Annotated in this window: 29 protein-coding genes and 2 pseudogenes; 3 read left to right on the top strand and 28 right to left on the bottom strand. The window is 45.9% G+C overall.

Annotation, left to right across the window (positions count from 1 at the left end):
- The first annotated feature begins 130 nt into the window (after positions 1 to 130).
- Positions 131 to 1,813, top strand: a complete 1,683-nt coding sequence (locus NC796_RS21075; protein ID WP_310687492.1) for a PAS domain S-box protein — start codon at positions 131 to 133, stop codon at positions 1,811 to 1,813.
- A 617-nt stretch (positions 1,814 to 2,430) separates the two neighbouring features.
- On the opposite strand, the gene NC796_RS21070 is transcribed toward NC796_RS21075, so the two are convergent.
- Positions 2,431 to 3,306 (bottom strand): DUF3078 domain-containing protein, encoded by an 876-nt coding sequence (locus NC796_RS21070; protein WP_310687491.1) that lies wholly within the window; start codon positions 3,304 to 3,306, stop codon positions 2,431 to 2,433.
- Positions 3,307 to 3,621: 315 nt separating this feature from the next.
- On the bottom strand, positions 3,622 to 3,924 hold the full coding sequence (locus NC796_RS21065; protein WP_310687490.1) for a hypothetical protein: 303 nt from the start codon (positions 3,922 to 3,924) through the stop codon (positions 3,622 to 3,624).
- Positions 3,925 to 4,178: 254 nt separating this feature from the next.
- On the opposite strand from NC796_RS21065, the gene NC796_RS21060 reads away from it, so the two are divergent.
- Entirely contained in the window at positions 4,179 to 4,880 is a 702-nt protein-coding gene (locus NC796_RS21060; RefSeq protein WP_310687488.1) for a DNA-binding domain-containing protein, read from the top strand.
- A 725-nt stretch (positions 4,881 to 5,605) separates the two neighbouring features.
- Here the strand turns inward: NC796_RS21060 and NC796_RS21055 are convergent.
- The 26 genes and pseudogenes from NC796_RS21055 to NC796_RS20935 all read right to left on the bottom strand — a co-directional run bounded on the left by NC796_RS21055 (position 5,606) and on the right by NC796_RS20935 (position 47,891).
- Positions 5,606 to 8,275 carry a c-type cytochrome gene (locus tag NC796_RS21055; RefSeq protein ID WP_310687486.1) on the bottom strand — a complete coding sequence of 890 codons (2,670 nt, stop codon included), beginning with the start codon at positions 8,273 to 8,275 and terminating at the stop codon, positions 5,606 to 5,608.
- 824 nt (positions 8,276 to 9,099) lie between these two features.
- On the bottom strand, positions 9,100 to 11,649 hold the full coding sequence (locus tag NC796_RS21050; protein WP_310687484.1) for a DUF5916 domain-containing protein: 2,550 nt from the start codon (positions 11,647 to 11,649) through the stop codon (positions 9,100 to 9,102).
- A gap of 1,083 nt (positions 11,650 to 12,732) precedes the next feature.
- A complete protein-coding gene (locus NC796_RS21045) occupies positions 12,733 to 13,002 on the bottom strand; it encodes a DUF4469 domain-containing protein (RefSeq protein ID WP_310687493.1) in 270 nt (89 codons plus the stop codon).
- Between the two features lie 66 nt (positions 13,003 to 13,068).
- Positions 13,069 to 13,185: pseudogene (locus NC796_RS21040) on the bottom strand (gfo/Idh/MocA family oxidoreductase); the annotation flags it as partial.
- Positions 13,186 to 13,305: 120 nt separating this feature from the next.
- A complete protein-coding gene (locus tag NC796_RS21035) occupies positions 13,306 to 14,901 on the bottom strand; it encodes an MFS transporter (protein ID WP_310687481.1) in 1,596 nt (531 codons plus the stop codon).
- 121 nt (positions 14,902 to 15,022) lie between these two features.
- Positions 15,023 to 15,211: pseudogene (locus tag NC796_RS26885) on the bottom strand (acetate uptake transporter); the annotation flags it as partial.
- Between the two features lie 127 nt (positions 15,212 to 15,338).
- On the bottom strand, positions 15,339 to 15,653 hold the full coding sequence (locus tag NC796_RS21030; RefSeq protein WP_310687479.1) for an EthD family reductase: 315 nt from the start codon (positions 15,651 to 15,653) through the stop codon (positions 15,339 to 15,341).
- 82 nt (positions 15,654 to 15,735) lie between these two features.
- The gene (locus NC796_RS21025) at positions 15,736 to 16,959 is read right to left on the bottom strand and encodes a Tm-1-like ATP-binding domain-containing protein (protein ID WP_310687477.1); all 1,224 of its coding nucleotides are present in this window, start codon (positions 16,957 to 16,959) and stop codon (positions 15,736 to 15,738) included.
- 16 nt (positions 16,960 to 16,975) lie between these two features.
- Positions 16,976 to 17,806, bottom strand: coding sequence for a phosphoenolpyruvate hydrolase family protein (locus NC796_RS21020; protein WP_310687475.1), 831 nt, complete (start codon positions 17,804 to 17,806; stop codon positions 16,976 to 16,978).
- A 94-nt stretch (positions 17,807 to 17,900) separates the two neighbouring features.
- Positions 17,901 to 18,716 (bottom strand): ThuA domain-containing protein, encoded by an 816-nt coding sequence (locus tag NC796_RS21015; RefSeq protein ID WP_310687473.1) that lies wholly within the window; start codon positions 18,714 to 18,716, stop codon positions 17,901 to 17,903.
- 86 nt (positions 18,717 to 18,802) lie between these two features.
- On the bottom strand, positions 18,803 to 21,484 hold the full coding sequence (locus NC796_RS21010) for a PVC-type heme-binding CxxCH protein (protein WP_310687472.1): 2,682 nt from the start codon (positions 21,482 to 21,484) through the stop codon (positions 18,803 to 18,805).
- A gap of 63 nt (positions 21,485 to 21,547) precedes the next feature.
- Entirely contained in the window at positions 21,548 to 23,290 is a 1,743-nt protein-coding gene (locus tag NC796_RS21005; protein ID WP_310687470.1) for a RagB/SusD family nutrient uptake outer membrane protein, read from the bottom strand.
- Between the two features lie 24 nt (positions 23,291 to 23,314).
- Complete coding sequence (locus NC796_RS21000) at positions 23,315 to 26,668, bottom strand: SusC/RagA family TonB-linked outer membrane protein (RefSeq protein WP_310687468.1); 3,354 nt, start codon at positions 26,666 to 26,668, stop codon at positions 23,315 to 23,317.
- Positions 26,669 to 26,718: 50 nt separating this feature from the next.
- A complete protein-coding gene (locus NC796_RS20995) occupies positions 26,719 to 27,765 on the bottom strand; it encodes a FecR domain-containing protein (RefSeq protein WP_310687467.1) in 1,047 nt (348 codons plus the stop codon).
- Between the two features lie 1,396 nt (positions 27,766 to 29,161).
- On the bottom strand, positions 29,162 to 29,770 hold the full coding sequence (locus NC796_RS20990) for an RNA polymerase sigma-70 factor (RefSeq protein ID WP_310687465.1): 609 nt from the start codon (positions 29,768 to 29,770) through the stop codon (positions 29,162 to 29,164).
- Between the two features lie 609 nt (positions 29,771 to 30,379).
- On the bottom strand, positions 30,380 to 32,110 hold the full coding sequence (locus tag NC796_RS20985; protein WP_310687464.1) for a glycoside hydrolase family 28 protein: 1,731 nt from the start codon (positions 32,108 to 32,110) through the stop codon (positions 30,380 to 30,382).
- Positions 32,111 to 32,201: 91 nt separating this feature from the next.
- Complete coding sequence (locus NC796_RS20980; protein ID WP_409070400.1) at positions 32,202 to 32,915, bottom strand: rhamnogalacturonan acetylesterase; 714 nt, start codon at positions 32,913 to 32,915, stop codon at positions 32,202 to 32,204.
- Between the two features lie 247 nt (positions 32,916 to 33,162).
- Positions 33,163 to 34,098, bottom strand: coding sequence for an alpha/beta hydrolase (locus NC796_RS20975; protein ID WP_310687461.1), 936 nt, complete (start codon positions 34,096 to 34,098; stop codon positions 33,163 to 33,165).
- Positions 34,099 to 34,331: 233 nt separating this feature from the next.
- A complete protein-coding gene (locus NC796_RS20970) occupies positions 34,332 to 35,423 on the bottom strand; it encodes a pectinesterase family protein (protein ID WP_310687459.1) in 1,092 nt (363 codons plus the stop codon).
- A gap of 25 nt (positions 35,424 to 35,448) precedes the next feature.
- On the bottom strand, positions 35,449 to 36,918 hold the full coding sequence (locus NC796_RS20965; RefSeq protein WP_310687458.1) for a hypothetical protein: 1,470 nt from the start codon (positions 36,916 to 36,918) through the stop codon (positions 35,449 to 35,451).
- Between the two features lie 232 nt (positions 36,919 to 37,150).
- Positions 37,151 to 38,635, bottom strand: coding sequence for a hypothetical protein (locus NC796_RS20960; RefSeq protein WP_310687456.1), 1,485 nt, complete (start codon positions 38,633 to 38,635; stop codon positions 37,151 to 37,153).
- 84 nt (positions 38,636 to 38,719) lie between these two features.
- Positions 38,720 to 40,342: a DUF5123 domain-containing protein gene (locus NC796_RS20955; protein ID WP_310687454.1), complete on the bottom strand. Its 1,623-nt coding sequence runs from the start codon at positions 40,340 to 40,342 to the stop codon at positions 38,720 to 38,722.
- A gap of 18 nt (positions 40,343 to 40,360) precedes the next feature.
- Positions 40,361 to 42,142, bottom strand: coding sequence for a RagB/SusD family nutrient uptake outer membrane protein (locus tag NC796_RS20950; protein ID WP_310687452.1), 1,782 nt, complete (start codon positions 42,140 to 42,142; stop codon positions 40,361 to 40,363).
- A gap of 26 nt (positions 42,143 to 42,168) precedes the next feature.
- Positions 42,169 to 45,804 (bottom strand): TonB-dependent receptor, encoded by a 3,636-nt coding sequence (locus NC796_RS20945; RefSeq protein WP_310687450.1) that lies wholly within the window; start codon positions 45,802 to 45,804, stop codon positions 42,169 to 42,171.
- Between the two features lie 26 nt (positions 45,805 to 45,830).
- Entirely contained in the window at positions 45,831 to 46,907 is a 1,077-nt protein-coding gene (locus tag NC796_RS20940) for a FecR domain-containing protein (protein ID WP_310687448.1), read from the bottom strand.
- A gap of 396 nt (positions 46,908 to 47,303) precedes the next feature.
- Complete coding sequence (locus NC796_RS20935; protein WP_310687446.1) at positions 47,304 to 47,891, bottom strand: RNA polymerase sigma-70 factor; 588 nt, start codon at positions 47,889 to 47,891, stop codon at positions 47,304 to 47,306.
- Positions 47,892 to 48,187: 296 nt separating this feature from the next.
- Here NC796_RS20935 and kduI point away from each other — a divergent pair, with 296 nt between their 5' ends.
- Positions 48,188 to 49,024, top strand: a complete 837-nt coding sequence (gene kduI, locus NC796_RS20930; RefSeq protein ID WP_310687444.1) for a 5-dehydro-4-deoxy-D-glucuronate isomerase — start codon at positions 48,188 to 48,190, stop codon at positions 49,022 to 49,024.
- The last annotated feature ends 193 nt before the right edge of the window (positions 49,025 to 49,217 follow it).

Here is a 49,217-nt window from a genome sequence, read left to right as displayed (position 1 = left end):
AGTAAGGAGTTGATCTTTGACTTGTTGAGAGAGGTCGGGAAAGGTGAGTTTATCCATGATGTTTTATTCGAAAAATACAAAAACCCAATCACATTTACCCCTTTTATTTAGTGGTAATGACACTAGCAAGGTGGAGTTCTCTTATGCAAAAGGACTGGTGGGACAGGCAGCCGAATCACAACACGCTGAAGTATTTACCACTTCTGAAGATGATTCGTTTATTCGCGCTGAGAAAGCCAGGGCTGCGGACCTTGCAACAGGGCTCTTGCTGCCGATCATCGTGGATGGGATGAGCGAGGCCGTACTCGAATTTTACACGACTGAGCCTGTAGAGATCGATACCCAACTCCAAAAAGTGCTGGAGTCCGTTGCTATCCAGATCGGGCGACTCATTGAACGAAAACGCCACCTGGAGCGGATAGAAAAGGAAAAGGAATTTATCAACAAAGCGATTAACAGTCTCCCCGGACTTTTCTACATGCTGGATGAGCAGCAAAATTTTGTGCGGGTAAACCAGAACCTGATAGACAGCATGGGATATAGCCGGGAAGAACTGGAGGAGATGCATCCACTCGATTTTTACCTGGAAAAAGACCAGCAACGCATGATTGAAGCGGTGCAACAGGCGTTCATCGAGGGAAAGGCTACGCTTGTTTCACAACTGAGAACCAAAGATGGCAAGCTCCCGTGGTACTACCTGACCGGGGCACATTTTCACCAGGAAGGCCAGGATTTCATCCTGGGAACAGGCATCGACATCACTGACCGCGTGCAGGCCGAGCAGGAGCTGGAACGGCACGAGCAGCTTCTCCAGTCCATCATGGACCAGGCCGGGGCTGTTATCTATGTGAAGAAAAAGGACGGCACTTTCCTGTTTGTGAACGACGAATTTTTGAAGCTCTTTGGGCTCCAAAAAGAACAGGTTATCGGGAAGCGGGATGTCGATATTATAGATGAGGATGATGTACAAATAATGCGGGAATCTGATCTCGAGGCAATTGAAACTGGTAAACCCGTGGAACTGGAGGAAACGGTACAGTTCAAGGGAGAAAAACGGACCTATCTTTCGAATAAGGTACCACTCAAAAATGTGGAGGGATTTGAAGAGTGTGTCTGTGGGGTTTCAACGGACATCACTGAACGAAAGCAGGCTGAAAATCAGCTCCGGGAATCACTCAACGAAAAGGAGGTGCTGCTGATGGAGATTCACCACCGGGTAAAAAACAACCTGGCAGTAGTTTCGAGCATGATGCAGCTACAGGCATATGAAAGTGAGAACGAGGAAGTGACCTCTGAGCTCAACAACAGCCAGAGCCGCATAAAATCGATGGCTCTGATGCATGAGCTGCTCTACCAGTCCAAAAGCTTCTCAAAGGTTAACATTGCTGAAAATATTACTGAGCTTCTGGAACATATTTCCAACTCCATTCAACCGAAGGAGATAGAAACTGAGCTGAACCTGGAACCGGTGGACCTCAATATCAACCAGGCGATCCCCTGCTCCCTTATCCTCAATGAGTTGTTGGTCAATATCTACAAACACGCCTTCCCGGAAGGCCAGGACGGCAAGCTTCACATCGCATTAACTGAAAACGACGGGAATGTTGTCCTGAAAGTAAGAGACAACGGGGTGGGCCTGCCGGATGATTTCGACTTGGAGGATCCCACAACAGTTGGGCTCAGACTTATAAATGTGCTAACCAAACAGCTGGAAGCCGACCTGACCTATAGCTCCGACGAGGAAGAAACGGAGTTTGAACTGATCTTTAAGAAAATGAAAATCAAGGGCTCGGCCAGCAATTTGGTGGAATAGAAACACAATACAGTTCGGCCACGAATAGTATACCTGTCTCCATCCCAGAATAATTCGTTTCAGCACTTCTCATACATTTAGCCAGACTGTTTACATTCAGTTGCCAATCCCTTAATAGTGCCCGTTTCAGGGAATATTTCTCTCCCTAAGGCTTTCGGGATCGAAATGACGACTAGTTGAAGAGGCAGAATTGCTGATTAATGCCCACCCTCGGGGGAACAGAATCCTACCCTCAATCCGTCATCTCGAACGTAGCCTGCGAAGTGAGAGATCTTTCCTGAACAAGGTCAAAGACAGGGAACAGCCGCTAATCTGAAAGACAACTCCACCAGCAATTTCGTGCCCTTCTTATCCTGGCTGCCAAAAGAGTGTTTAGACCGTATAACATGTGGTAGTCCCTTTTTAAACAAAGCCCTTTTCCAGAAAGATTTCTCCCTTACGGTCGAAATGACGCTTGAGTGGAGGGGTTCGGTTGTTGATTGCTGCCTGTCCTCCAAATATTATGAACTAACCCTGAACAGTCATCTCGAACCATGCCCAGCGACTACAAAAAAGTGCGGCCCACCACAAAGGTGGACCGCACGTGAGTCTTATTAAACAACTAATTGAGTCAGACTTTAAATCAGGATAAAAGAGATACCGAGTGAAAATACCTGAAGCACCTGTATCTCACTGGAAAAGTCATCATCATAGGCCAGGTCAACGCGCAGCGAGGTGTTGATCAGGTCATTCACCTTACCGGTCACCTGCGTAGAAAAGTAGACATCGGTACTGGAGATCGCGGTATTCACGTTGGTAAATGTTTCCACACTGGAGCTTAGCTGAAAGTTGGGGGCAATGGCCTGGTCATAGCCCAAACCGAGTGTAATACCGCCCTCATTCCGGAGCGTCTCCCCTTCATCCAGCCCATAGAGCGTCTCCAGGTCATCATCGGTTACAATGGTTTGCTTTAGTGCCAAACCCGCTTCCGCACTAAAGTAGTCAGATGGGATATACGCAATACCAGCGCCTTGCGAGAAGTAGGCCGGGGCCATGAAGCGAGAGATTAGAACATCCTCGTCGTTGGGACCGGCATCATATTCATACCCTTTGTCAAACTGTGTCCTGAAATTGATATTCCCATAGGCAGAATAGCTGCCGTTTGCTCGTGCCAAGTCATACGTAAAACGGTTTCGTATGGACAGGCGGTCATCGGTCTTGCGAGTGCCCTGCCCTTCTATCTTCGACTTACCATAACGGGTGCCCAGCAGGAAGCCGTAGCCAAACTTGTCTTTCCTGTGCTTCATGGTGAGGGTTGAGTTCCCCGAGGCACTGATGTTGTTGACGCCTCCCTGCGCCCAGTTGGAATAGGAAGCCTGCGATGCATTGAGTCCCGCCAGCCAGCTGTAATCCCATCCCTGTAGCGTATCACTGACAATGATGGTTTCCTGGGCATGTAGTTGTGTTCCTGTAAATAATAATAGTGCAAATAGTGGTAATAGTTTTTTCATCATGTTGATGGTTTTGTTTAAGATTTATTTGAGATTTACTCTTGTTGGAGCACCAGCGGGCGGGCACTCTCAAACCTGTGAATAAGATTATTCCAGAATAATTTCGAACTAATATAAAGAGATTCTTTTAAAAAACGTTCTCCTGATATGTTGGGACGTTGAAATGTTGAGTTGTTGAAGTTTAAGTCGAAAGTCCGAAGGTCTTAAGGTCGGAAAGTCCAACGTCTAAGTTTGACAATTGAAGGGTGCAGTAGCTAATGGGATGAGGTAAAGGCAGAGAAAGCATGTTTATGAGGGATTAGGTACCTGGCTCGAACTTCATGATTCGATTATTTTCTGCGGATGTTTAGCTAATTTCGGGAACTCCTGCAGTAGTTGTTTGTCCATGGTAATTAATTCGAGATCAAGATCCTTGGCTAAACTTATGAATTCACAATCGTAGCAGGAGCAATTTGATTGACTGACATGATGAAGAACCTGCACTGAATTCACCTGAAATTGTTGGTCCTTCACCTGCAGGAATGAGAAATTGTTGGAGATTTCTCCAAACCACAGAAATGCTTCGCCTTTCGGTAAATGAACTGGGCTGGAGAAATGAACCAAACCAGTGCTGCTAGTCATGATAATCCCCCTGTTTAGATGCCAACGGCATCAAAAGAAAAAAATTTAAGAAATTTTGTAAGGTTTTCGTCTCGCGGCGGTCTATAGGACAGAGCGTAGTGAAAAAATAAATGACTTTTTCGGGAGATGGTGTTCACCAAGAGTGAACTACTTTTATTCTTTCCCAAAAACTACGAACAATCGCAATAGCCGGTTTGCAGCGACAACGCATGCAAGACCGACGTAAACTTTCATCTTGAAAAGGAGAAATATTTATGTCCCTACAATTCTATTTGACAGAGAACAAGATAACAGAAAATCCTGACGACTATATGGCCGTCAGCATAAACCCGGAGAGTTACGACATCGATGAGGTCTACGAGCATATGACCCGTGAAGGCTCTACCATCACCAAGGCAGAAGCACTTGCAGGTTTTGAGGAGGTCATGCAGGGTATCATTAACCTGGTAAAGCGGGGTTATGCAGTCAACACGCCACTGGTAAATATCAGTCCCGGCATTAGAGGAGTGTTTGAGAGCGAAGAGGACAACTTTGATACAAAACGTCATGAGATTAAAGTAAATGTGAACCCGGGCGTGCGACTACAGGAAGTGGTCGAAGAGATCGATGTTGAAAAAGTAGCATCCCGCAAACGACGTCCCACGCTGGCCCATTATTATGATAGCTCCAGCGATAAAAAAGACGAGACTATCACACCGGCAGGTGGAGCGCGTATTACCGGCTCCCTCCTGAAGTTTGACCATGAGGACCCCAACCAGGGCATCTTCTTTATCAATATGGAAGACGACACGGAAACGCGTGTTAAGTCGCAAATCCTGCGAAATATGCCGGCTGAGCTGATCTTTTTGAATCCCACACTTGCCTCTGGCACCTATCGGCTGGAGGTACGGAGTGTCGTCAAAAACACCACGGAGATACGTACAGGCATCCTATCGGAAGAGCTGACCGTCTCATAGTTAAAGAAACTGGAACCGGTTATCTTTCCGGTTTCACATAAGCCATAAATGGCCCTTTCGTGCCTCTCTGTTAACCGCAGAGGGGCTTTTTTATCAAAATGAGCTTTCCCCCACTACGTACAGATATCGTACCCTTACTACGTACGGGTGACGTACCTTACTGGGTACGGAAGGTGTACCCCTACTACGTACATCCGAAGGACATTACTTGTCGGTGCCACGTATCTTACTATGTACGGATGGCGTACATTACTTGTCAGACAGGCGGACATTGCGTGTCGGGAGGACGTACCTTACCGGGTACGGAGGAGGAAGTTGCCACAGCCTTATTCCACACCACTTAACCCGTCATCTCTAGAACCTAGTTAGAGATCTTTTTGCTAACCGGCACAAGCCAGGACAAATACCGCTACCCCAAAATAAGATTTATCCACCATTTAATACCTTGCCTCATGGCTTCCCAAAAGAGTGTCCAGGTCGTATCTTATTTTGTTGTGCAATTCATAGCTGAGGCCATATCAAGAAAGATTTCTCCCTCCCGGTCGAAATGACGACAACGGGGTGGAGCTTGGTTGCTGGTCAAGGCCCGTTTTCTATGAAAAGAGTTCTACATTTGAACAGTCATCTCAATGAAAACTTTCTGGAGAGATCTTATCGAAGAAGGCATTGTTATATAGAAGGTGCAGCCCACCGGGAGGCGAACCGCACCAGGTACCCTGTTAATACTACTCCACCTGTTCCGAGAGGAAGTCGACCAGCGAGGTAAACTCCTCGTAGGAAAGGGCGTTGGCCAGGCCCGCGGGCATCATCGAGGTCTCCAACTCCCGGCGGTTGGAAATATTCGACTTTTCAATCCTCGTGGCCTGCCCAGCGATGTTACGGATCACCAGGTCGTCGGCGGTCTCTTCGGTGATGAACCCGGTATAGCTTTTATCGTCACTGGTGGTTATCTGTACGGTGGCGAAGCCCTGTGAGATGGAGGCGTTGGGCTTGAGGATTGACTCGGCGATCTGCTGCCGGTTCATGATTCCGCCGATCTGCCCAAGGAACGGTCCTTTCTGCACACCCCCCTGGCTGATGCTGTGGCACGCCTGGCAACCCTGTTGAGTAAAAAGTTTCTTCCCTTTCTCCACGTCCCCGTCCAGTTGCTCCAGGGCCAGCATCACGTCTTCTATGGAAGATTCCCCGATCTGCCCTTCCTTGTTTTTGATCTCTTCCAGGTCTACCACCGGGGCCTCTTCTTTGGGCTGCTCGGGCTCGGTACCACCAAACTGCTCAATGCCCAGCCGGTATTTGCCGTTGAGATCGGCAAATAACTCCTTGCCGCTTTCCGAACGCTCCCGCCACTGTTTCACCAGGAAGTCACGAATAAGCGGGGTCCCCTGCCAGTCTACCGCCTTGTAATACGGTCCGTGGGTATCGGGACGCGTACTCCACCACCAGGAACCGTCGTAGGGTGCTTCCTTGTGGTAGATGCGGGCCAGGTTATGCAGTAGCTGGTTCTTGAATGCCTCATCCTCGCTGCTGTTATAGATATCGATCAGTAGCTGCGGAACCACCAGCTCGTGAACATACCGTAGTGCCCAGAGGGCCAGCTCGTTTTGTTCAGTTTCCACCGCATCGAGCAGAGCTTGGGTATCACCGATCTCTACCAGCGCTTTGGCAGCCACGTGGGCTGGAATAATATCGGGGTTTGGCGTAGCGTGCGGACCCTCGGTACCCTTTTCAGGCGCCTGGAAGGATGATGGGACCTCAATTTCCAACAGCTCATCCACTGCCTCTGTGCGTCCCAATCGCCCAAGTCCAACAATAGCGGCAATCCTCACGCGGTCGGAGGAGCTATCCAGCGCGGAAAGGAACGGCTCGGTTGGCACTTGGTCGACATACGCTTTGCGATCGGCCAGCACCCGCAGGGCGAATTCCTGAACCTGTTTGTCATTGGTGAGCTGCACCAGGTTGCCAATGCCATCTTCACCTGCAATCTGAGCATACGTAAAGATACCCGCCACGCGGATGTCGGTGGGCAACTGCCTGTTTTGCGCAATCTTCAAAGCTGCTTCACTTGCTTCCCCTTCCGGTCGCTGCAGGAGCTCCTGCTGGGCAGCCAGTCGCACTTTGGCACTACCTGACTGCAGGTGCTCGGCAAGCTCTTCAATCGAGGCATCCCGCAGGCTGGGGAACGGTTTCGGGTCCAGTCCGTCGGGAACCGCTCGTACGGTAAATCCCTTGGTAGAATCGCCGGTATATCCCGCCCCATCCCAGGATGACAGGTACATGATACCGGAACCATCGACATCCAGATCGGTAATTTGGGGGAGCTCAATGAATTCTTCTTCCTGCTGGGTAAAGCTTCCCTGGTCGGGGGTCACGTGATGCATATACAGGTAGCTGCGTCCCCAGTCGGCCATCATCGGCACGTGGTTGTACTTGGCCGGCCAGCGGTCGTCATCCATATAAAGCGCGCCAGTGCCGGATCCACCACCCAGGTCGATTAATGCAGGGATCGTCTCTTCGGTAAAATGCTTGAACAGGATCGGGTAGCCGTATTCCCCGCTCTGCACCTGGTGGGCAAACCGGACGTTCCAGCCCCCGCCGTCATTGGTGTTGCCCCGCGTAAAGATATTCATTTGCGGGTCGATGGCCACATCATAGATATTGCGAAGCCCATGGGTGTAGACCTCCATCTCGGTTCCATCGGGTCGCACCCGGAGCACCCCGCCGCCCAGCATGGTCAGCTTGGTGCCCTCGCGGTCGGTGGCCTCGTGGAAGCCGAAATCACCCACCGCAATATAGATCCACCCGTCAATGCCCATGCGGATGCCGTTGGTGGCGTGGTCTGTACCCCGGCTGCGAAGGTAATTGGGGTTACTGATATCTTCAATCAGCGGCTGGGAGGGGCCATCAGCAACGCCATCGCGATCCTTGTCCTCAAAGACAACAAAGTCCATCCCCGATGCCTTGCCGGTCTCCTCTGAAAAAGTGGTGTGCAGTACAAACACTTTGTCTCCCATCGCTATGATGCCCCGGGGGTTGTCGACCTTGGCAAACACGGAGTGCGAATCGACCGTCCCGTCTTGGTTGCAGTCGGTCAGCTTTACAATGGAACCCTTGCCGGGATCTTTACCCAGTGATCCCTGCATGTCGATGCCCACAAAGACTTCACCGGTCGGCTTTACCGCCAGTGCCGCGGGACTCGGGGTCACATCGGGACCGGAAAATGCGGTGACATCCAGGTCTTCAGGCCAGTTCAGATCCCCTGAGAGGGAATCACTGAGTGCGGCAAGAGACGCATCAGCCGGCTTGGGATTACAGGGTGGGGCTTCCTGTTGGCAACTTATTGAGATAATGGCCAACAAAACCATTAGGAAAAGTGAGCTTGTTATTTTGTTAAACATAATGTGTAGCTATAAGCGATTTACCGGTTACGAAACGGGGGGATCTTTGGGATACAATATGTGATTGAACTACGGTTTCCTGAATTCCCCTAAGAATCAAGGAAGGCGTTCATGGTTCCCCTATAAGTATTAAATTCCACGAACGTTAACGATAACACCGATCTATTTCAAATTACAGGGCGGTATTATTTTTCGGGTTTAACAGGATTTTACCGAGAACCACTCATCGTCCCACATAGAATGTAAAACCCACTCTAAAATGCCGTAGAACAATATTCAAAGTGTAAATGCTATATTCAGAAGCTGGCTTACCGGCCGGTTGCTACAAAAATTACAGGAAAAGCAAAGGAAATAAGGGAACATAAACGATTTATTTGAATATCTTGTTATTACAGATAGATAAAGAATATAAAACAAAACTTAACCTGGATGGCTGAGCTGAGAGCACTCAGTTACTTCAGGAAGTATAATGGTTGACCATAAAAGAGGGCAGGCCTTGACAGGACCTGCCCTCAAATATTTTAAGTTTTCCGGTTAAATAGTGCTAGAGTTGGGGGACGATGCATCGTCCCCCAACTCTTATTAATAACTCCACGCTTGGTCCCTATGCTCTGCGTTGGGACGATCCACCTCCAGTATAACTTAAACCCTATGGTGCGACAGAGACGCGGAGAGTCAGAGGGGCTTCCGCCGCATAGCGGACGAAAAGCGAGCAATGTATGGAACAGTGAATGCTGCTACATGCCGGTCATCAACTGATTCTTGGCAGCTGGATGGTTAGTGGTTCAAAAGCAATCCTAACGACTGTTTATTTAGAACTCATGTTAATACAAAAAGGTATACTCAACCTTAAGCAGAAGGGCATTTTCGGGAAAGATCTCAAAGGTATCCTGAACTCTTTTGCCAATGGAACGTCCGTACGGAGAAGGGCCGTATGGGGCCAGCGGATTCAGGCTTTCCCGCAACTGACGTCCGTGTGTCCACACCAAATAGATATTAGAACCCGGCTGATACTCCCAGCGCAATACTACATTAGACTGCAGACTACTCAACGAAAACTCTGATCGCTTGGGATAGGTCGCGAACCCTGCCAATTGGTCCCTACCTTGCATAATCTTGAAATCCTCGTAACGGCCCCGCGCTAAAAACAGCTGACTGTAGAGCTGCAGCGAAAGTTTGGGGGTAAAGGTTACATCGCTTCGGAACGTAAGATCGAGCGAGCGGGTGTCGCGCCGGCCAAATACTGGAACGTACCAGGTATTGCCGTTATACGATGAAATATTCGAAAAAATAGTGTTCAGGCGACCTTGGTTCTCAAGTGTTCTGTATTCACTGCCTGCAAGCTTGTCGGGTGATACCGAGCGTTCCCCAATCTGCCACTCAGAACCGGTGTATCGGAATGATTCGTTGGAAGCCCACGCAGTGACATCCTCTTCCCATTCCCCCTCCAGGTTCGCATAGAGGTTCAACCGGGTACCGATATTCCAGTCGCCCCAGAAACCAAAAGCATATCCCTGTCCGCCATCCTCGTGCCACGTGTATGATGCCTCCGGCTGCACTTGCCACTGACGACGCTCGTCGGTATTAAATTCACCCTGCAGCTGGTAGGTGGCAGGTCGTGCCCAGGGACCCAGCCCCCTCGTTTCAAATAGATCATACCCTCCAAAAGGTCGTTCGGCATTCATCCCGAACTCAATCTCCTGGAACTCCATTGTCATCCAGGAGCTCTCCAGCTCAAGTGAAAGACCGAGATCAAGCCCCTTGTCATAAGAAAACTGCTGAATACCAAATACCGTCATGTCAGCACGACGCACGGGGCCAAATGGTTCCCCCCTGTTTATCTGGTACTCAAGTCGGTAGAGATTGGCGATAAAATTATTTTCTCTTAGTTGACCGATGTCGTTGGGATTAAACTCATCCCCGAACACATCAAGCCCTACAAAACCGTTTAGGATACCCTGCCGCTTTCGGAGCCAGACTTTACCGGCCACACCGGTGCTGGAGCTGCGGCCCGGTGCTGTCCAATTTCGGTGGGTAAAGGCCGAGAACCCCTCCACCCCATAGCGGTTATCGAGGAAACGGATATCCCAGTCGAGCCCGCCGCTGGCAGTTTGAATGCGACCAATTCCATCAGGCGATGGTGCATCATAGCCAGTGAGTATAGCCCCAGCCTCTGAAACCCTCCCGAACTGCTGGCGTACCCGCCCCACCCCGTAATTGCGACTTGGATCAAAATCACTGCCCGAAGTGGCCCCGAGAATACCAAAAGAGGTTCCGCTTTCGGTCCGGCCGGACACTTTGGTTGCCCCAATGATGGGCGCCTCAGCACCAATTCGGCGAGTGTACAATAGCTCGCCAGGTCCCACAGAAAATTCGTAAATCTGTATCCCTTCAATAAAAAAGGGCCGTTTCTCATCAAAAAAGGTTTCAAATGCTGTGAGGTTGAGCACCGCCGGATCGGATTCCACCTGTCCAAAGTCCGGGTTGATCGTGGCATCGAGGGTAATATTGGGACCAAGGCCGACCTTGAGATCTCCTCCTACGTCTGCATTTGTACTGACATCGGCCCGCCCCGGATCCTGCAGGCTCTCCTGTGAGGTGAGACCGGCAACAGTGTAGGGCCTTACCTGGATATTCGGTTTCGGCTCAATATTTTCGATCTGAGTCAAATGGCCGAACTGGGCAACGAGATTGGATCGCTCCGAGCGTGGAACCAGTGGCCACTCCACTACTTCTCCCAAGCGCGGAATGCGGCGGGTAAAATGGATGCCCCACGTTTGAAGGTCGGTATCTGGAAAGCGCAACATGCTGTTGGGAATTTTCATCTCCACAACCCAGCCCTCATCATTAACTCTAACGGCCGAGTCCCAAACTGCATCCCAGGAAGGGTCCATACCGGGTGGGGCATCACCTCCGCCACCGCCCCCTCCCGAGCGAAGAGCATCAAACTGAACTCCGGCTGCATTTAGTCCGAAGGTGTAGGCATTCCGCTTGTTGAAGTATGAATCGATGGATACCAGGAACCAGTCGGCCTGGTTGTACTCGTCGCGACGGCCAAGGGTTCGCTGTATTCCGGATGGGGCTTGATCATACAGCATCGCACCTATATACACATTTCCCTCGCCATACAACACTCGTACTTCTGTGCGCTGCGATGCCACCGCCCCCTCATTGGGCTCAAACTGCCGAAACCCGGTTATGGGCTCAGATTGATTCCAAGCATCTTCGTCAAGATACCCGTCTAGTCGTATATCACTATTTACCTGTTGTGCCGGGTGCCTAGGAATTCCCTGGGAAAATGTGAGCACGGGAGTTGAAAAAATTAATCCTGCCAAAAGAATACCGAATACTCTGTACCTGTTCTGTATAAACATCCTTTAAATTTTATTTCTTAAATGGCTCCTGCCGAAATATTTAAATAAAAACCATTAGCAGAAGCCTTTTTATCCCATTTTTTAAAGAAATTTCCCAACGGGGTAGAATATCTGTATTAATCCTGAAGCAAATCTAAAGTCTACTCCATGCCCCGGAAGGTAACAATTTCATTTGTGTTAAATTAAGGAGATATGATAAACCAGCGATCGGCGGTCCATGAAAGCCCGACTTTGGTATAAACTGCTCGCAATTAAAGAATGAGTTACATGAACCAGGCATCGTTTATAAATAACCTTTTGGTATCCATTGTTCAGCTGACCGTGCACTTCCATGGAGCATCCAATTGCCTTAATATGATATCTCCTGTATCATTTCATGCTTGGAATCAGGATGGACTGGATTAGAGGATGTACGGGATTCGTTCTTGTAACAATAGAAATATAATCATCTTGCTCATTCTTTAATCCTGTAAATCCCGGTTCCAATTTTTTATTCAATCACATTCCCTTGTTCCGTCTCCGCTGCTTTTAACGACATCCTAACCTCCTGCATCCTCTTGCACAGTTATTATAAGCTATCATCGTGAGGGGAAATTAATATCATCCAAATTAGTTTAACTATTTGCCTGTTTTTATATTTGATTGTCCTTTAGGGGACCCACCCCTGTCCCCTCCCTCCAACAGAAACCCGCTATCGCGGGGAGGGGGATGCATTGGTTAAGTTTAGAATCACTAAATAAAACCGTGCTTTTCAAGCTCATTCTTCAGCATCAGATCATCACTCACCAAAGGGCTCAATCCAGTTCAAGGAGTTTCCCTCCCTGATTCATTAGGTGCCTGCTCCGACTACTGTCGGAGAGGGCCGAAGGGTGGGTTAACAAAGGACAATAAGATCAATCAATGCTCCTCCATGAATTAAACAACCCTACGAATAGGCTGTGCGTAGTACCGCACATAGGGTATGTGTGCTGGGGCACATGGGGTATGCGTGCAAGGGCACATACCCTATGTGGCGGTAGTCAACTATAAAACGAGCCCTGCGGCATGGTGTACACAGGGCTCGCAAAGGTTAAGTGGTGGAGGCTACTGCACCCTTAATATGGGTTCGAAGATACCTGTGCGCAGGTCATTGCCATCCCGCCTGGTATTTCGGACTTCCATGCGCCAGCTGCCGGCGGCCAGGCTCTCCGGGATGCGCAGGGTCAGCGTCTTCGGCTCGTTGGTGCGGACCTGCTCCGCTTTGGCCTCGGAATCATCGGACTGACAGACAAAGAAGACGCCCTCCTCTTCCAGGGTATCATGGATCTTCAGGTGACTGCCGGAGGTCTCCAGCACGTCGCAAGGAGTGAGGATATCTTCGTTGGTTTAACTGCCCCAGTCGTAGACTGTCTCGATTTCGGGAGCAATGCGGTCGGAATCCTCGGTACGCTGGCATATCGCATACATATTCGCCTGCGGGTGTTTCTGGTAGATCGGGATGAACTCCATACCAAATCCCAGTCCCACAATCACTATATTAACTTGGTTGTAAGACATAATGGTCTAATAATATTTTTTAACGGTTCTTAGTTCTGTAAATATTTATTTCAGCCTCCTTATCTGTGCATCAAGAGCATTGGAAATAATGTCTTTCTCTATATAGCCCAACCGATTTTTTTACAGGGTTTCTGAAATCTCTTGGTGCTCCCGTTTTTCCAAACGCTCTATTTTGTAACCACCTCTGCGCTGATCTCTAATAAACCACACGATAAATACGATACCTGCCAGGAACGCGATCGGCGCTACCCACCGGAAGGCCATACGTCCTCCATAGTTGTCGGCCGGACGCAGTACACTGGAGGCCTGCTGTATAAGCTGTTGTTCCTGTGGTATACCGCTATCGATTAAAGCCCGTAGCGCATTTCCGGTCGTGGTCCCATCAAATTCTCCATTTTCCTTGAAATAGGCCAAGGCCGCTTGGGCTTGTTCAAACACATTGCTGACATCGGCCTCGCGGTAGCCGAGCTGCGCAAGGATCTCGCGGTTACCCGCCGCATTTTCGGCCCTTTCGACGTATTCCGGGAACCGGTCCTCCACCTGCTGGAGAATGCTCACCGTCTGCTGCTCATTCAGAGCATCGGGAAGATAGCTGTCGGCTATTTCTCCCATGATCGCATTCGATCCACCACCCCCAACGAATCCCATTCCAATCAGCAACACAATGCCCAGTGAGCCGGCTTTCGGAAACCGCTCGCTCATCAGTCCGATCATATTGGGCACAAAGAAAGCGATACCGATAGCAAAGAAGGCTCCAGCAATCATTAGAGGTAGAACTTCAGTTTCTACATAACTAAACATAAACAGACCTATGCAGGTCAGGAAGGAAGCGCCCAGCAACATCCCGGTAGGAGAAAATTTTTCGACAAACGGCCCAGCAAACATCCGTAGCAGGAACATCAACCCGCTGATCCAAACCAGCACCAGCACCCCGTGCAAGCCAGCGGCCTGCAGCACATCGGGAATCCAGCGCATCGGGCCCATTTCCATGGCCAGGGTAAACATCATTAATAAAATTAGCCCCAATACGCCAGCATTGGTGAAGGTATACCTGAACATCTCCTTTATCGGGATTCCTGCCGCGGCCGTTTCGGTCTGGGGGAACTTGCGGGGAAACAGCAGCCATCCGTATACCAAAATTGGGACATAGACAAGGGCCATCTGGGCGGTCCAGTGGCCGACATAAATGGAACCGATGTCCCCAATCTGGGCCATCCCCCAACCTAAAAGACCTCCTAAAACAAGCCCCCCCATATAAAAGCCGTGGAAATGGTTCAGCTTTGTGGTTTTGTTGTCCGGGTATAGGGCAGCTGTAAGCGGATTGCCGGCCACCTCGATCATGCCGTTGCCAAATCCCATCCCAATCGCTCCGGCAAACAGGATCCAAAACGCTGACGGGTCACCAGCAAAAAAGTAGGCCACCAAAAACAGCGTAACCCCTGAAAGGTGGCCTATGAAGGCGCCCTTGGTAGCATTTTTGAGTCCAATTTTTTCCAGTAACGGCCCGATGGTGAGCAGCGATATGGACATACCCCACAAGGCGGCTCCGCCTATATATCCCACATCAGCATTGGTTAAGATGAACTCTGTTTTCAGCTGATTGAGGATGTTACTGACCAGTATGAAGGAAAACGCCGTCGGCAGCAGGGCCAGGCAGATTCCGGTAAAGATTTTTTTGCGTTCAATTCCATTTAATCTTGTTTGTTCTGTGGCCATAGGAGAGCTTTTACAATTTACATTACTGGGATCTCCTAAGTATAAAAGTCCCTTTATTTTTGTGTTTAATATATCCTGAGAAATCCGGTTAGTTAGAAAAGAAAGAAAAAAGAATACAGGATTATTGGCTAATATAAAGTCCCAGCCTTGGGGTATTCTTTTCTTGCTTCCATCCCCCCACCATAATCTGGCCTACTCCTCCGTAAAACAACCCCACATTCAAAATCATCGAATCCATAGAAATAATACCTGCATTAATTAAACTCAACAGAACCGCGCACATGCCAAAAGCAAATAGGCCTAATGGTCCCGGATTGGCCGTGCCATCAGTAAATGATTACAATGTTTGACTTATTAGATAGTTATTTGTGTTGATTGAAAGGTGTTTTACTTCGATACTATAAATTACAACTGATAAGAGGCCTCCATATATCTACCTAAGAGGAAACCAGTTCCTCAATATTTAAGACCGGTTTAATATTCGTGAATTTCGGTACATCGTCCATGATTTCATCTCCATGATTTTCGAAGGCCGCCTTTAGTCCATCCAGATTTTTTAAATATAGTTGGACAGTAGCAGTACAAGGGGGGGACTCCTCATCGCCAACCCCTTCAATGCCTCGAGCTACTTCTGTACGAACCACACTCTCACCAATAAGGGGGAGAACCAGTGGCAAATGAGTATTTACATAGTAATCAAAATCGAAATGACCTTCTTCCTTCGAAGCATAAATAACTGTTAAGCGATACATAATTAGAGTCCTTTAAGTTAGAACTGAATTCATATTTACATGAATCCCAGAAATATATTTTCTTGTAAAGTACATTCCTTTCTCACATCATCTCCAGTAGCATCTCGACTGCTTTGTCCGAAAACTTCTCATCATTGATATTGGCATTTACTTCTACCACTTCTATTCCCGTATTCAGCGTGCTCTTAAGTCCCTCAACAAATGCCTTATCTGCCTCAGGGTCCCAAAACAGTTGCGGCTCGCTCTTATTGACCGAATCCAGCATAGAATAGCCCTGTAAGGGAATAATGAAAGCTATCTCGCCGTTAGCCTGATTGGCTTTCTCGGCAAAAACCTCTCCCATCTTACGATTCTCCTCGGCGGTGGTCCGCATCAGCGTCACCTGCGGGTTCCATTCATAAAATAGACGGCCTTCATAATGAGAGGGAATTGTGGAAGGGTTACCAAAGTTGCACATATCGATACACCCAGGAGCGATCAGATGGGGAATACCGGCTTTCCCTGGCCCGTCAAGCCGCTCCGGACCGGCATCAAATACCCCGCCGCAGATCGTATCAGCCCACTCAGTAGTAGTAATGTCCAAAGCTCCCTGAACTCTCCCCTCATTAATCAGTTTTTCCATGGTCTTCCCCCCCGTTCCGGTTGCGTGAAAGACCAGCACATCAAACCCCTCTCTGGACAACGCCTTCCGGCAGGCATCAATACACGGAGTGGTATTGCCAAACATAGAGGCACCAATCACTGGCCCCGATTCTACAGCCCGATCACCGGTTCGAGTCTCTATCATCCCGCTCAATGCTCCAACTGCTCTGGAAAAAATTGCTGTACTGAGTGAATTGATCCCTGCAATATCGATTAACGAGGGGATCATAATGATGTCACTAACACCCACATACGGCGCCACATCACCCGAGGCAACCGTCGAAATACAAATCTTGGGTACACCATAGGGCAAGGCCCTCATTCCCGAAGTCACTACATTAGTTCCTGCTGATCCACCCATCCCAATGATTCCATCAATATTATGCTTCTCAAATAGCTCCTCGAGTACTGTAGCGAGACCGTCTGACATAACACCAATCGCCTTGCCTCGGTCCCGCTCCTCGCGTAGGGTGGACAGATCCGTTCCACCGGCTTCGGCCACCTGCTCGGCGGGAATATCAACGTCAAACAGATCCGTCGATCCCAACACACCTGTGTTTACAGTTACCACCCCATATCCCTGTTCTTTGATCCGATTAATCAGATAGTTGTACTCTTCTCCTTTACTATCAAACGCTCCTGGAACGACAACTTTCTTCGTCATGGTTATTTCCTGCTTTTTAAAATTTTATATTTTTGAATTTTTTGATCTGTTCGGTAATAGCCACTTCCGTTGGAAGCCGTTCCATCGAACTGGCTCCGTAAAATCCGTCAACGCCCTCCACGTGATTCAGGATATATTGTGCATCGTCCGGCATGGCAATGGGGCCACCGTGACAAAGCACAATCACCTCATCGTTAATCTCCTTGCTTGTGGAAACAATCTCCTTAATCAACGAGACACACTCATCAAGACCTTTGGCCGTCTTAGCACCAATCTTCCCGGACGTCGTCAGACCCATATGGGCCACAATAATATCGGCCCCAGCTTTAGTCATTGCCCTTGCATCTTCGTTGTTAAACACATATGGTGTAGTCAGCATATCCAGCTCATGAGCCGCCCGGATGCAGTCGATTTCTAATTCAAAACTCATACCTGTCTCCTCCAGATTATCCCGAAACCCACCATCAATTAAACCTACAGTTGGAAAATTCTGGATACCGGCAAATCCCAACTCCTTTAGCTCTTTCAAAAACGACTCCCGAAGCATAAACGGATCGGTTGCACACACACCAGCCAAAACCGGCGTGTGTTTCACCGTCGGAATTACTTCATAAGCCATCTCCTTAACAATTGCATTGGCGTTGCCATAAGGCAATAGACCGGCCAGCGAGCCGCGCCCGGCCATCCGGTAGCGCCCCGAATTGTAGATCACAATCAGATCGATTCCGCCGGCCTCTTCGCATTTTGCCGAAATGCCCGTACCAGCTCCACCGCCAATGATCGGCTCACCGGTCGCAATTTTCTCCTTCAGTTTTTTTACAATATCGGCTCTGCTCCAAGTATTCATCTATATATCTATTGTTTTCTAATTCTTTTTTAGTGTAAGTAACTATAAAAGGATCATAGCTATAAGACGTTGACCCATAATTCAATGACCTATATCAATCAAGCATAATGCCAGTAGCTGCCCACCATACTGCACCCGCAATATGTTTACGATACATTGGATCATCATACTGATCCTCTGGATGGCCCAGCATTGTATAAAAGGATCGTGCTCCATTGCCCTCAAAATCGTCCTGATACCAAGCCATGGGATGAACGTTACCCATTTGATCACCGGGATAGCTCCCTTGTGACGATAAATTCTCATCAATAGTTAACAATACATTTATATCATCAGACACTTCGCTAAAGTTATACCACTCATCCATTACAACCCAATTAGCAGGGAGATGGGCTGTGGACGGATGTGAGTGATCTTCTACATTGAGTACAGCTATATGTTGACCAGGATGAAAATTATATTCGGCTCCAATGAGATCATTGTACCATTGCCACGTGGCTTCCGATTCCTCACGTGGCGAACGAGCTTCAAAAAAAGTATATATTGCGCCATGAATACCTACAAAGTTGCCTCCATTACGAATAAAATCCTGAAATCCTCTTTTTTGACTTTCATTCAGGATATTGCCTGCTGAATTCATGAACACAATCACATCAAATTCATTCATCCTCTCCGGATCATCAAAGATTTGAGTATTATCAGTCCAATGTACTCCAAACCTATACTTTCGACCTAAATCTTTAAACATCTCAGCTCCATTTGAAATGGAAGTGTGCCGATGAGGATAGCTCTCAACTTTGGTAATTAGCAAGACCTGAAAACGCTCAGATTGTGCAAACGATGTTTCAAAAATGAACAAAAATGTAATTGCAACTAGAATAAATATTTTGAAAAAATTATTTAAGAACATTTTTTTTATTTTAATTTTAAAATTAAGTAGAACAAATAGATTATTATTACAAGTATATAAACGCACTTCAAAAAGTGCGTACCTATTTAAAATTTTCGCTGTAAATAAGCCAATAAATCCTTTATCTCCTGATCAGTCAGACTTCTTTGCAGTCCTTCAGGCATTAGAGATCTATCGACCATTCCATACTCTGCAACATCTTCTTTATCAAAATAAACTCCTCCTCCCGCTTCAGTGTGCGTTAGCCTGATTCGCGTTTCTTGTACATCAACCTGAACGCCTGTCCGAGAGGTCCCATCTTCGAGCTCAACAAACCAGCCTTGATATCCGTCTGTAATTTGCTCATTGGGTAGCAATAGTTTCGAAATTAATTGACTTTTGTCCATAGATTGCCCCACATTGGTGAGGTCAGGCCCCAAGTCGCCTCCCCCCAGACCTTCAGAGGCGTGACATGTCGAACACATTGCCACGTTAGTAAAAAACACCCTTCTCCCACGCTCAACATCTCCGTTTCCGGCCAATAAAGTCTGCCATTCTTGAACCTCGGTATTTTCAGGCCTGGTCTCCAGTTCTTGGTTCAATCCCAACATCAACTGTTGTTTCAAAGGATCATTGTCATCATCATTCAATGAAGCAAGTTTAGCTTCAAATACATTTTTGACAGTGTCATCAGATGCTTTTGATCGCAAGAAACGAGCAGCTTCTATCCGTATATTTTCACTCTCATCATCCAAAAGTGAGATTATATCCTGCCACCTTTCCTTTTCCAAAGGTTGACTGGAAAGAGCAAACAGGGCCTCAGACCTTATAAGTTCGGAATTCTCATTATTCAAAGCGATTTGTAATAATTGATTGGCGAGTTCCATATCGGAATGATTATAGAGGAGTCTGATAACTCCAAGGCGGAGGGTAATATCTTCGTCCTGCCTTAAAAATGAGGACAACAAATCTCTATAAGCTGTCAAATCATCCAAATACCGCATAGCATGCATTCTCAACTGTGCAGGATTCGCAGGATCTGATATAAAGTTGGAAATAAAATTTTCGGGCAATGACCTTTGTAATGACCTTGAATTCGATTCTGTTCTGTTTTGGAATGCAGCTATAAAATCCGGCTGCAGAAGTTTGACGGTCTCCAGGTAGGTTTCAAATAGATCTTTATTAAACTCTCCTGAGGTCAGGGCCTTCTCCAAATCATTTCTCCTTTCAGTCATTTGGCGGCTACCCACCCAGATTAATGCCATTTTTCTTATCCTTTGATCAGGATCTGATAAAAACTGACCGGCCAGGTATTCAACTTCTTCGATATTGGATTTCTTCAGTGCCAACAAGACACCCAAGCGAACATCCGGGTCAGGATCATCTACAGTCGCGATCAGGTCTTCCTGATAATTTTCCCGACTCAAAGCCATCACAGCCGCATGGACCATAAAGGGATCACTTGATTTCAGATTTTCTTTAAGGCTATCAAAATCAGAATTGGTATTAAGAACATCCTGAAATTTTTGCCAAGATTCATTAACCAAAAAGGGATCAAATTCTTCTCTCCTGTTCAATGTCTCTACATTATCTTTAGTACTTAGTTTCCAAACCTTCCCTTTACCATGCACAGCATATTCACGAATCACCCAATCAGTAAAATAAATATTTCCTTTACTGTCTGTAGCGAAGGCTACCGGTCTAAAATCCTCTTCTCTCTCTTGTGCTCTAAAGGCTTCTCCCTCTATAATCACCTCCGTTTCTCCGGTAACTGAAACCCCCTTGTCCTGCAGGCTGATCCTTACAATTGCACTTTCATCATAAATAGCACCTAACATTTGACCATCGTAATCCACTGGCAGATTAGCATAACTGGCATTCAGTAATCCTGTAGGTGCTTCACCCACTCCCACCACATAGGGCATTGTTCCTGGCAATTCCCCGTTCCAAGCCGAATAGGGATGTATCCCACTCCCTCCGAATAAGGTTACAAAACCATAATCTCCACCTTCCACATGATGGACTAAGCGATTAGGTCCTCTGCTATTCGGATCATTGTCCATTCCCAACAGTCTGCCATAATTGTCGAATGCTAAGCCAGTTGCGTTCCAGAAACCCGTTGAAAATTGTTCCAGCTGAGAACCGTCCAGCCGGGCTCTCATAGTATTGCCGGCATCAAATCCATATCCGGAAATTTTAGATCCATCGGTACCTTCGGCTTCCCATTCAGCACCCCCTGTTGTTCCCCTTGAGATATACATCCAGCCGTTATTGTCAAAATTGACATCTAACAAAGATGAATGTGAATAAACACTTGTGGGTTTATTCAACCACACTATCTTTTCTCTACCCTCACTTACTCCATCTTCGTCCTCATCATAATATTTCCATACAGCTAAATCCGTTACTACATATAAATGTCCTTCAGGAGAAAAAGATATTAACATCCCCCCCTGAATTCCTTCTGCAAAAACGGAAGACGTATAAGTCCCATCTTCATTATTATCTTCAAACACCTTAATTACATCCCCCTCCGGTCCTTCATATTCTGAGGTTCTGTGATGTGTATGTGTCTCCAAAACATAAATCCGGTCTCTACTGTCCACTGCTATTCCTATAGGTGTACCAATGACCGGATCTTCTGCAATTACGGTTAATTGAAGCCTATCATCTAAGACTTGAACTCCAGGAGGCAATTCTATAAGATTATTGTTATTTGAGGAGCATGAAAATAAAACCGAAACAATTATCGTGATTAAAAAAAGTCGCAAACTTATTGTCTTTTTCATAATTATTACTTACGGCTATTGGCCTTTCCAAAATTATCTTATAATTATTGAATGACAATTTTATCAATAACCTGGATTTTGGGTAAGATTTGGATTTAAATCTATTTCGCTTTGAGGAATAGGCCACAGCATGTATGCAGGATCCCATCTCCCTGTTGTTACCATAAATAGTAGATTCTCTTCTTCTGCATATGCACTAAAATCCACCATTCCATTTTCATCAATTTCTGGAATATCATCAGGCTCTAATTCTGTATAATTCCCCGGCCTGCCCCAAATATTATCCTGACCATACACTTCTTCCATCAAACCCCATCTTTTAAGGTCCTCATATCGTAACCCCTCAAATGCAAGTTCTGCTATCCTTTCTCTGCGTATAATTTCCCTCAATTCCGACTGACTTGTTGTGGTAATAGCAGGGTATTGACCGGTCTGCCCAACTCCAACTTCATATGCCCTTGCTCTAACTCTGTTTATAGCATCGAGTACAGTTTGATCTATTTCGCCTGATTCAATCTTAGCTTCTGCATACATAAGAAGTACATCTGCATATCGATAAAGAATAACGTTCTTAGAAGAAGCATTACCTGCATCTTCCTCGTTAACATATTTCTTAAGATTATAACCGCTCTTTGTACGCCACTCGTGGAGAACGTCTTGATTAGCTATCATTTCACCGCTATTTCGATCTAAGATATAAGACTCATGTGGAATAAGTTCTGGATCATGAGTACTCATATATTCCCTCCCATCAAAAATTGTACCGTAAGTCTTAATTGATTCTTCAGTCCCATCCCAAACCCTGGGTTGTAGTACTGTAGCAGCAAGTCTTGGGTCACGATTAACAAAAGGATTAGTCGGGTCATACAAAGGTGATTCATCTATGGGAAGACCATCTGTAGCCTCAAAAGAGCTTACCAAATGCTGTGTAGGATTAATTCCAGACCAAGCACCTGGAGAAGTATTACGGCCCATTATTACGCTCACACCATAAGCCCTTTCTCCCTGCAGATATTGATCAGCCAAAATTATCTCATCACTGTATTGTCCCTCATAAGAAAATAATTCACTAAAACTTGGATGTAAGCTATATACGCCTAAATTCATCACTTTTTCGGCTGCATCAATAGCCACATCATACATCTCATTATAAAGTGCTGCCCTGGTTTTGATGGCAAGGGCAGATCCCTTAGTTACTCGCCCAATTTCACTCCCTTGGTATTCGTTAGGTAAGTCAGCTGCGGCCTCATCCAATTCAGTTAAAATAAATTCTAAAATTTGGCTTTTGGATGTCCTCTCAATATTGCCTGCCTCTTCTAAGGTGGGTGTCTCTGTAATAAGAGGGACATCACCGAATTTCTGAATCAATTCAAAATAATTAACTGCCCGAATTACTCTTGCTTCAGCCATAATTCGATTGAATAATTCCGGGCTTGTATCATCTTGTGCACGCTCTCCATTATTTAATATAACATTGCTGCGGTTTATACCTTGATAACTTCTATCCCAGTATTCCTCAAATACATCAGATGTTGTAAATAATTCTCCCAAACGAAATATCTGATATTCATTTGTTACTCTACTCATTACTATATCAGTATTATCTTCCATACTGTAGGGAAAATCAGCCATTCTAGGGCTTATATAGTTGTAAGCAGCATTGACACCCATTACTAATTCCTCCTCGCTGCTAAAAAAGTTTTCTGCTGAAGGACCTTCTAAAGGTGCTTTACTAATAAAATCCTGACAGGCTGAAAATATAATTATTCCTACGATTGCAATTAATAGTCTATTTACTGATTTCATAAAAGGCACCATTTATTTAATTTTTTAGAAATTAATATCTATACCCAAAACAAATCTCTGTACATTAGGATAGAATCCTGTGTACGTATCTTGTATCATTGGTGCTTCTGGATCTATTCCTGGGGCATAATCTGTAAAAGTAAACAAGTTATTCCCACTAACGTATATGCTTGTATTATTTAATAGAGATCTGGGTAATGTATATCTTAACGTAACATTCTTTATCCTTAAATAGGATGCATCCCAAATATAGTAGCTATTAACAAACTGATTACCAGGTCGACCAGGTCTTGGATGGGTAGCATCCATTTCATTTCCTTCACGGAAATAATTCATTTGCCAAGCCATCCCCTGCGCCTCGCTCTCTGGGCTAAAATATCCATCTTTTTTTGCAACCCCTTGAAGAAATATATTCAAATCAAATGCACGATAACCGCCATTTAACGATACCCCAAATGTATATCTTGGAATAGTTGATCCAATTACAGTTCTATCATCTGAATTAATAACACCATCCCCATTTAGGTCTTCAAATCTTAAATCACCAACCATAACATTATCATTTTGAACAGCTGCTCCCTCTAACTCTTGTTCAGTCCTAAATATCCCTGTATTATTATACCCATATATGGCTCTAAATTCTTCCCCCTCAATTAAGGACATAAAACTATACTGGTTTCTCCCTCCTAATTCTAATATTTCATTCTTTACATCAGAAAGTGAAAAATTTACGCCAAAATCTGCATTTGAATAACTTTGTTGATACCCAAGTGACAGCTCCCAACCAACATTTTTTACTTTGGCAATATTCTGTTCAGGTGCATTTAACCCAATAATACTGGGTATACCCCTTACATAAAGAATATCATTTGTAATTTTTCGATAAAGTTCAAAACTTCCAATCAGCTGTCCTTCAAAAAATTCAAAATCTGCCCCTACATTACTGGTTTCAGTTGATTCCCAAGTAATATCAGGATTCGAAAGAGTTTGTAATGCACCTCCGATCTGACTCGACTTATTAAATGGGTAACCTTGGCCTAAATCTACTACTGAGGTATATGCAAAATTATTTATTTCCTGATTGCCAAGTCGGCCCCACGATGCTCTAAGTTTTAGATTTGTTAATATGTCACTATCTGGGAAAAAGTTTTCCTCAGTTAATCTCCACCCAATTGAAAAAGAGGGAAATACCCCCCATTTATTCCCAGTACCAAATCTTGAAGACCCGTCATATCGTATATTAGAACTAATCAGGTATCGATTATCATAACTATAATTTACTCGACCAAAGTAAGATAATAAGGCCCATTCTGTGGCACCCCCAGAATTATCTTTAAATGAATCAGAACCTAAACTAATATATGGATAGTCGGTTAATGGAAGAGCTTCTCGACTGGCAGTTGCATATTCAAAAGTTTGTTCAATTGCCTCTATTCCTAAAAGACCATCTAAATCGTGCTTGCCAAATTTATCATTATATTTAAACAATCCGTTAAAATTATTTTCTTCTGTTACTTCGAATCTTCTAATTAATTCATTTCTGCCTCCAGGGAAGTATCCAAAACCACCCGCTAAGTACTCAAATCTATAACTTTTTTCAAACGTATTCCCATCAGAATTAAGTGATTTATAAGCATAGCTTCCTTCAATTTCAAAATTATCTGAAAACTCATATCTTGATATCAAATTTAGAGTTATATCTTTTGATTCTTCAGTTCTATCACCACCAGCTTTAATCATAGCTAAGGGGTTTTCTCCCGCATCCTTGCCTTCCGCAAAATTACCATTGTCCATAAGTACTTGGTTATTTGCAGGTGTCCTCCAAATACTTTCCCATACGCCATCTTCCGAAGGACTAAGCTGGGTTCCTTGTTTTAAATATGAATTAAGCTTAAATGATAGCTTTTCTGTTGCTTGGAAATCACTATTAACCCGCAATGAATATCTTTTGAAATTGAAATTTGGTGCTATGCCGTCCTGATCCATATAGGATATTGAAGCACGTGATCTAATAGTCTCATTTCCACCGGAAAAACTTAAATTATGCTTCTGTTGAAAACCAGGTTCTAATATCGCGTCATACCAATCAACATTAGGATATTGTTCTGAGCCCATATTTGCCCGGTATTCTTCGATGTGCTCCTCACTATATCGCACTGGTTCTCCCTTATTTAGTGATAAATCATTCCAATATTGCATATATTCTAAGCCATTCATCATATCTGGCAAATTGGTCGGAGTTTGATAGCCACCAGATGCATTATATCTTACTGCAATCCCTTCCTGAGCTTGACCTCTTTTAGTAGTAACTAAAACAACACCATTTGCTGCTCTTGATCCATAAATTGCAGCTGAAGATGCATCCTTTAATACAGATATATTTTCTATGTCCTCTGTATTAATATCATTTAAGCTTCCCGGAACACCATCAATCAATACTAATGGATTGGCATTACCTAATGTGCCTACTCCACGAATTCGAATTGTTGCGTCATCATCACCAGGTGATTCAAAATTTTGGGTTACAGTAACGCCAGGCATTTTTCCCTGCAATGCTTGTGACACTTGAGGAACAGGACGAGAATCAATATCATCAGCTGAAACATTAGAAATGGATCCTGTTACTTCATTATTTTGCATAGATCCATAACCAACAACTACAAGCTCTTCCCCTGCAATAGCTTCCGTTAGTAATTCAATGTCTAAATTCGTCCTGCCACTAATGGGTACTTCTTGTGTTTGATATCCGATAAACGAAATTACCAAAGTATCCTGTAGGGAAGTTACATTCAGTTCATACCCACCTTCAATATCAGTTGAAGTACCGGTGGTCGTACCCTTTATGGCTACATTGGCACCTGGAAGTGGAGACCCCGATGCAGCCTCCGTAACAGTACCAGAAATGACTTCTAAAATGGGTTGATTTTTGTTAGTATTACGTTTTTTCAATAAAACAAGCTGCTTATTTGCAGAAATAGCAAAACGTAAGCCTGTACCTTCAAGAGTTGACCAAAGAGCTCGTTCAACCGTAACCTGATCAAGATTTAAGCTAATATTTCGATCTTTTGCAGCGAATAATTTACTATTATAAACTACTTTGAGATTAGCCTTATTGGCTATATCATTTAGCGCTTCAAGTAGTGTGGTTTTTTTTAAGTTTATAGAAATTATCTTCGTAAGTACAGTAGACTTAGAAACATCATGGGTAATTTGCGTACCATTATATAGATCGCCAACATTTTCGATTGTTGCCATTCTATTTTCATTATCACTATCACTTTGTCCTACAGCAACAACTGAACAAAAGCTCAATACAATGCATATTTGTAAAAACTTACTCATCCACTTCAATACAAAATCTAGTATTTTTTTATCCATGGCTATCCCTTTAGTTAGTTTATGTTTTATTTATATTTAAAAATTCGGATCTACTCCTCCACAAAAGTGATCTTTTGACCGGCCTTTTTATAATTGATATCAAGTGAAAGTGCGATTGAATTTAATACACTGGACAAGGGCACATCTTCAAATGACCCCGTGAGAAGCCGACTATGATTTGAAATACTTTTTTCTACGCTGACTTCAATATCGAACCAGCGTTCTAATCTTTTCTCAACCTCCTCAAGCGGGGCATCACGAAACGTCAGCCTCCCTTGACTCCAATCCAAGTACATTCCCATATCGGATACATTCGAAGCTATAATCTCTCCATTGCTAGTAATAGTGCCTTTTTGATTTTTTGTTAACTGAACCTCCAGAGCTTGTAAATCTTGATCTGATCCCAGGGCTACTTTACCCTCTGCAACCACTACCTGGACCTCTTCCTGGTCCGGGTAGGCCGTTACATTAAACCTGGTTCCCAAGACCCGCGTTACTGATTTCTCAGTATGCACTACAAAGGGCCTTTCCTTGTTTGATTGTACCTCGAAAAAGGCTTCTCCATTTAGCTGAACCACACGGTCATTCTGCATATAATCCTGGGGTACAGTCAATTGGCTCTCTGCATTAAGATGTATGCGTGTGCCATCCGAAAGGCGAACGGTGGTTCGCTGTCCTTTTTCTGTAGTAATTTCCTGGCTTACCAACGCGGGTTCAGGCTTTTCCACCGGAAAGGGATTACTGCTATAAAACAGGAATGCAATGAGCAGAACCGCAGCTGCTGCCAATGAAAAAGCGACAGTTTTCGCACTTTTTTTCTTTTCAGGATGGTGTTTAAAGGCTTTTTTGAGTGTTGGCTGGCCAGAAGCTTGTTTACTCGACGTTTCGCTCCTGCCTAAATGACGTTCGCTAAATTCGTCCCAGGCTTTATAGGAATTTACCTTGACCTTCTTTCCCGGAGAGATATCCCATATTTGTTTAATTTCACTCATCTTTTCCTGGTTTTCAGGTGACTCATCCAACCAGCGCTCTACTTCTTTCTTTTCCTCTTCTGAACAAGTCCCGGATAAATATTTATGTAAAAGATCTGTTTTCATTGGTAAATACGGTCTTTTCAATTGGTTCTACTAGTAATACGGGCTTGCCGGTGGGCACCCTGTAATTTTTTTTGAAGATTCCTTATTAATTCCCCCCACGCTTGGTCCCAATGCTCTGCGTTGGGACCTGTTGGGACGCTCCGCGTCCAGTATAACCCTTATGGTGCGACAGAGACGCGGAGTGCCAGAGGGGCTTCCGCCGCAGAGCGGGCGGAAGGGAGCAGTTGGTGGAATAGTCCTCGGGCTACCCGGATTGCTGCTAACTGCCGGTCAGCGACCGGTTTTTGCAGCTGGAAGGTTAGTAGTTCAAAAGCAAATCGTAACGACTGTAACTAAAGTTAATTTAGCTCCTACAGCCATATGAAGTCCAAGTGTTCCTTCTTGAAGGATTGTCTGTCCGACCACTGGCGGAAGGACAGGAGGATTGACCTGTATGTTTTGAGTTCATTACCTAATCTCCTATCTGGCGCAAGTTTGCAACTTGTGCAAGATGAGCTATCAACTGGATTGGTGTTGTGTTGGTCCAAGTTACAAACTTGAACCGGTAGTGAGGGGATTTCGGAAGTTGATCAACACGTTCCCCTCCCTGCAGCAGTGATTTTCTGTTGGAGGGAGGGGACAGGGGTGGGTCATCTAAAGGCAATTCCGATACTTGTACCGTGCAACCAGTTGAAAACCACTCCCTGGCCCAGTTCAGGCTACTCCGCCAGACTATCCTTATAACTACAACCGGGTCTCCTTACTACCCAGCTTATCTGACATTATGATGTCGTACTATCTGACATTGCTATGTCAGAGACCATGACATTATAATGTCGGGCTCCTTGACATCGCTATGTCATAAAGGCTGACACTATAATGTCGAACAATATGACATTAATATGTCGGAGACCTTGACATGGTAATGTCGCAGACTCCATTCTTATAAGGACAGCGAAGCGGAGCAGTTAAGCTCAGTAAAATTGCATAGTAAAGGCGACTGAAAGGAGTTTATGCGTAGAAGATAAAACTCGGCTGGAATCTATGAGAAAAGGCTTTTCGGTTGGAGCATGATGTCCTGCCCTTACACCACTCTATATTTTTTAAAATCAAGATATGTAGAGATTCAAATCCTACTTCATAAAAGGTTGGTTTAAGATATTAGCATCACCTTTCAAGTCCAGAAAATCCTTGCGATAAGCCTCACAAAAGCGATTAAAGTGGGAAAAGCATACTCTGTTTAGTGGTAATAGGAGAGAATATCTAGTTTTTTTTGGTGAATTTTTTGGTTGCAGTTCTTCAGTCCGACTCCCGGCGGATTTTCTTCACTGAAAAATGTACATACCGATTAGGAGAAAAGCTCTTATAACGTGTTCTAAACTACTAGACTCCAAAAGAGTTGCAACAAAAAAAACTACTACTCAGTCCCCGTTGACCTGATCGAAAATATCTTGGCTATCGTTCTCTCTGTCACCTGCTCCGGAAAATCGTCACGCAGTTCACTGCGTAATATATCCAGGGCCCGGCTCATCTGGGATTCAACCGTTTTTTTGGATATATCCATGACTTCGGCTATTTCCCGGTAGGTTAGTCCGTCTTCGCGGTGCAAAATGTACACCTGTTGGGCACGCTGGGGCAGGTTATCAATGGCCTGACGAGCTGCTTTGATAAACTTTTTATCCTCTTCTGTGAGGCTATCCTGTCGTACCACGTTTTCATTCTCATACTGTTGATCCGCTTGGTACTTTCTGACCACTTTTTGATGTTCCAGGTAATCAAAAGCCTTGTTTTTGACCGCCTGGTAAAGATACACTCGTATCGACCTGCCGGGATCCAGCGTTTCGCGAAGGTTCCAGAAATCAGCAAACATCTCCTGGACTAAATCTTCAGAGATAGCTTTGGATTTAGTATATCGCCAGCAAAAATTGCAGAGGGGCTCATAGTAGGTCAAGAAAATCTTCTTAAATGCCCTTTCATCCCCTTCTATTACGCCCTTAACATAATATGTATGTTCTTCTTTGTTCATTTTTAATCCCTAAAATAACGTCAGTTTGAGATAAAAACTGTCATTGCGAGGGATTCAGCGACCTTCGGGAACGATCCCGAAGCAATCTCCCGGTGGCTGAACAGAAGACGAGTGAGGAGTCGCCCACATCTTTGAACCAACAAGTATGCACAATGCCTTCTCGCGATGATAGTTATTATTTTGAGTAATTCGGACCCACGTTAACATAAGATAACTGCAATTTAACCTATCAAGAACGAATTCCTAAATTTTCTCATAATTACATCCCCTAACGCGTTAAGCGGTTGAGTGTTGAAGCCCTAATTCCCAATAGAACTGAGAGGCATTTCCTAACAGCTCAGCGCTTTCCCTACATACTTATACGGCTCAATCGACAAGCACCCTGTAATTTTTTTCTTTTTCCCTGAACTTGCTTGCGATAGGTAATGTGCCTCTCCGTTTTATAGCTATCACATTGCTACAAAAACTTGCTCTGCTTGTTTAAAAAAGGTCCCCGCCATGTCAGTGCAGGGACCTTCAACTAGGGAATATGGATTACATTAATAAAACGAGCGAGCAGCGTTGCACCCTTATACTAATCTCAACTGAAAGGGATTTCAATTAATCACCTTATTCTCCCTCAATGATTTCAACTTTTTGAACATTTGGCCCGATGCTCAACGGTTCGCTTACGTTCGAGAAAGTGGCGCCCGACAGGTTAATAGACTCCGTAAATGGGCCGACGATACTCATTCCAACGCCTCCTTCAATACCTTCAGGATATCCTATAACCACCTCTTCAAGGTTGAGATTATGGGCATTATCAAGATACAGAACCGGACCTTCCTTCACGTGAATATCCACATTCTTCATCTGGATGCCATCAGAATCAATGATCATTCCACCCCGCTGGGCCGTCAGCTCCACATTTTCGATACTGACATTTTCCACATTCATCTCGGGAAGTCCCTGTATCCAGAGAGCCGTTGTGGAATTATAGGAATAGATATCCCGGATGCTGATATCCCGAAAACGCGGTGTTTCCTCGTTTACTTCCGGAATCTGTTCCTCCATTTTTTTCCTATCTACCACTTCTACCTTTTGATTGGGAGATGGCGCCTCACCATCATAGTAGAGGTTAAACCGGATCGGCTCGGTGACGATATCCAGCATGTGAAGGTTGTGGATATCGATGTTCTCCACGACACCACCACGACCACGAGTGCTCTTAAATCGAATTCCAACATCTGTGCCTATAAACGTCATATCGGATACGGAAATATTACGGACTCCGCCGGACATCTCGCTTCCAACTACAAAGCCACCGTGCGCCTTATGGACAATATTTTCCCGGATAATCACATTTTCGGTGGGCATCCCGCGCCGTCGTCCATCTTCGTTCTTGCCAGACTTGATACAGATCCCGTCGTCGCCCACATCAAAGCTGTTGTTGTAGATCACCACATTTTTGCTGGAGGAAAGGTCGAGCCCATCGCCATTCATGGCATACTCGGGGTTGCGAATGGTCAGGTTCCGGATAATGATATTCTCACTCATCAGGGGATTCAGATTCCAGGCCGGAGAATTTTGAAAGGTTGGGCCGTCAAGCAATACATTTTTGCTCTCCCGGATGCTCACCATCACGGGGCGCAGAAAATCTTTCACCTCTTGATAGTCCTCTTTGGTCTCCCGGTTGGGCGGGACGTTAAAGTTCCCCGGATCGCCCAATTTCGATTCTTCGGTGGGATACCACGTCTGACCGTCCTCGCTAAGTACGCCACCCGAATCGAGCCAGCGCTGCCACTGCGTTTCAGTGAGCTCATGTCGCTCCACCGGTCGCCAGGCCTCTCCAGAACCATCGAAAACGCCTCTACCGGTAATCGCCACATTTTCCAAGCCCTTCCCATAGATAGGCGACATCGCCCGCCAGGTATCCAGCCCTTCGAACACCGTCTCCACCAGTGGATATAGATCAAAGTTGTCACTAAAGACGACCAGGGCACCCTTCTCAGTATGGATATTGATATTGCTCTTCAACTCAATAGGCCCGGTAAGCCATATGCCCTTCGGGATGACCACGCGTCCTCCACCCTCCTCGGCCACGTGATCGATTGCTTTTCGGAAAGCTTCAGTGTTCAAGGTTTCCCCTCCAGAAACCGCTCCAAACTCCTCAATACTGACCGAGTAATCAGGAAACTCGGGCACCGGCACTTTCGGCATATCGAAGGTGAGACCTTCATAAAAATGAGGCGGCACCGGCTTAAAGTACTCCGACTGCTCTGAAACGGGCTGCGCCGAACAGCCAAGAACAATTGCAATTATAAGGAGGGAAGAAAGTAGCTTTGAAAAACGTGCTATCATTTGTATAAGTTCGCTATCAATTTGGATGAACAGTTATCAGGTGCGACGCACTTCCGAAGTGCGTCGCATCTATCGGATATTATATTAAAATTTAGTCAACAACTCTTTCAGTCAGCTCAAGCTCCAGTTCCCGCATGCCTTCCAGTGCCAGCTCGGCCATCCGGCGGGCCCCATACTCGCTGAAATGGGTATTGTCTTCAATTCCCTCCTGGTAGTTGGGATGCTGGCCTGGCTCCAGGTGATTGTATAGGAAAACTGACTTTTCGGGCCCAAGGTCTTTCAACAATGCCTGGCTTTTTTTGTCAAGGTCAATCAGCGGGACTTCAAGCTCTTTTGCCACCTGGCGCATCAATTCTGAATATTGAGCGTGTGTGTCCTTAAGATGTCCCTGGTCGTCAAAATGTCTGCGGGCGATTGGCGTCAGCAGTACAGGACGGGCCCCTTTGTCCCGTGTCTCGGTCACATACTTGCGAAGATTGGCCTGGTACTGTTTGGGGGGAGTATATTGCTCTTTGGTCGGTACCTCGTCGTTGTGGGCAAACTGGACAAACACGTAGTCGCCCTCTTTAAGATTACTCACAATCGGTTCCCAGCGGCCTTCCTCCAGGAACGTGCGGGTACTGCGCCCGTTGCGAGCGTGATTCTCCACCGTTACAGTACTGTTGAAAAACACCGGAAATGGCATCCCCCAGCCGGTTTCAGGATAGGCTTCGACCTCTTTGTTTGACATCGTCGAGTCGCCCACCAGGTATACTGTAATCGAATCCGGTTGCGGGGCTGCAGCCAAAAAGAGAAGCCCAATCATGAGGATTGCCGGGAAACCCCATTGATACTTGTTCTTAATCACTTTAATAGCATTACTCATATTGAATATTGTTTATTTGTTATTTGAAATTCGTCTTTTGCACATTACCGGTTCCTGGCATCTTAATCCACCGGGTGGCAAACCCAGCCACCCGGTGGAGGAGGATTGCCTTCCCACCCGGCCGCTGCTTTTGCGACCGGGAGAATTAAATCTTTTAATCCCAACTGGAGATCGCATTGATCATTTTTTAATTGGTAAAACCCATTTCGCGGAGCCATGCCTCACAAAGGTCGGTCCACTGCTGTGTTGAACCGGGATTGCCCACCAGCCCGATCTCATGTCCTCCCTGGGGAAATATATGAATACTCGAGGAGACCCCATGGACGAGCAGGGCGTGGTAAAACTGCAGGCTGTTCTGGGGTGGTACTGCCTCGTCATTTGCCGCATGCACCAAAAAAGCCGGGGGTGTCCAGTCGGTTACCTGCAGCTGATTCGAATATTCTTTTATCAGATCCTGTGGTGCGTTAGCGCCGAGCAGGTTTTCACGGCTGCCTTCGTGGGTGTATTTACCCAATGATATGACGGGTGAAACCATGATCATAAAGTTGGGACGGTAACTGTAACTATCCAGCGAATCACCGAACGCTGCAACATCCTGCTGGTGCGTACCAAGGGTAGAGACCAGGTGCCCGCCGGCCGACCGTCCCATCACTCCAACTTTTTCAGGATCAATATTCCAGTCATGAGCATTGGCCCTGACAATTCGCATCGCTCTTTGGGCATCCTGCAGGGGGACAACCTGTCGTTGCTCCAGATCCGGGGAGTTAGGCAGGCGGTAGTTTACGACAAAAGCGGTTACTCCTATGGAGTTAAACCATTTCGCCACCTGGAATCCCGCCCAGTTGTAGGTCAGATGGTGATAACCACCACCTGGGAAAATAAGTACGGCCGCGCCGCTCGTCTCCTCCCGGGCCGGGAAAAAGGTGTACATCTCTGGGTACTTAATCTGGTAAATGCGTTCATTGAATACGCTGTCTTCTATGGCCAATCCTTTTGAATTGGGCAGTTTTTCTTCCGGCCACAAAGGGATGGACTCCTGTGCCGATGCAGCTCCCGCACAAACTAAAAGCAATCCCAAAAGTGTGACGCCAAAAGTTACTCTTCCCGTATTGTTCATCATCATTTTTTTGAACTGTTTCCTGTTAACAGGCCCTGATCTTAAAAGAGTAGGTCATCTACTACTTTTACTACCAGTCGATACAAATTCTATTTTAGCATCCCAATTTCACTTTTTAATTACGGAGAATAGGTAAAAAATTTCGCCTTAAACCTTCAACGTTCCTTCATTTCAGGGGTGATTAAGGTCCCGTTAACCTGGAAGTTTGATTCTTTCAATTTAACAAGGAATAAACCATGCTACATTTCCGGTAATTCCTGCATCTGTTCAATGAGATTATACGGATTCCAGTCATCTGTATTAGGATTTTCTTCATAGGTGGTTTTCAGGACATTCAGGGTTTCATATTTCTCAGCTTCACCTTCGGTAAGAATGTCTACCCAGTTAATCCGGTTGTCGGTGTCAGCCCCGGGGCCGGTGTTGTTATACTCGGCATACCGGGCCGTGGCTTCATTATCGGGATCACCCCAATTGTTCCATCCCTCCGGCTTTATGCAGGATCCAATATCGCATCCAAGATAGGCAACTGCGGCATAGGGCCTCCATGGACGTCCAAGGTCAGTTTTAACGCCTGATTCAGACGTGATCGTGCAATTTCTGAAAACAAAGCCGAATTCCACATATGACTCGGTGGAAGCTGCGGTAATTGAGGTTCCACCGTATGAATGCATGTTAGTGTTTTCAAAAACAGCGGTGGCGGGACCAAAAATAAAATCGGTCGTTCCCTCTATATATGAATCCTTGATAAAGGTACGAACTCGACCGGCATAAAAGGTATCCTGTCCACTTATAAAACGACAATTGTCAAATATTGATTGGTCACTATCAACATAAATAGCCAGCGTTTGTCCATAATTTGTTTTCCCCTGTGTTCCATTATAATAACCCGCACTATTTTCGAAGGTAATGTTTACGGCCACAAAACCATCTCCGTGGATATACGTGCTGGCTGATCCACTTGTACCATATTCTTCCCCTGTTTCGGGATTAATCTTTTGAGCGGCATTGTCATAGGTCAGGATCACATTTTCCACGCTTTCCCCAACCAGCGTCAGGTTCGTTTTCTCGTCTGGAATAGTCACGACCTCTTTATACTCTCCATTTTTGACATATATGTAGGTACGGTCATCATAATATGAAGGGGCTGCGTCGATGGCTTCCTGTACTGAAGTGAAGTCGCCATTCCCATCTTTATCCACCACGTATTTATATTCTATGAGATCTTCCCTGGACTCTTCCTCTTCAGGAGCTACCTGGTTTGAGGAACAGGAAAATACCAGCAGTAGGACAAAAGGATATAACACGGGATATAAAAAATTTCTTTTTTTCATAAATGATGTCTGATCAATTTCTTTTCTATTTCTGCTCGTCGGTGATGGATTCTACCAAGCTATTGATGTAAACCTCAATATTTTCGTAACCAGTACTCAGATCGTGGCCGTTGGTTTCCTTCACCTCCGGATCAAGGTTTACCTCTTTTTCCCATTCATCAGGCATCCCGTCGCTGTCGGAATCTTCTGGTGCAGGATCACTTTCTAATTCAGGCCAACCGCCGACCGCGCTTTGGGTATCGATAAGTCCATTGGTGCTACCATTACCACCATCAGTAAAAGTTGCGGTACCGGTCCGGGTATCGTACACGATTCGCGCATCCACCGTATCACGAACCAGCGACGCTCCTGCAAAATCCAGCACCTTTTCGTAGGCCTCTTCCGCCGATTGCATAGTAACATCAGCTACATCAAAGGCGGTCCCTGATTTAAGATCCTCTTTGGAAACCCCGTAATCTGAAAACGAAGAATGAGGATGGACGCCTTGCCAGTTATCATTCGTTACGATAGCACTGCCGGCTACGTAATTGCCATCCACATAAAATTTACCATACGTGCCGGCGGGCTGTTCATTGCCGCCATTATCAGGATAGGGTTGTTCAATTCGTGACTTATGCGAGGAAGTAGCCGGACCGGCTTTGAAGTAGTTGTTAACCATATTATAACTACCCCCTTCGGCTCCATACGAACTGTTGCCGCCCCAGTTGTAAATCACATTGTTGCGGAAATCAATCAGTTCCAGGCCGGGTTGATTTGTGTACCGACTGCCACAAAATCGGGGGTTCCGGCTGTCGTGATGGGCAAGCAGGTTATGGTGAAAGGAAGCTTTCTGTCCGCCCCATATACCGCCATACCCATGGGAGCCCTTTTCGTGGATTGAATTACGCAGACTTTCAGAGATGATGCACCATTGCATGGTAAAGTTCTCATTATCATAAAACGAAGCGGTTTCATCAGTACCCCAGCTAATGGAGCAGTGATCAATAATAATATCTTTCTGATCGCGTCCTTTCAGCCCATCATCCTGCTGTTCGGCAACGTCCCCCATCCTGAACCGCATATAGCGGATGATAACATTATTGGCATTCACAGCCACGGGATAATTACGGACAGCGATACCGTCACCGGGAGCCGTTTGCCCGGCAATGGTAAGATCCCCATAATTTATATTCAGATCCGATTCCAGGGCAATAGTGCCCGAAGTTTTGAAAAGAATATACCGGGCACCGGGCGTGTCTACCGCCTCCCTCAGGCTACCCGGACCGGAATCATTTAGGTTGGTCACGTAGATAACTTTACCCCCGCGACCGCCAGTAGTTTCACTGCCAAAACCTTCGGCACCCGGAAACGCTTTTGCCTCTTCTTCAACCGGTGTGGGACCATGTTCGTTGCCGTTATTATCTTCTCCAGAATCTACTGCATTCGAGTTTCCACAGCCAATAACACTAACAGCGGAAAAGACTCCAATGACAATTAAAGAAGTCAAAGTTTTCATAAAATCAGTATAAATTTTAAGATATTGCGAGATTCCATTTTCGAGAGAATTGATCTCCATACATTATTAATTTGATGCGTTCACCAATTGAAAATTGGCATTTATAGAAGCCACAAATAATGAGTAGATCTCATCTAATGCGGTTCCTGCTGTATCACTTGCGCGGGAATTAATTCCCACGCTATCGATAAGCCAGATCCACGATTATCACCGTGTTTTATTCCATTTCTAATCAGGAACCCGGTATATTTTGTTCTTTTACCAGGGACTCCACAAGGCTGTTGATGTACACCTCAATATTTTCGTAGCCTGTGCTTAGATCATGGCCGTTGGTTTCCTTCACCTCCGGATCAAGTTTGACACTCGTTTCCCATTCGTCAGGCATCCCGTCGTTGTCGGTATCTTCCGGTGCAGGTTCGCTTTTTAACTCGGGCCATCCGCCCACATCATCCTGTGAATCGATAATACCGTTCGTACTGCCATTTGAGCCCTCTGCCGTGTAGGTGCCGTTTCGTACATCCTTGACCACCCGCTCATCTACTGCGTCACGCACCAGGGATGCACCGGAATAATCAAGTACTTTTTCGTATGCCTCTTCAGCGCTGTGGGTTGTTACGTTACCATCTATAGGATGGGCATCTGGCAAACGCATGGCCTCTTTCTCGGATTGCGGTACCGTACCATATTTGCTGTGAAATTGGTTATATACCCCGTACTGCCAGTTATCATCAGTGGCCCGGGTGCTACCCTCCATATAGTTTCCGTCAATATAAAATTTGCCCCAAGTGTCATAGATCTCTGTATCTTCATCCATATTTTTATCGATGGATATGATCCGTTCCTCCTTGGTGGTTGCCGGCCCGGGTTTATAGTAGCAGTTCACAATGTTTACGTTCATCGCTTCCGCGCCATAGGCACTGTTGCCATCCCAGTTGTATATCACGTTGTTCCGGAGGTCCACCAAGTCGGTGAGGGCAAATGCTTTTCCCGCTTCTTCACCCAGACGGGGATTTCGGCTGTCGTGATGAGCCAGCAGGTTGTGGTGAAATGACGCTTTCTTTCCACCCCAGATTCCCCCGTATCCATGAGCTCCTTTTACATGAAATGATTTGCGAAGGCTTTCAGAGATAATGCTCCACTGTACGGTGGTGTTTTCGTTGGCATAGAAACTCATCGTTTCATCTGTCGACCAGCTCAAGGAGCAGTGATCAATGATAATATTCTTATGGAATCGACCTCCCAGCGCATCTCCTTCTTGTTGAGCCTCATCGCCCATCCGGAATCGGAGAAAACGGATGATTATATTATCGGCACTTATCGTCACCGGGTAATTTTTAAGCGTGATGCCATCGCCCGGTGCGGTTTGCCCTGCGATTGTCACATCACCATTGCTAATATCCAGGCGGGATTTCAATTCAATGGTCCCGGAAGTTTTAAACAATATGTACCTCGGTCCAAATTGATTCAGTGCATACCGCAGCGTCCCCTCACTGCCATCATCACTGAGTTTGGTTACATAATAAACGTCACCCCCTCGTCCACCGGTGGCATGTTGTCCAAAACCTTCAGCTCCGGGAAATGCCAGGGCTTCTTCTTCCACAGGCGTGGGTTTATCATCGTCTGGCTCGGTTACCGCCTCGGTTCCATTGCTGCAGTTAACAACGCCCAGAAGTGCCACCATTACAAATACATAAAATGACGTTCTTAAAACATCCATATGACCCGTTTACTTATAAGGGTTATATAAAAGAAAACAGGTGTGACCTTACCAGCCACACCTGCTGATGGTGATCAGGGAAAACTACAGTCCTATTCTCCAACGCGGATCGCCGGCGTCTCCCTTGCCTGCGAATCCTGAATCTTGGATATCAAAGCCTACACCGTTGTATGGATTTTCCCAGAGATCATTTGCGGTGCCATCATATACAAAGCTCGGAAACCCGGGAATCTCATCGCCGGAAAATGAAAATTGATTGGTGGTGTAGGTATTGACGATACTGAAGTTTGTATTCTCCATTCCATCTACACCACTGACGGCATAATCCTCTTCACCATCCATATTCCACCCGTGACCCCAAATCGTGTTATTTATTTCAACACCGTTGAGGACGTTGTTATTCCCTTCAGATCCACGCCACCTGAACATCTGGCGACCCCTTTCAGGCGCTTCATTGATGGTACTGGACTCGATCAAAATTGAGTTCGTGTTAGAACGGCTTACGAGGAAGTACTGTATTTTTGAGAACGTGGAGTTCTCCAGCCGTATGTCGTCCACGCTCCACTCTTCGGTATCCACCGTCAATACGGCATACCCGTTAATGCTATCGACAACACTGTTGTAGATAGTATACTTTTCGAGTTTACCCGCACCGCCTTTCATTCGTGTTATGCCTCGAAGGGAGCGGATATTGGAGGAATGAAACTTGATTTCACCAACCTGCCCACTGTTGTTAATGTTGAAGACATAGTTGGAATCGAAGTTACCAGTCAGAGTAACATCCCTGAAAACAACGGAATCCACTACAGCACCATCCTGAACGTTAAAGTTCGAGCTGCAGTCTATGGTTGCCCCGCCCGGGGTAAACCCGTATGCACTTCTGATAGTCACTGATTTATCAAAATGGTATCCGTCGGCTGCATATTGCCTTCCGCTTTCAAGCAGAACAACGCTTCCGTCGGAAACATACTGCAGGGTGTCTGCCAGAATCGATTCCCGGTCAATACCGCGCAGGTCAACCACATTGTCTCCCATGGGGAGGGCCTCTTTGGTTGTGTAGTCTGCCCAGCCGCGGAGCTCACCATCGCTATAAATAGCAATTTGGTACTCGGTGGAAGGCTCTAACCCATATACGAACTTTTCCTCCGCGTCTTGTTCTTCCATTGATACATCCTCTTCTATCAAGGGCGAAGTTAGCTTTTCATCATCTGCGGCAAACACTTTAACACCCGTAACCGGGGCTCCTCCGGTCTCCCAGAAGACCCTGGCCGCTACGTCTGTGACATCATAACTTTCAGGGAGCTCCATAATGGAAGGAAAACGTTGCGTTCTGACAGCGCCCAGATCCGAGACTTTACTATCCAGTTCCTCATCATCAGCGTGAGCTGTTGCCCGCACCTGGTAGATTGTATCCCACAAGAGGCTGTCTATTTCAACATAGTGGGTGTCGACTTCCAGGGCTAACTCGACGGTCTGGAATGTATCTCTGCTGACCTCCAGCGTGTAGGAAGCCGCATCTTTCATATCTCCCATATCCACGATGATCATGTTGTCCTCTGCAAACAGCTGCTCGTTGAGCACCGGCCTGAACAGACGTGTTTCATCATCCTGGGCCACAGGATTATCTTTACCACAGGCATAAAACAGTACCGTGCCTGCAATCAACATAAACAAGACAAGATTTATACTACCTTCTTTGAATTTCATATCTCTGAATATTTTACTTTAAAAATTATAGCCGTCGTTTTTCAGTACGCCTTTGCTATTATCTATTCCGATGGTGGGAATCGGGAAGATGTACCTCACGGGCTCATTGTAGTTTGCCCAGTCCCGTGTCAACCACTCCGGATAGTTATTGGGTTGATCTTCATCAACCAGGCCAATCAACCAAGCCCTGCGCTCCCAGGTATCATCAGGTGCAGAATTTACCTTTTCATCCCGGTTGTAAATCATCAGATCTCCATTTTCGTCATGTTTTACATATACATAATCAGGAAGATCTCCAGTACCATAATAGGCGTCGTCGGCCATTTTCTTCAGACCATCGACCGTTTCCTGCACTTTCTCGTGGTAAAGGTCCCAGCGGATGAGGTCATACTTCCGGGTCATCTCACCGCCGAACTCCCATGCCCGCTCATTCACAATCGCATTGAAGAAGGACTCTTTGCTTGCAGAAACGCTGTCGACATACTGGTCTACTTTTGAGCTCCATTCCGCATCCGGGAAAGCACGGCGACGCACCCTCTTAAGCGCTTCTTTCGCTTTGGCCGTCGGGCCGTTCAGTTCGTTTTCAGCCTCAGCATGCATTAAGAGCACATCTGAATACCGCATCATGGGCCAGTTGATGCCCGTTCCTTTAGCAGTAGAAGGACCCGGAGGATTTTCAAGGAAATGCCGGCTCCACTTACCCTGGGCAATATTGCTTACGCTCACCAGCTCCTGCTCAAAGTCTTCGTTGATCATGTACCATGCGCAGGTTACATCCCGCCTCTTATCTTGCTTGTCAAATGAGTAATAGTAGGTAGCAGGAATACTCATGTAGTTGCCTCCGGAACCATACGGATGATTACCTTTCTCAACGGTGACACCGATATTCCAACCGACATCTCCCTCTCCTACTGGGAACGGCACCTCAAAAAGAATATCGCTGTTAACCGGAGAGACAAACTTATTCTGATTCATGAACACTTGGCTGTAGTCCTCAGGCAGTGGACGATCTTTAAGATTGATCAGTTTCTGAGTATAATCATTGGCTATTTGATAGTAGTCCAGGTAGTCATCCTTTCGCTCCATGCTCATATTCGGTTTCAAGAAATATCCCCCGCGCTGCAGAGAAAGACGGGCAATCATTCCCATCGTGTATTCCCTGTTGACCTGTTCAATACCGTTGGGCAGCTGGTCGGCCCACATCATATCTTCCTCGATATTAATCAGGTCATCAATGACGGCCGTGAGGATTTCATTTCGATCCTTTCGCGGAAGGTTGAAATCTACCCCTGCTTTCGGAGCCTCGGTCATAAAGGGGACGTCGCCAAAATAATAAATGAGCATACTGTACCAGTAGGCGCGCAACGTGTAGGCTTCCCCTAACAGGTGTTTTATATTTCTTGCTACCACCTCATCAGAGGAATTAAGTGCCGGGCTATCCGATATCCCCTCAATCGCAATATTGGCATCGCGTATTGCTTTATATCCAATATCCCAGACATAACCCAAGTCGCCGTTGTTGGGCTGGGCATCCAGGCGCCATATCTGGTAGCGTGCCCCATCGCTCGACCCACCGCTGTGTTCAATATCCGTGTTCCCTGTCATATTGTTAGACAGTCTTGATCTGAATCCGTCGTGATTAAAATGGACATAGATCGAATTCACGGCCTTTCTCGCATCTTCAATGTTCGAGAAGATATAGTTATCGTCGAACGTAGAAAGCGACTCCGGTTGCAGAAAACTATCACAGGCAGTAAACATCAGGACTGCCAACGCGCAAACAAAATATCTGATCTTCATAGTCATAAGATTAAATGGTCATTAAATTAAAAAGTAACGTTAACTCCAACGGTGACTGATCGGCTCCTTGGATAGGATGAATAGTCAACTCCAGGTGTCAACTGGGAATAGCTGCCTCTCGACGTGCTCACTTCAGGATCGAAGCCCGTATATTTCGTCCAGATGGCAAGGTTATAGCCGGTAACATACACCCTGGCGTTTGACAGGCTCAGTTTGGAAGTCCATTGCGTAGGCAGAGTATATCCCAGTGTCAACTTATTGAGCCTTATAAATGACCCGTCTTCGACTGCCCAGTCATGAATTACGGCCGTTGCCGTACCGAATGAGTTATTTCCACTCCACATCTCTTTACCCTGGTTCATTTCTCTTAACTGCTCGAGATCTGTGACCACTTCTCCCGGTGTGCCGGTATACGAACCGTCCACATCGATATAGGTAAAGCGATTGTCGGAACTCATGGTGCTCAGCATATTGCCGTACTGGCTACGATAGAACTGGTTGAAATCAATTTTACCGGTATTATAGATGTCGTTTCCATATGACCAGTTGAAGAATATGGAAGCGTCAAATCCTTTGTAGTTGAGGTCGAAACCCAAACCTCCCTGGGCCTTGGGCAATGCATTCCCGATTACGGTTCTGTCCTGACTGTCTATCTGACCGTCCCCGTTTAGGTCTTTCAGCTTCATATAGCCTGGTCTCAGGCTATTTACACCGAGGGTTTGACTATTATCCGGCACGTCCTCATTCAGGATATATTCGCCTGTGGCTTCGTTATAGCCAGCAAAATCATCAGTTGTGTACATTCCGTCATTCCTGTAGCCATAGATCAGCCCAAGGGTGCTCCCCACTTTCAGGTAGTAATCATCCCGGTCTTTGAGGTCGGTGCTGGCCCAGTTGGATTGATAGAAACGCTCGTTGGTTCCATCCAGCTCATCAATATTGGACCGGTTAATCCCAAAGTTGACATTGGTAGACAGCGAGAAGTCCTTGTCATTTATGATGTAGGCCTCCAGTCCCAGCTCTATCCCTTTGTTTGAGGTACTTCCGATATTATTCCACTGGGTAGAGAATCCTGACACCGGTGATATGGCCGATTTAAGTAACAAGTCTCGCGTGGAGTTTTCATACAGATCAAGACTACCGTTGACGCGAGCTGAGAAAAAGGCGAAGTCAAGGCCTATATTCTTCTGAATGGTAGACTCCCAGACGAGATCGGGGTTATAGAGCGTGCTCCCTGTCGGTGAATAGTAGGCATTGTAATCATTTGTACCCATTCCCGGACCGTTATAGGTGCTGGCATCAAACAGGAATTGTGAGGCCGTCGCAGAAATACGATCGTTACCCGTTTTCCCATAGCTTACCCGCAGCTTTAAACGGTCAATGAAGTCCGCTCCATCCATGAAGGGCTCATTTGAAATTTTCCAGCCCAGTGCTGCAGCGGGGAAAATGCCCAGCCTGTTTGATTCTTCAAATTTACTGGATTCATCGGCACGGACGGTGGCTGTAAGCAGATACTTATCATTGAACTGATAATTTGCTCCCCCGAACAGCGAAAATCTATTTCGGTTTGTTGAACGCGAAGTCGATTGCTCTACCAGGTTTCCAAGAGCCATATTGGCAAAGAGCTCCTCGGGCTGCATAGACTCTCTGAAGTTTTCTACACGCACATAATTGCCCTTCCCTCCATTGGAGTAGATCTCCTGTCCCAACAGGAAGTCTAAATCGTGCTTTTCAAAATTATCAAACACGTATCTTACAGTATTCAACCACCGGTAGGAGAAGCCTTCTCCCTCTTGCTTGGTTCCCAAAGGCAGGCTGTTACCCTCTTTCTGAGACTCACCCGTCAGGGGTCCGTAATACCTCAGGTTTTCATTGAATGACTTATCGGAGGTAAAGGTCGATTTAACCGTCATATTGTCCAGCGGATCCCAGGTCAACCCTGCATTCAGTACATAGGAGTTGTCCGTTCTCTGTCTCCAGTCTTGCTTCGCAAGCTCCTTGGGATTGATCATATTCAGCAGGAACGACTGGTACTCGTCATCGTTGTTAACGCTTGTCAGATCAATATCAAGCTCGTCGGCAATACCGTTTACAGGCCGTCTTGTGATGGCGTCTTTAATACGGATCTGAGAACTTCCCGAAGTACCGGAACCGTCAATTTGAGTGTTGTTGATTCGGGCTGAGACATCCAGCTGCAGTGATTCGTCTAACTGCTGGTTCAACTTGAAGTTAATCGTGGACCGCTCAAATCCTGAACCGATCATGAGCCCATCTTCATTGTTGTGGGTCAAGCTCAGCATCATCTTGGTCTGGTCGGTTCCACCGCTTATACTCAGGTTGTGATATTGAGAAAGCTGAGGATTCCCGAACAACTCGCTCTGCCAGTCGGTACCGGGCTTACTCTTGTACAATTCAAGATCATCATACTTCCCGTAGTATTTTTCGAAATTTCTCAAATCGGCTTCTGACCGGAGCTTGGCATGCTCATAATTGGCCATTACATACTCATAGGGAGAGAGTACATCCAGTTTTCTATCCCCGGGAAGCTTGTTAAACTGGAAATAGTTGTTATAGGAGATATTAACCTTTCCGGCTTCCGGTTTTTTAGTATTTATAACGATTACCCCGTTTGCAGCCTGCGCGCCATAAAGAGACGTTGCGGCCGCATCCTTTAACACGTCAATGCTTACAATATCAGATGGCGGGATATCCCGGATGCTGCCTACAATAAAACCATCGACAACATACAGGGGGGAGTTATCCTGGGTAATGGAACCACCACCGCGCACTTTAATAACGGTTTCAGCACCCGGCGCACCGTCCGTGGAAAGTACGTTTACCCCAGGCAAACGACCTGCAATAGCCTCAGCGGCATTCGTCACCGGTATCCTGTTCAAATCTTCACCGGTCACCGAAGCCACCGACCCGGTTAAATTCTCCTTATTTACTGTTCCGTAACCATAGTCAACCACAACAACCTCTTCACCGGTAATCGTAGAAGACTGCATCTCAACATCTATGCTTGTTCTCCCACTAACCGGAATTTCTGCCGTTTCGTAACCGATAAAAGAGAACAACAAGGTATCATTAAGAGAGGACACCGTTAATGAGTAATCCCCTTCGGCATCACTTGATGTACCGATACCTGTTCCTTTAACGGCGATATTAACCCCAGGCAATCCACTTCCCGTCTCTGAATCAATAACCTGTCCGGAAACAGTTTCCACGGCAATCGATTCTGAAACTTCTGCTTTTGTTCTTTTAACAATGACCTGTCCGGAGGTTGATCCCAAGACATCCAAAGGCATCCCTTCAACCAATTTTTTGAAGGCATCTATAAGTGTAATGTCCTGTTCAGAAACAGTAACATTTTTCTCTGGCAAATTAGCCTTGTCATAAGATAGACGCACATTTACCTGGTTTGCCAGCTCCGTTAATGCCTGCTCCAGCGGCACATCATTAAAATTGATACTCGTTGTTTTACTAAACAGCGATGTTGATCCACTGCCAGCATTGGCATACCAGCCCAACGGCACAAAACGCTTACCGTTGTCAGCTCTATCCTGCGACCAACCGGGATCTACCAGAAGTAATACTAATAGTATCCCTGACAGTAACAGACCTATCTTATCTTTTACCGTAACTCGTTTCCTCTTGTTCATAAATCCTCCATTAAAAATTAAATTGGTTATTCGTATATGATATATGTTCCACCCGATTTTCCTTTTTTGTATTTCAGGTCTAATGAAAGGGCGATAGCTTCAAGCACTTCAGGCAGGGATTGCTCATCAGAAAATGTAGCTGTTAACCTGTGATCAGCATGCCCAAGCCCGGTATCAATATCCAAGCGGATATCATACCAGCGCTCCAGTTTCGTCTCTATCTGACTAAGAGGATCTCCCGAAAAGACAAGTTTGCCTTCGGTCCATCCCAAGTATTTTTCCATATCTTTTACTTCATTGACAACAGGGGATTTTCCTTGTGGAATCACCCCCATCTGATTTCTTGTAATTTCTTTCCCGGGAAACCTGTCGTCTCCTGTTCGCCCCCACAGTGCAACTCTTCCTTCCTGCACTACTACTTGCACCTCTTCATCCACCGAATACGCCTTGACGCTAAACTTGGTCCCGAGCACCTCGGTGACGGAATGAGCAGCCTGAATCAGGAACGGCCGGGAAGAATCGGTAGCAACATCAAAGAAAGCTTCCCCCTCGAGGCGAATATTCCGGGTAGAATCAGAAAAGGTGTTGGGTGTGGTAATTCGGCTGCCGGAATTGAGAATCACTTTTGTCCCATCGCTCAACCGCAGGTGAATCCGCTGACCGTGGTTGGCTACGATTTCACGCGTTAATTCAGTCGGCTCGGCAGATTCTGTTTCCTCGGGCTGATAACCAAAAAGAAACGCAATGCAGATCATGGCCGTTGCAGCCAGTACCGAACCCCAGCGCAAGATATTACTTCTTCTTCGGCGGCTGGCCCCAATCTCCCTGATATAATTCATCTCATCAGGTTGCTCACGGGTTTCCTGATCATTTTCAAAATCTTTGCCATACCTGATATTATATCGAAGCCATGCTGAATCCACATCCCAGGCATCTGCGGGCTTATCAGGAGAACCCTCCCAGGCCTTTTGCAAGAGTGTCACCATCTCTTTATTACTGGCATCGGCTTCCATCCACTCTTCTACCTGGCGCCGTTCGTCTTCGCTACACTCACCGCTGATGTAACGTGTTATTAATTCCCATCTTAAATCCGGGTTATCCATAAAAATTCTGACTGTCAATTAACATCTTTATTTTCTAATACCCCAAAGCAGCCAGGTACCCTGACAGTTTTTTAAAAAAATTTCCGTAGTGGGTTTAAAATGTATTAGACAGGAATTAATCTCTTAGTAGAGGGCCTTTGCAAAACTACACCATTTGGAATTGTCATCGCGTCCGCCAGCTGGCGGATTTCGGGGCGTGGCGATCCCCACACAGATGGAGATTGCTGCATTTCACTCATTTCATTCGCTCCATCACGCCAGTAGTCGGACACAGTTTGCAATGACATAGGGTTTTGCAAAGCCCCTTGGTAAAGACTACGCACTCTTAGATTACTGAGAAGAGTAACTTGAAAAGAAGGGGACGATTTATGAAGAGATGTCAATATGCCGGGGCGACTAGGTAGACATTTTATCCCCGGTTAAGAAATGCGCCAGCTCCACCCGTAAAAACTTAAGGGACCGGCTGATCTGGGTTTCCACCGTTTTGATTGATATTTCCAGCACATTGGCAATTTCGCGATAGGTCAAATTATCTTCCCGGCTCATCAAGAATACCTCACGACGTTTTTCTGGCAGTTTATTGATTGCATCCTCTACCGACTGCTCAAATTCCTTCACATCGAGATTTTCTTCCGGACTCACATCTCTGCTTTGTAGAACGGTCTCATCCTCTAAATTTGAATGGGCCTGCCGCTCTTTTCGCTTCTGGTATTTTATGGATTGATTCCGCACAGCCGTATAAAGATAGGACCTGAGCTTACCGTTCGGCTTAATGCGTTTCCTGTTCTTCCAGACGTTGTGAAAAACGTTGTGCACAAGGTCTTCTGCGATCGCCTTGGAGTTGTTGTATCGTAGTGCAAACTGAATCAGTTTGGGATAATAGGAACGGTATAGTGATTCAAATCCATCCTTTTCATCGTTATGCATTTTCCGAATCCATCGATTCTCCCGAACTGATTGATCTTTATTTGCTGAATTGTCCATCCTTTAACATTCCCCTTTGTAGAAATAAGTGGTAACTTAGTAACCCCTTGCAATCGATTGCATAATATAAACTAATTATATTCCATCGAAAGTCAAGAATTTTTTTATATAATCTGGTAAACCAAACACACGGATATAACAACCTTCATATAATACTGGAATCATGGATCTAAATACTACAGAGGCCCTAAATAAGCTAGAAGAATTCACCACTGGGAACTTGCACTAAATAAATTACAATGTGATATTGTCTACATTAATTGCAATCGATTGCAAAAATAAACCGGATGCTCCAAATGACATCAAATTACACAGTCCGCTACGCCTCCAATCCCGAGGTATTCAAATCGTACGATACACAGCAAATAAGAGATGAATTTCTTATCAGGAATCTATTCAGAGCAGGAGAAATTAATTTGGTATACAGCCATTACGATCGGTATATCGTAGGTGGTGCTAAACCCGGAGAAGGACCTCTCCGCCTGGAACCTATTGAACCACTGAAGGCCGAAAACTTTCTTAATCGACGCGAGCTGGGAGTTATCAACGTTGGTGAACAAGGTACCGTTACCGTTGATGGCGAATCTTATGAGCTAAAAAATAAAGAAGCGATTTATATCGGGCGGGGATCTGAAAACATTACTTTCGCACGTTCCAAGGGGCAACCCCTGTTTTATATCAACTCAGCACCTGCTCATCGCTCAAATCCCACGAAGCAGATTACACTGGATGAGGCAGAAACAGTTGAGATGGGTTCTCTTGAGACCTCCAATCATCGCCTTATCCACAAACTGATCGTACACAGTGTGGTGGACACCTGTCAGCTGCAGATGGGTATGACCATCCTCAAAAAAGGAAGCGTGTGGAACACAATGCCTGCCCATGTGCACGATCGGCGGATGGAGGCCTATTTCTATTTTGATCTCCCTGATGACCAGGTGGTCTCTCATTTCATGGGCGAACCGGATGAAACGCGCCATATTTTCCTGCAAAACCATCAAGCAGTCCTCTCACCACCCTGGTCGATCCACTGTGGTTCTGGCACCAGTAGCTACTCGTTCATCTGGGGGATGGCGGGGGAAAACCTCGATTACGGGGACATGGATGTCGTAAAACCCACAGAGATGCGATAAGACATCGCACTTGGCAATTTATAACCTCAATATTCAGATAACGCGTTTAGGGGTTAAGTTTTTAATAATTTTAAAATAAGAAAGGCCATGCAAACGCTTGATAATCAATATCTTAGGAGTGTTAATCTTCATAAAAACACCCTGCGTATGCATGACCTCAAAGCCAATTTCGACAAAATTCTACCCATCGTCA

The organism is Aliifodinibius sp. S!AR15-10 (assembly GCF_031569985.1).
Taxonomy (GTDB): domain Bacteria; phylum Bacteroidota; class Rhodothermia; order Balneolales; family Balneolaceae; genus JAMQKA01.
The sequence above is the reverse complement of the archived record's forward strand: the minus strand, read 5'-3'. Positions and strand labels throughout refer to the sequence as shown.

What these genes read in the sequence shown, in the direction of transcription:
- NC796_RS21070 (WP_310687491.1), bottom strand. Translation starts at nt 3,306, where the DNA reads ATGATGAAAAAACTATTACCACTATTTGCACTATTATTATTTACAGGA.
- NC796_RS21065 (WP_310687490.1), bottom strand. Translation starts at nt 3,924, where the DNA reads ATGACTAGCAGCACTGGTTTGGTTCATTTCTCCAGCCCAGTTCATTTA.
- NC796_RS21060 (WP_310687488.1), top strand. Translation starts at nt 4,179, where the DNA reads ATGTCCCTACAATTCTATTTGACAGAGAACAAGATAACAGAAAATCCT.
- NC796_RS21055 (WP_310687486.1), bottom strand. Translation starts at nt 8,275, where the DNA reads ATGTTTAACAAAATAACAAGCTCACTTTTCCTAATGGTTTTGTTGGCC.
- NC796_RS21050 (WP_310687484.1), bottom strand. Translation starts at nt 11,649, where the DNA reads ATGTTTATACAGAACAGGTACAGAGTATTCGGTATTCTTTTGGCAGGA.
- NC796_RS21035 (WP_310687481.1), bottom strand. Translation starts at nt 14,901, where the DNA reads ATGGCCACAGAACAAACAAGATTAAATGGAATTGAACGCAAAAAAATC.
- NC796_RS21030 (WP_310687479.1), bottom strand. Translation starts at nt 15,653, where the DNA reads ATGTATCGCTTAACAGTTATTTATGCTTCGAAGGAAGAAGGTCATTTC.
- NC796_RS21025 (WP_310687477.1), bottom strand. Translation starts at nt 16,959, where the DNA reads ATGACGAAGAAAGTTGTCGTTCCAGGAGCGTTTGATAGTAAAGGAGAA.
- NC796_RS21020 (WP_310687475.1), bottom strand. Translation starts at nt 17,806, where the DNA reads ATGAATACTTGGAGCAGAGCCGATATTGTAAAAAAACTGAAGGAGAAA.
- NC796_RS21015 (WP_310687473.1), bottom strand. Translation starts at nt 18,716, where the DNA reads ATGTTCTTAAATAATTTTTTCAAAATATTTATTCTAGTTGCAATTACA.
- NC796_RS21010 (WP_310687472.1), bottom strand. Translation starts at nt 21,484, where the DNA reads ATGAAAAAGACAATAAGTTTGCGACTTTTTTTAATCACGATAATTGTT.
- NC796_RS21005 (WP_310687470.1), bottom strand. Translation starts at nt 23,290, where the DNA reads ATGAAATCAGTAAATAGACTATTAATTGCAATCGTAGGAATAATTATA.
- NC796_RS21000 (WP_310687468.1), bottom strand. Translation starts at nt 26,668, where the DNA reads ATGGATAAAAAAATACTAGATTTTGTATTGAAGTGGATGAGTAAGTTT.
- NC796_RS20995 (WP_310687467.1), bottom strand. Translation starts at nt 27,765, where the DNA reads ATGAAAACAGATCTTTTACATAAATATTTATCCGGGACTTGTTCAGAA.
- NC796_RS20990 (WP_310687465.1), bottom strand. Translation starts at nt 29,770, where the DNA reads ATGAACAAAGAAGAACATACATATTATGTTAAGGGCGTAATAGAAGGG.
- NC796_RS20985 (WP_310687464.1), bottom strand. Translation starts at nt 32,110, where the DNA reads ATGATAGCACGTTTTTCAAAGCTACTTTCTTCCCTCCTTATAATTGCA.
- NC796_RS20980 (WP_409070400.1), bottom strand. Translation starts at nt 32,915, where the DNA reads ATGATTGGGCTTCTCTTTTTGGCTGCAGCCCCGCAACCGGATTCGATT.
- NC796_RS20975 (WP_310687461.1), bottom strand. Translation starts at nt 34,098, where the DNA reads ATGATGATGAACAATACGGGAAGAGTAACTTTTGGCGTCACACTTTTG.
- NC796_RS20970 (WP_310687459.1), bottom strand. Translation starts at nt 35,423, where the DNA reads ATGAAAAAAAGAAATTTTTTATATCCCGTGTTATATCCTTTTGTCCTA.
- NC796_RS20965 (WP_310687458.1), bottom strand. Translation starts at nt 36,918, where the DNA reads ATGAAAACTTTGACTTCTTTAATTGTCATTGGAGTCTTTTCCGCTGTT.
- NC796_RS20960 (WP_310687456.1), bottom strand. Translation starts at nt 38,635, where the DNA reads ATGGATGTTTTAAGAACGTCATTTTATGTATTTGTAATGGTGGCACTT.
- NC796_RS20955 (WP_310687454.1), bottom strand. Translation starts at nt 40,342, where the DNA reads ATGAAATTCAAAGAAGGTAGTATAAATCTTGTCTTGTTTATGTTGATT.
- NC796_RS20950 (WP_310687452.1), bottom strand. Translation starts at nt 42,142, where the DNA reads ATGAAGATCAGATATTTTGTTTGCGCGTTGGCAGTCCTGATGTTTACT.
- NC796_RS20945 (WP_310687450.1), bottom strand. Translation starts at nt 45,804, where the DNA reads ATGAACAAGAGGAAACGAGTTACGGTAAAAGATAAGATAGGTCTGTTA.
- NC796_RS20940 (WP_310687448.1), bottom strand. Translation starts at nt 46,907, where the DNA reads ATGGATAACCCGGATTTAAGATGGGAATTAATAACACGTTACATCAGC.
- NC796_RS20935 (WP_310687446.1), bottom strand. Translation starts at nt 47,891, where the DNA reads ATGGACAATTCAGCAAATAAAGATCAATCAGTTCGGGAGAATCGATGG.
- kduI (WP_310687444.1), top strand. Translation starts at nt 48,188, where the DNA reads ATGACATCAAATTACACAGTCCGCTACGCCTCCAATCCCGAGGTATTC.